This window comes from Variovorax sp. BGA-UO-ETr-C22 (assembly GCF_059567965.1).
The window spans coordinates 2,445,722-2,503,392 of record NZ_JCAQPA010000011.1 but is presented as its reverse complement, the minus strand read 5'-3'; the positions used below and the strand labels follow the sequence as shown (position 1 = coordinate 2,503,392).

The following is a 57,671-nucleotide window of genomic DNA, read 5'->3' as shown; positions in this document are numbered from 1 at the left end:
GGCGTTGTTGATCAGGGTCTCGATCCTGCCGTCCTCGCGCAGTCGCGTCTCGACGGCGGCCAGGTCGCCGGGTTGGGTCAGATCGGCCGCAAGGATATCGACGGCAGCGCCGGTTTCCTCACGCAGGCGCGCCGCGAGCGTTTCCAGCCGCGCCTTGTCGCGCGCCACCAGCACAAGGTCGTGTCCGCGGCGTGCGAAGCGGTCGGCATAGATGGCGCCAATGCCGGTCGAGGCGCCCGTGATGAGAACAGTGGAATGGGAGGTCATGTGTTTTGCTCGTGATCGAAAAGATGTGTCCATGTCGCGATATGCAGCATGGGAAAACGACTATCGGACGCTGGAATCAGCGAGGGTCGGATAGTCGATGTAGCCTTTGGCGCCACCGCCATACAGCGTGGTGGGGTCCAGCGCAGCGAGGGGTGCATTGATCTCCAGCCTTTCGACCAGATCGGGGTTGCTGATGAAGGGGCGGCCGAAGACGAACAGGTCGGCCTTGTCCTCGATCAGGCGGGCGTTGGCCAGTTCGAGGTCATACCCGTTGTTGGCCAGGTAGGTGTTCTTGAAGCGAGTGCGCAAGGCGTCGAAATCGAACGGTGCGGCATCGCGCGGACCCCCGGTGGCGCCTTCGACCACATGCAGGTAGACGATGCCCATCGCATTGAGTTGCTCGGCGATGTAGTCGTACTGCGACTGCGGATCGCTGGACGAAATGGCGCCGGCCGACGACACCGGCGAGAGGCGCACACCGGTGCGTTCGGCACCGATTTCCTTCGCCACGGCGGCCGTGACTTCGAGCAACAGGCGCGCGCGGTTCTCGATGGAGCCGCCGTACGCGTCCGTCCGGGTGTTGGCACCGTCCTTGATGAACTGCTCCAGCAGGTAGCCGTTGGCACCGTGGACCTCGACGCCGTCGAACCCCGCAGTGATCGCATGGGCCGCAGCCTGGCGGAAATCCTCGACGATGCCTGGAATCTCATCCAGGGTCAGGGCTCGTGGCTCGGAGACGTCATGAAAACCGTTGTTGACGAAGGTCTTGGTCGCGGCGCGGATGGGGGAGGGGGCCACCGGCGCGGTGCCACCAGGGCGCAGGTCGACGTGGGAGATACGGCCCACGTGCCACAACTGCACGAAGATCCGCCCGCCCTTGGCGTGAACGGCGTCGGTCACCTTGCGCCAGCCGTCGATCTGCTGCGGCGTGTACAGGCCCGGGGTGTCCTGGTAGCCCTGGGCATCGGCCGAGATCTGGGTGGCCTCGGTGATGATCAGGCCCGCCGAGGCGCGCTGACCGTAGTAGGTGGCGGCGTACTCGCTGGGCACCAGACCCGCGCCTGCCCGATTGCGCGTCAGCGGCGCCATCACGATGCGGTTGGACAGTTGGAGTGAGCCAAGTGTGTAGGGCTCGAAGAGCGTCTTGTCAGTCATGCTTGTTTGCTGTGTCGTCGTTGATCGGGCGGGGACGGGATGCGCTACGGCATCACTCCTCGAGGAACTGGATCGCGTGTTGCAGGAAGCGCTCGGGATACTGGAACTGCGCGCCGTGTCCGGCGTCGGGATAGATCAACAGCTGCGCGTTGGGAATGTTCTGCGACAGATGCCAGGAGTTGATCGTGGGAATCATGATGTCGTCGACGCCGTTGAGCACCAGGGTCGGCTGCGTGACGGCGTTCAGGAAGGCATAGGGGTTCGCACCCGGCAGCGGCTGCAGGTAGGCGGCGTGCGCCTCGGCTTGGGCTTGAGCGACGGCCATCGAGCTGGGCGGGTCCTGGTCGGCGCGCTGGTGGCGGCGCTCCCAGAAGGCCAGACCCGCCTGCTTGGCAGCTTCCGAGCGGCCGAAGAACAGGTAGAGAAAGTCATCCGCGGTCGGCACGGGGTTCGGCGCGACCTCCAGCACCCTGGGCTCCATCTTCGGATCGCCGCCGCGCAGTCCGGTGCCGAGCAGGACGAGCTTTCGAACCAGTTGCGGGTGACGCAGCACGACCTCCTGCACCTGGAAGCCCCCGATCGAGAAACCAAGCAGATCGACCTGGGACAGACCCAGCGCCCGGATCACCAGGGCGATGTCGTCCGCCATGTCTTCGATCCGGTTGCGGGGCGTGCCGGTCGAGGAGGCAATGCCGCGACCGTTGTAAAGGATGACCTCGCGGCCCGCGGCCAGACCATCGGTCAACAGGGGATCCCAGTGGTCCAGGCCGCCGCGGAAATGCTGGACGAAGAACAGAGGGGGCTGTCCGCTGGAGGTGTTGCCCCAGCGACGATAGGCGAATTTGTCGCCATCCACTTCGACGAAGCGGGTGGGTGCGGTCAGGTGGGTATCGCTCATTTTCGGAAGCCTTCCAAGGTAAGTTGGCTTAATGATGTCGATCATCATCTTTGATGTCAAGGACTTTGATGATGATCGACATCAATGTATATTCATGGCTTCACCGATGGCACATCTAGAGAGGTCCTGGACATGAAGGTCACCAAGGCGCAGGCACAGGCGAACCGGGCGCACATCGTCGAGACGGCCTCCACGCTGTTTCGCGAGCGTGGTTACGACGGGGTGGGGATTGCGGACTTGATGGCGTTCGCAGGCTTTACCCACGGCGGGTTCTATAAGCACTTCGAATCCAAGGCCGACCTGATGGCGCAAGCCGCGACTTGCGGTTTTGCGCAGACGGCCGCCAAGGCCGAAGGCGTCGATGCGATGGCATTTGTCCATCACTATCTGTCCCGTGAACACCGAGATGCACCGGGTGACGGTTGCACGATGGCCGCCCTGTGCGCAGATGCTGCGCGCCAACCGGAGTCGATCAAGACGGCGTTTGCGACCGGCATTGAAAACCTGCTGGTGACCCTGGGAAACCAGTTCGACGCGCCAGAGGAGGGCGATCAGGGCGGCGACGCACGCGCCAGGCGGATCGACCTCATTGCGCAGGCAGTCGGTGCCATCGTGCTGTCGCGGGCGTGTCCTGACGACTCGCCACTGGCCGATGAAATTCTGGATGTCTGCCGCAGCGCCGTCCTGTCGAGGCTTTCCTCGATGACGCCTGGCGCTTCCGGTTCCCAGAGCACCTAGTCGCACAACTTCCGCGACAGCCCACGACAGAGGTCGGCGGCATCTCATTGCTGCAGACGCTGCGGGTCCCCTGAGGCCGCATCCTGCACAGCGCGAAACGCGCTTATAAAGAGCTCGCCCCACCACTGATTCTTGAGCGAGTGCGTATGAAGTCTGCAGGCTTGAAGGGAACCGTGTCCATTGAACTGGTGCACGAGGCGATCCACGCAGCGGCGCTGAGGAACATGGACATCAGCAGCGTCCTCGAAAGCGCCAAGATTGATCGCGAGCTGTTGAACGCGCCGCGTGCGCGCATCTCGGCGGCGGCGTATTCGCAGATGTGGGTGGCGCTGGCCGACCTGATGGACGACGAGTTCTTCGGCCTCGACAGCCACGGGCTTCGCCGCGGCAGCTATGCGCTGATGACGCGCGCCGCCGTCAACGCCGACAACCTGGCGCATGCGCTGCGCCGCATCCTGAGGTTCCTCCACGCCACATTGGACGATTTCCGCGGTGAGCTGGTCTGCGACGGCGACGAGGCGCGCGTCGTGCTGCATGACGGCGGCGTGCTGCGCCGGTTGTTCGGCTACGGCACCTGGTTCATCTTGGTCCATGGCCTGGCCTGCTGGCTCGTGCACCGGCGCATTCCCCTGCGCGAGATGCAGTTCCGATGCCCGCCGCCCGGCGACGACAGCCACTACCGAACGCGCTTTTGCGAGAGCGTGAAATTCAATGGCGAGAGCACGCACATCAGTTTCGCAAGCGATCTGCTGGACCTGAATATTGCGGAGTCGCCCGCCACGGTCGACAACTTCCTGAGGGAAGCGCCGGCCAACCTGCTGGTCAAGTACCGTAACGACGCCAGCACCAGCGCCCAGGTGCGCAACAGGTTGCGAAGCCAGATGCCCGAGGCGTGGCCCGAACTCGAAAAGCTCGCACAGGAACTCTGCGTTTCCGGCACCACGCTGCAACGCCGCTTGCAGCAGGAGGGCGTGAGCTACCAGCGCGTGAAGGACGACCTGCGGCGCGACATCGCCATCGACCTCTTGTCGAGTGCGTCGCTGACGGTGGCCGAAGTCGCCGCGCGCACCGGCTTCCAGGAAACCAGCGCCTTCCATCGCGCCTTCAAGAAATGGACAGGCGTCAGCCCCGGCGCCTATCGCTCGTCCGCGCCCGCGCCGGAATAGGCCGAAGCGCCGGCGTCCGGCAGGGATGCCGACATGTCCGAACGCCCCATCCAGATCGAGACGCGCGGGCATGGAAGCGTGCCGCCTGCAGAACTAACCTCCCGTCGACATCGCATCTCGCGACAGATCAAACGACAGGAGACGAAAACATGCAGCAGGCCGGCAAGCAGGTCGATATTCACGCGTTGGCGGGGCACTCCCGGTTCAACGGCTTTCACGGGCTCGTGCTCTGGTGGTGCGTGTTGATCCTGGTCATCGACGGCTATGACCTGGCGGTCGTGGGCGCCGCGCTGCCATCGATCATGAAAGACATGGGCGTCGACGCCACGAGCGCCGGCGTCATGGCCGGGTCGGCGTTGTTCGGAACCATGCTGGGCGCGATCTTCCTGGGCACCTTGGCAGACCGCATCGGCCGCCCTCGCATGATCGCGGTGTGCGTGGCGCTCTTCAGTGTCTTCACGGCGCTGACCGGGCTGGCCACCGAACCCATCGGCTTCAGCGTCGCCCGCTTCATCGCGGGCCTCGGCATCGGCGGGGTGTTGCCCATCGTGACCGCGCAGATGGGCGAGTTCGCACCGGCGAAGCTGCGCACGCGCCTGGTGACGATGGTTTTCGCGGGCTACTCCGTGGGCGGCATTCTGGTTGCGCTCACTGCCAAGCAGCTCATCGAGAGCCACGGATGGCAATGGGTGTTCTATGTGGCCGGCCTGCCCGTGCTGCTGATTCCGCTCATCCTGAAAATGATGCCCGAATCGCTGTCGTTTCTTCTCAAGAAGGGTGACCAGCGGCAGCTCGGGGAGATCGCGGCCAAGCTCGCGCCGGAGCAGCCGAACGCAGCCGGCACCGTGTATGTCGGCGCGTCCACCGACCGCCTGCACGACGCGCCGGTGCGCACCCTGTTCGACGCCGGACGCGCGTTCAGCACCGTGATGATCTGGGTGGCTTTCATGACGGGGCTGTTCATGGTCTACGCGCTGAACTCCTGGCTGACCAAGCTCATGGCCATGGCGGGATACAGCCTGGGCTCGGCCCTGAACTTCGTGATCGTCTTCAACGTCGGTGCGATCGTGGGCGCGATCGGCGGCGGCTTGCTGAGCGACAAGTTCAACATCAAGCATGTGCTGGTGGCGTTCTACGTGGTCGGGGCTGCGTCGCTGGCCGCGCTCGCGTACACGAAATCGACCAAGCTGCTGTTCGTCGCCGTGTTCGTGGTGGGCGCGTCCACGCTCGGAACGCAACTGCTGGCCTATGCCTACGCCGGCGATTTCTATCCACCGGCCGTGCGTTCGACGGGTGTCGGCTTTGCCTCGGGTGTCGGCCGCATCGGCGCCATTGCCGCGCCGATCCTGATCGGCTGGCTCGTGTCGCTGAGCCTGCCCATCGAGCAGAACTTCATGGCGATCGCGCTGGCCGGCGTCATCGGCGCGGCAGCGGTGTCGTTCGTGAACCAGTCGCGCGCCGCGTCGACGCAGGCCAGGGCCGCGCGTGCAGGCACCGGCGAAGCAGGCCGTGTGGACGGGGCGATTCGCCCGGCTTCGAAATAGCAAGGAAACCTCAATGAACCGAATGATGGCGCCGCCGCTGGAGGCACACGCGCTGCAAGGAGCGGTCGACTGGGCCATTGCCACCCGGCGCAGCGTCAGGGCGTTCCTGCCCCGGCCGGTGCTCAGGGAAGAGGTCGAGGCGATCCTCTCGACCGCGCGCTACAGCGCCTCCGGCATGAACATACAGCCCTGGCATGTGCATGTGCTGACGGGAGCTGCCAAGGCCCGCCTGTCGGCTGCGATTGCCGCGCTCGACGACGACCCCGGCCGGTCGGGCGAACTGCTCGAGCCCTACGACTACTACCCGCGCGAATGGTTTTCTCCCTACCTGGAGCGGCGCCGCAAGGTCGGCTGGGACCTCTACGGATTGCTCGGCATCACCAAGGGCGACAAGCAGCGCATGCACCTGCAGCACGGGCGCAACTACCGCTTCTTCGATGCGCCCGTGGGCCTGTTCTTCACGGTGGACCGCGAACTCGAGGAGGGCAGCCTGCTGGACTACGGCATGTTCCTGCAGAGCGTGATGGTGGCCGCGCGCGGCCGCAACCTCCACACCTGCCCGCAGGCCGCGTTCCTGAAATTCCATCGCCAGATCGCGGACCTGCTGGACATTCCCGCCGGCCAGATGCTGGTCTGCGGCATGAGCCTGGGCTACGCCGACACCTCGTCGGTCGAGAACTCGCTCGTCACCGAGCGCGAGCCAGTCTCCGCGTTTACGACCTTCCACGACACCTCCAAGGAGACCACCGCATGAGCGCGCCATCCTATGCACGGGGCCTCGAACGCTGCGCGGCAAATCATGTGCCGCTCACGCCGCTGGGCTTTCTCGACCGCGCGGCGCTCGCGCATCCGAACCGCGTGGCGGTGGTGCACGGCGAGCTGACGCGAACCTGGGCGCAGACGCGCGAGCGCTGCCATCGCCTGGCGTCCGCGCTGACGATGCGAGGCATTGAACCGGGCGACACCGTCTCGGTGCTCGCGCCCAACACGCCGGCCATGCTGGAAGCCCACTTCGGCATTCCGCTGGCCGGCGCGGTGCTCAACGCAATCAACCATCGCCTGGATGCCGAAGGCATCGCGTTCATCCTGCGCCACGGCGAGTGCAAATTGCTGATGGTCGATCGCGAGTTCGCCGCCACGGTGGCCGCAGCGCTGAAGCTGCTCGACCGTGCGCCTGCGGTCATCGACATCAACGACCACCTCGCACCACCCGGCGAACGCATCGGCGAGACCGACTACGAATCGCTGCTGGCGAACGGAGACCCGGACTTTGCCGGTCGCTGGCCCAGCGACGAGTGGCAACCCATCGCCCTGAACTACACCTCCGGCACGACCGGAGACCCCAAGGGCGTGGTCGCCAGCCATCGCGGCACCTACCTCATGAGCCTGCTGCAGATCACGAACTGGGCGATGCCACGGGCGCCGAAGTACCTGTGGACCTTGCCCATGTTCCACGCGAACGGATGGTGCTTCACCTGGGCCGTGACTGCGGCGGCGGGCACCCATGTCTGCCTGCGCCGGGTGTCTGCCGACGCCGTGCTGGAGGCCATCGAGCGCCATCAGATCGATCACCTCTGCGCAGCGCCGGTCGTGATGGCGATGCTCGCGGACGCGGCGAAAGATACCCGGCTGCCGCGCCCCGTGCGCGTGCTGACGGCCGGCTCACCGCCGCCGCTCGCCGTGCTGAACGCGGTGCTGGCGATGGGCTTCGACGTGGAGCACGTCTTCGGAATCACGGAGGTTTCCGGCACGCCGGTGAGTTGCGTGTGGCAGGACGGCTGGGACGACCTAGCGCCCGCCGAGCAGGGGGCGCTGCGCGTGCGCCAGGGCGTGCGCGCCGCCATGTTCGAAGGCCTCATGGTCGGCGATGCCGACACCCTCGAACCCGTCGTGCCCGACGGCAAATCGGCGGGCGAGCTCATGCTGCGCGGCAACACCGTGATGATGGGCTACTTCAAGAACGAGGCGGCAACGCGCAAGGCGCTTGCCGACGGCTGGTTCCGCACCGGTGACGTCGCGGTCCTGCATGCCAACGGGTATGCGCAGATCACCGATCGGTCGAAGGACGTGATCATCTCGGGCGGCGAGAACATCTCGTCGGTCGAAATCGAAGACGTCGTCCATGGACACCCGGCGGTGCTGCATGCCGCCGTGGTGGCGCAGCCCGACCCCAAGTGGGGCGAGGTGCCGTGCGTGTTCATCGAGCTGAAGGCCGGTGTCGCCGCGCCCACCGAGCAGGAGATCATTGCGTTCTGCCGCGAGCGGCTGGCGCACTTCAAGTGTCCGCGCCGCGTGATCTTCATCCCCTTGCCGAAGACGGCCACGGGAAAGATCCAGAAGTTCCGCTTGCGCCAGCAGGCCGGAAGCCAGGACGCCATCACCCGGCTCGCCAGCCATGGCTGAGTGCGAAGCGGCCGCGGCCCTGGGGCCTGTCGGGCCCGGCTATCGCTTCTCGCGACCCCACACCTTCGACGAAGCGCAAGTGCGTGCCTTCGCGCTGGCCGCGGGAGACGAGAACCCGCTGCACCACGATGCCGCGTTTGCACAGGGCACGCGCTTCGGCGGCTTGATCGCCAGTGCGACCCACACCACCTCGCTGCTGATGGGGCTGACCGCCAGTCACTTCGCTACGAGGGGGAAGGTGCTGGGCATGAACTTCTCGGTCGACCTGCTGCGTCCCGTACGGGCGAGCGAGACGGTACTCATCGAGTGGCGCGTGACGTCGATGGCCGCGCATTCGAAGGGCGGCTGCGTTCTCGAATTGCAAGGTGCGATCAAGAGCGCAGACGACAGGACCAGCGTGCTCGCGCAGGGCACGGTGCTTTTCACGCCCGCCGCATGAGTGCTTTCCGCGCCAGCGTGCGCGTTCACGGGGGCATTGCCCCAACAAGGAGACAAAGAATGAAGATGGCCCCTCTCACATGCCGACGCGACACCCACCGGCGCATCACCTCGTGGTCCGTGGTGGCTGCTGCGGCGCTGCTTGCTTCCTGCGGCGGCAGCGGCAGCGGTGGTGGCAACTCGCCACCCGCGCTGTTCCCGTCCGCTGCCGGAAGCGCGCAGGCCGCGTGCAACAGCTTCCTGAGCCGGGCCTTCGAAGGCGCCACGATCACGCAGGCGACGCTGACGCCCCAGACAGACACCACGCCGGAGACCTGCACCGTGCGCGGCGAGATGCCGCCGGAACTCGCCTTCGAAGTCAAGCTGCCCAGCAGCTGGAACCAGCGTGTCCTGTTCATCGGCGGCGGCGGCTTCGACGGCGCCATCTACCCCAGCGCCTACAGCCCTGGCGTCGCGGAAAGCGGCTACGCGACCATCGCGACGAACCATGGACACGATGCGGCCAAGCATCCCAATGGCTCCTTCGCTATGGACCCCCAGTTGCTTCAGGACTACGCAGACGGTGCCGTGCCCAAGGTGCTTGCATCGGCGAAGGCCGTGCTCCGCTCGCGCTATGGCGAATCGGTCGGCCGCTCGAAGTTTGTCTACGAGGGCTGTTCGGGCGGCGGGCGCCAGGCGTTGATCCAGGCGCAACGGCATCCCGATCTGTTCGACGGCGTGATTGCGCGCGCCCCGGCCAATGCCTACACGGGCCAGTTCCTCTGGTATCAAAAAATACTCAAGCAGCTGGCCCAGCCCGAGGCGGGCCTGAGCATCCCGAAGGTCAAGACCCTCGCGAACTTCATGCAGTCCCAATGCGATGCACTCGACGGCCTGAAGGACGGCATCATCAGCCACCCCGAGGCCTGCAAGCCTGATCTGGCCAAGCTCCGATGCACGGGCGCCGACGCAGACTCTTGCCTGACCGACGCGCAGCTGGCGTCCGCCAAGGTCCTGTACGAGCCCACCGATGTGGCGGGTGGTCGCTACACATGGCCGGCCTTTCCCTATGTCGGCGGCGAGACCGCCGACGACGCATCGTGGCAGGCCATCGGAGGCACCACGTTTCAGATTCTCGGCGGCGACTACATGAAGTACTTCGTGGCGCAAGACCCGTCCGCAGACCCGCTGAACGTCGACCCGCTGCAGTACACGAACCGACTCGACCACCTCGCCCGATTGATCGATGCAGTCAACCCCGACCTGAGCGGGTTCCGGGCCCGCAACGGCAAGATGCTGCTCATGCACGGCACCACCGACTGGCTGATCACGCAGAACAACACCACGGACTACTACCGCAAGGTCGTCGCCGCAGCGGGCGGGCAGGCCGCGGCCGACCGGTTCGTCGAGTACTACGTGCTGGCAGGCAACGACCACTGCGCCGCCACGCCGGCAGGCGGCAAGGGCCCGGACAGCGTCGACCTCGTCACCCCGATGTTCGACTGGATCGAAACCGGCACCCATCCCAGCGCCCGCGAGATCGTGGCCACGCGCAGCGTCGAGCCGGGCAAGGGCATGCAGCGGCCGATGTGCAGGCACCCGCAGTTTCCAAAGTACAACGGCACCGGCGATCCCGACGCGGCGTCCAGCTTCACCTGCATGTCACCTAGCTAGGCGTCGTGGCGCTGTGTACGCAGCAGTGTTGGCACAGGCTGATCTGTGAAGGCATTCGCGAAGAGAACGCGCGTCGCCCGTTCTGGGTGGCGCGGGAAGGATTCGACACGCGCTGATGCATTCAATGGATACGGTGTCCTCCTGCTGGTTTCTCGCACCCTCTGGCCGCCGAAGCGCGCAACTTCGGCGGGCGGCGAGGGCATGCGTCGGCGTACTGACCCTACCTACGAAGCCCGATCTGGACTGAGCCCCGCAGCGATTCACACTGCCTTGGTTGTCGGGTATTGGCCTCGTTGCAGACATCGATTGTTCCGATCCCGACTAGGGCAATCGCTGCATAGCCGCCCTTGGGGTATACCCCCTTCAAATGGGTGGCCGACGTTCGAGAGGCTCGGCTTGAGAGGAGCTGTCCGTCAAGAACGAGCCGCTCCCCATTTGCGCGCGGCACGCCTGCCCATTGTTCCCGTGGTAGCGGGGGAGGACGATCAGGCCTCAGGCCCACACTTCGTCGATCACGGGGTTTTGCAGAATGCCTATGCCTTCGATCTCCACTTCGCAGACGTCGCCCGGCTTGAGCCAGACCTGCGGCGTGCGCGCCAAGCCCACCCCCGAGGGCGTGCCGGTGATGATCATGTCGCCCGGCTGCAATTCCATGCCTTCCGAGCACGCAGCGACCAAGGTCGCCACGTCAAAGATCATGTCGCGCGTGTTGGCACTTTGCAGCACCTCGCCGTTCAGGCGACAGGTCAGCTGCAGGCCGCTGGCGCCCGTCGGCAGTTCGTCTGCGGTGACGAACTCGGGGCCGAAGCCGCCGCTGCGATCGAAGTTCTTGCCCCACAGCCATTGGCCGGAGCGGAACTGGTAGTCGCGGATGGAACCCTCGTTGAAAATGGCGTAACCGGCCACGTGCGCCAGCGCATCCTCCTTGGCGATGTAGCGGCCTGCCTTACCGATGATGGCCACGAGTTCCGCCTCATAGTCGAACTGCGTGGAGACCCGCGGGCGCACCAGGGGCTCGCCGTGTGCGACCCATGAAGAGGGAAAGCGCTGGAACAGGACCGGGTGCTTGGGCGGCTCGAAGTTGCTTTCCGAGGCGTGATCGACGTAATTCAGGCCGATGGCGAAGGCCTTGGAGGGGTTCTGAAGCGGCGGCAGCAGTTTCAGCTCGGCGAACGCCAGGTGCTGCGTCGCGCGGGCGGCGGCATCCTTCACTGCGCTCAGTCCGTCGGGGTGCTTGAGCAGCGCGTCCAGCGTCGACGGCAATCCGACTTCGGTGAGGTTGACGACCTGCGAACCGGTTCGCAGGCCCAAGGCGGGCAGGCCGTTGCTGGCGATAAAGGCGATGAGTCTCATGATGTGGCTTTCAAGGCCGGCTTATGCCGGCTGCTCCAGGTTGGTGATGAAATCGGGGGGCAGCGAAGGCCCCCACACATACAGCGAGTCTTCTGGCGGATGGTCTGCCGCGGGCCACTCGCTGTCGGCCGGCACGTAGTCGATGTCGTGCGAATACTCGGCATAGCTGCCCCACGGATCGCGCACGTAGTAGAAGTAGTTCGACCCGAGCACGTGCCGCCCCACGCCCCAGCCTCGCCCATGGCCGGCATTGCGCATCTGCTCGGAGCCGCGCCCGACCTCGTCGATGCTGCCCACGTCCCAGCTCGAATGGTGCAGGCCGGCCGCGTGCGACTTCGCGAAGGCCACCAGATGGTGATCGGAGCCATGGGCTCCATGCAGGAAGGCGATCAAGTCGCCGGAATGATCGGACAACCGCAGGCCCAGGATTTCCTGCGAGAAGCGGATCATTCGCGGCACGTCGGGCGTGAAGAAAAGCACGTGCGACAGGTAACGGGGGCGAACCTGCAGCGCGCGGCTGCGCGCTGGCGCGGCGCCATGGCCCGGTGCGACGGGCGGTGTCACGACCGGGCGGGACTTGTGCGAGGGCGACACCTTCGACGCTGCCACGAGCTGCAGGTGTGTGCCGTCCGGGTTGCGCAGCCAGACGCCCTCGGCATCGCCCAGCGGGTGCGGCTGTGCCTCGAGGCCAGCCGTGACAATGCGTTCCCGCAAGGCATCCAGCTGATGCGCATGCACGCCATAGCGCACGTACTCGAGCTGCTTCGACCGGCCCGATGCATGGACCCAGGCCCAGCAATGCGGATGGCCGAAGGTGTGCAGCGCCAGGCGGTTGCCTTCGCGGCGCACGTCCAGGCCGAAGGCGCGGTAGAACTGCTCGGCCTCATGCAGGTCGGGCACGCTGAACACGAAGCGGTCGACCGAATGGACCGACGCATGGGGGGCTTGATTCATACCTCAGCCTCCTTTGTGTCGTCGGGGCAGGCACGCAGGGTCGCTGCGAAGCAGCTGCAGATTTCGTCATTGGCGCGCCGTGCAGCCTCCGAGACCTCGAAGAACCCGAAGAAGGGATGGAACATGTCTTCGTAGTGCAGCACCTGCGTGGCAATGCCAGCCGCCTGCAGCCGCGCCGCATAGGCCAGCCCCTCGTTGTACAGGGGGTCGCACCCTGCCACGGCAATGACCGTGGCGGGCAAGTCGCCCAAGTCTGCGCAGTGCAGGGGAGACGGAGGAAAGTCCGTTGCACGGTCCGCTGCCGTGCCCAGGTAGAGCCGCGCCACCTCCCGCAGGTCGTGCGGCGTGAGCATTGGATACGCATACCCATCGTTTCTCTCGAGCCTGACCGTGTCGCGCGCGAAATCGACACCGGGCACGATGAGCAGCTGACCCGCGAGCGCAAAGCCGCGGTCGCGAACCTGGATGGCCGACGAGGCAGCGAGATTGCCGCCCGCGCTTTCGCCGGCCACGGCCACGCACGTGGGATCGCCACCGAGGGCCACGGCGTTGGCCAGCGCCCACAACGTGGCAGCCAGCGCGTCGTCGTGCGCGGCGGGAAAGGGATGCTCCGGCGCGAGTCGATAGTCCACGGACACCACCACCGCCTCGATGTCGCGACACAGCTTGCGCGCGATGTCGTCCATCAGCTCGACGCTTCCGAGCACGAAGCCGCCGCCGTGGAAGAAGACGACGGTCGGCAGCGACGGCCTGTGCGAATGCGGGCGGTACACGCGCACCGGAACGCGCACGTCTGCGTGCGCGGCAACCGTGTCTTCCACGGAGCGTACATCCGGCAATACGGAGCGCTCGCGCGCTGCAATGACCGCAGCGCGGATGCGACCGCGTGCCTCGTCCGGCGTGCCGCTGAACGATGGGGGCGCACCGCGTGCCTGCAGGGCAGCAACCACCACGGCGAGTTGGGGATCAAGCTGCGGCATGGCCGGCATCACATCTCCCCCAGCACGTGTTGTTGCGAGTTGAAGGCGCGGGCGCGCAGCGCGTCGACATCGATGTGCAGCATGCGGCCATTGCGCTTCACCGCGCGTCCGGCGACGTAGACGGAATCGACATTGCCTGGGTGCGCGGCAAGCACGATGGCCCCGACGGCGTCGGACACGGGGGTGAGGTTCAGGTCGTCCTGCCGCACCAGAATGAGGTCGGCCTGCTTGCCCGGCGTCAGCGATCCCGTCTTGTGCGCCAGCCCGGTGGCCTTTGCACCGGCGATCGTGCCGAACTCGAGCACGTCACGCAAAGTGATGGTCGGTGGTGCGTTCGCGGCCTTCGAATGGCCGCCACCCATCCAGGAGCGGTAGTGCGCAAAGGCATGGCGCATCTGCGTGAACATGTCGCCGGCGCATTTCGTTTCGGTATCGCCGCTCAGGCTGGGACGGATCCCGGCGGCCAGCAGCCGGTCGAAGGGGATGTCGCCGATTCCCTGCGCGTTCAGTTCGCAGTGAACCCCCAGCGAGGCCGTCACACCCGCATCGGCCATCATGGCCAGTTCGTCGTCCCCGCAGAAGCAGCAGTGAACGAAGGTGAGGTCGTCGCCCAGCGCGCCGGCCTGGTGCATCTGGGCGATCGCGCGGACCGGTGCATTGCGCGCATACGCGCCCATGTGGATGGTGGAGCGAATGTCCAGTTCGCGCGCCAGGCGCAGGTCCTGCAGCCAGACCTCGCGGCGTGCCATTTCCGGGCCGCGCCCAGCCATTGCCAGCGTCAGCAACTGGTCGTCCGAAGAGAAGTACTGGCTGCGCAGCCTGCGGATGTCCTGCGGATGACCGCGTTCGCTGTCGAACATCCAGGAATGCCCCTCGACCAGCGGCCAGCCATGGGCGAAGACACCCCGGATGCCGGCGTCGCGCAAGGCCAGGATCGCGGCGTCCGCATGCTCCGGTGTGTTCTGGACATGCGACCAGTCCAGCATCGTGGTCGTTCCGCTGTCCAAGGCCGACACCGCGCCCAGCAGGGTGCCGGCATAGACGTCCTCGGTGCGGAAAGCAGCCCCCTTGGCGCCGAGCATTTCCGCGAAGTAGATCTGAGGATCGATGTCCGCATAGCGATGCCGCACGCAGGTTTGCCAGGTGTGCCGATGGGTGTCGACGAAGCCCGGCATGACGATCATGCGTTGCGCGTCGATGCGCTCGGCCGCTTCGGTCTCGATGTGGGGGGCGACCGCGACGATGCGCTCGCCTTCGATCAGGACGTCGCCGCGGCGCAGGTCGCCGATGGTGGGGTCCATGCTCAGGACCCAGCCACCGGCCAGGAGGGTGCGGTGGGTGTTCACGGCTTGCTCCGCGTGAGCCAGCGGCCCAGTTGCGCCTCGACCTCACCGGCCCGTGCCAAGGCGCTGCTGGCCCAGGCGACGTAGCCGTCCGGGCGCACCAGGATGCCCGTCACGCCGTCCATCTCTGCCGGTACACGGCCGACGCGGGCGCTGACGACGTTCAAGGGCAGGCCAGCGCACTGCAGCGCTTCGAACTGGCGGCTCTGGCCTTCCAGATCGAGCAGCAGGAACTTGCGATCGCGCAGGAGCTCGGCCGGCCGAAGCGACCGGCCATCGAGCGTGAGGAGGTCGAAGTCGGGCAGGCGGCAACCGGTCAGCGCGTGGTTGCCTGCTTCGTGCGGATACGGCGCTTCCAGCCCGCACAACTCCAGCACCAGTTTGCGCTGCACGTCCGGCAGCGGAATGATCTGCTCGGCCATGCGCCGCTTGAGTGTGAGGCCGCTTTCGTCGAAGTTGAACTGCAGCACACACTGCGCCTTGACGCTCTCCAGCAGGGCGCGCATGACAGGCAGGCGCTCCGCGTCGTAGCTGTCCAGTGTCGACTCATCGGCATGGCCGTTGACCACGTTGGCCAGCTTCCACCCCAGGTTGAAGGCATCCTGCAGGCAGAAGTTCATGCCGACGCCGCTGGCTGGATAGTGGATGCGGGCCGACTCGCCCACCAGGAACACGCGACCCTTTCGCAGCGACGGCACCGAACGCATCTGGTCGTCGAAGCGCGATGCCCAGCGGTGGCTGGTGATGCCGTAGTCGGTGCCGTGCACGTCCGCGATGCATTTCAGCGCTTCTTCCAGGGTGACGGGCTCATCCTTCGGTGCCATGCGTCGGTCGCGATGGACGATGTTGAAACGGGTGATGCCTTCACCGAAGGCGTAACCGCGCACCCAGCCCATCTCGTTGTCGACGTTGATGCGTCCTCCGGGCCAGGGCGCATCCAGGTGCGCATCGATGACGATGCCGCGGAAGGTGCCGGAATGGCCATCGAACGGGATGCCGGCACCGGAGCGCACCGTGCTGCGGCCGCCGTCCGCGCCGACGAGGTAGCGCGCGCGCAGCGTCGCTGGCGCCCCCTGGGCATCGGTGACCGACACGGTCACGCCGCTGCCATCCTGCTCGAAGGACTGCAGTTCCGTGCCGCGGCGAATTTGCGCGCCGCTCTCGGTCGCCCATTGCCAGAGGATTTCTTCGGTGAAGTTCTGTGGCAATCCCAGTGTGAAGCCGAATCGGCTTTCCAGGTACTGCCAGCGAATCGGATGAAAGCCGGCCCATATGTGCGAAGGCCGAAACGGGTACGGCACGATCTCGCGCGTGCGCTCGATGAACCGATCCGCAATGCCACGCGCATCGAACAACTCGAGCACGCGCGGCAGGATGGTCCCCGCCCGCGACTGCACGCCCTCAGTCCTGCGTTCGAGCACCAGCGTCTTCGCGCCCGCACCCGCCAGTTCGGCGGCGAGCGTCAAGCCCGAAGGGCCACCCCCCACCACGATGACATCCCATGATTGCATGCTTGTTTGCTCCCTATTCAGGCTGGATGCCTGCTGCCTTGATGGCCGCTTCGACCATCGGGCGATCATTCGAAATCAGGCGCGCCAGGTCTTGCGGCGAGCCGCCCATGACGCGCCACTGTTCTTCCTCGATCTTCTTGCGCACCTCCGGCAGCTGAAGCGCCTGGGCGAAGGCGGCGTTGAGCTTGCGCACGATCGGCTCCGGCGTGTTCGCCGGTGCGACGAAGCCCATCCAGTTGCCGAACGGGCGGAACGACGGGAACACTTCCGTCATCGTCGGAACGCCCGGCTGCGATGCCAGGCGCTTGTCCGACATGAAGGCCAGCACCCGCACCTGTCCCGCTTTCCATTGCCCCAGCACCGACCCGACGCTAAGCACCGTCACGTCCACGCGACCGCTGAGCAGTTCAGGGATGATGGGCGCGGCGCCCTGGTAGGGCACGTGGAGCATGTCCACGCCCGCCACCGCCTTGAACTGCTCCATCAGCAAGTGGTTGAAGGAGCCGATGCCGACGCTCGCGTAGGGCTGCCCCGGCTGCTTCTTCAGCTGCTCTACGAGTGCGCGCAGGTCGGTCGCGGGCAGCCGCGAGCTGACGATCAGGCCCACCGGGATGTCAGCGACGGCAATGACCGGCGTGAAGCTGCGCACCGGGTCGTAGGGCAGGTCCTTGCGCTGCAGGCTGTTCAGGAGCAGGGCCGAGGTCGTCGTCAGTGCCAGCGTGTAGCCGTCCGGCTTGGCCCGGGCCACCTGGGTGGTGCCGAGGATGCCGTTGGCGCCGGCCTTGTTCTCGAACACGATCGGTTGGCCGAGGATGCGCGAGGCGCGTTCCGAGACCAGGCGTCCCACCACTTCCAGCGAAGAGCCCGCAGGATAGGGAAACACGACATGGATGGGCTTGTTGGGATACGCCGTCTCTTGCGCGAAGGCTGGCGTGAGCGCCAGCAGTGCGGCGGCTGCGGCGCAGAAGGTCAGGAAGGCTCGTCTCATTGGGATTTCCTTTTTTCTTGAAGGGCCGCGTCAGAAGCTGTGGCGAACGCCGAGTTGCGTGCCCATGACGTCTTCGCCCTTGGCGAGAACGGGCAGCGCTGGATTCAGTGTTTCGGAGAAGCCCGCGCCATTGTTCAGGCGTGCGATGCCGGCAAAGACGGCCGTGCGCCGAGAGAGGAAGTGCATGTACTGGAGGGCGACTCTGGAGGCCTTGCTTGCCCCTTGCCGCTCGACCAGGTAGCTCGCGCGGATTTCACCGGCGCCGAGCGGCCAGTTTGTGCCGACCAATGCCGAGGAACGTCGGGGTTGGCCCGGATCGTTGCGCTGGATGTAGAAACCGGTCAGGCGTGGACCGCCGAACTTGTAGTCGCCGCCCACCATGAATTCCTTGCGATCGCCTGCGGGCACCGCGTTCTTCTGGATGGTGTAGGCCGCGTGCAGGTCGAAATTCGTGTCGTTGTAAGAGACGCCCAGGCCGGTGTATTGCGCACCCCTGACGCCTTCGCTGGCACTGGCAAGCGCACGCACTTGAAAGCCGCCCATGCGCGGGCTGAGGTACTTGACCGAATTGTTGATGCGCGGCGTGAAGAGGGTCATCGGCCAGGCTGCGCCGATGCCGGTGAAGTAGAAGGGATCGAGCGGCCCGGTGAGGTCGTCCATGGGGATGTAGTTGCGACCCAGCCGCAATTCGCCATAGGGCGTCACCAGCCCAACCATGGCCTCGCGGCCGAAGTAGATTCCGCCGAAACCCACAGTGCCGGTGTCTGCGTTGAAACCATGATCGAGCTTGAACTTCGCGCCCCAGCCGCCACCCAGGTCCTCGACGCCTTCGAAGATCAGGCGCGACGAGTCGCTGGACAGCGCCGTCAGCGTGCGGGAGCTGCCGTTGGGCGAGGAGATGCGCAGGTGGTCGACGGACATTTCCACCTTTCCGGACAGGGTGATGGAACTCTGAGCGCCCGCGCTCGTGGCAGCCCATGCCGCGCACGCGGCCACCAGATGGATGTGCCTGGCAGGCGAACGGCGCAAGCCGGATCTTGGCGCAGCTGCATGCCGCGCGAGCGATGAGGTCATTCTTGTTTGTCTCCGGGTGAGTGAGGTGACGGACCGAGGCGTCCCTCGATGGGCTCGATTGTTCGCAGCCCACATCCATGCGACAAATGAATTGTTTAAAGTATTGTCATTTGCCGCGCAAATGGAAGAACCGACATGCGATTCGACAAACTCGACCTGAATCTCCTCGTCGTGCTCGACGCCCTCCTGACCACCCGCAGCGTGACGCGCGCCGCGGAGCGCGTCTTCCTCAGCCAGCCTGCGACCAGCTTGTCCTTGCGGCGTCTGCGCGAGTACTTCAAGGACGAATTGCTGCAGCCCATCGGCAAGTCATTCGTCCTCACGCCGCTGGCTGCCGAACTGGTCAAACCGGTTCACGACGTGCTCCTGCGTGTGCAGGCCATCTCCCGGGCACAGCCAACATTCGACCCGGCCACCTCGCAGCGGCGCTTCGTCATCGATTCCTCGGACTACGTCATCTCGGTGTTGCTGTCGGAGGTGGTCAGGCGCGCGGCCAGCGCAGCGCCGCGGATGGAGTTCGACCTGCGCGCCAGAAGCCCACAGTCTCGCGACCTGTTGCAGGCCGGAGAGATCGAGCTGCTCATCACGCCGCAGTTCGCCATCGTGCCCGGGCATCCTTCCGAGTTGTTGTTCGAGGACACGTTTTCATGTCTCGTGAGTCCCGAGCATTTCGGCATGACGAAGAAGCTCACGGCGGAGCAGTATTTCGAGGCCTCGCACATCGGTGTCGAGTGGGGCGGTGGTCGGCGCCTGACCTATGACCAGCAGTTGATCGCCGTGGGCAAGCGCGCCCGCAGGCAGGACGTCATCGCGCCCAGCTTCACCCTGGTGCCGCCACTGTTGGTCGGAACACCGCGCATCGCCACGCTGCCGACACGGCTGGCGCAGCAGATCGCCGAGCGCTTTCCGCTGCGCGTCGTCGAGTGTCCGGTGGAGATCCCTGCGTTTGCCGAGCACATGCAATGGCACAAGTACCAGGAGCGCGATCCTGCGATCGCTTGGCTCCGCAGCTTGCTACTCGAAGTCGCGCAGGGCTTGCAGCCGAGCCGGGCGACAACGACGCGTGGCAGAGGGACGAGTGGGAAGTGACGCGGCCTTAAGAATCGCGGTGCGAAGAATGTCGCTCGGATGGCCGCGATGCGGATGAGCTCGTGCGTTCATCGTGCGACTGCCGCGGGCGACAACTAGCGCCCGATGGATCGAGCCTGAAGCGCCGCGTAGCCTCCGCCGAGCGCGATCAGGCTCATGCCCATCTAACTGGTGGCATTGGACCAATGTCCGAAGACCATCCATCCGAGCAATGCGGCCCATAGCATTTTCTAGGACGCCGCGGAAGGCTCCAAGACTACCAGTCAGTGCGCACGCGCTTCGGGAGGCGGAGTCAAACGTCCGGTCCTGGCCGTTCTACGACTTCGCGGGCAAGGTTCTTACCTGGCCTTGACGGACGAGAAAGTCCTTTGTGGCCCGAGCTAGGGAATCGTCTTCGATGACACCGGTCGCGCGAAAGAACTTCGAGCCGGTTCCTGTTTCCTGACCTTCTTGAAGGCAGTCACTGGCTGATGGCCTGAAGGGGTCAAATGCGCGCAGGTCGCCAAGTTCCGTGGAAGCCGAACGGTACGCGATGCGGCAAACGGGCGACCGCGACGGGTTCCGCCGCCAAGTCCATTGCATCGAATACCAGCAGGTCGCTGCGCCTGTCCTGTTTACGCCAGGCCACGGCGAGCAGCCAGCCGTCGCCCTCGGCTGCGTCGGTGGCGCGCGGCACGAACACCGGTTCCGACACCACGTCTCCATGCGGCAGCGTGTACATGCTGCGCTCGCCGGTATCGAAATCGAAACGGGCTAGGCTGTCGTAAAGCACGCTTTCCGAGTCATCCCTTGCTCGCGCCGTCGCATGGCAGGTGTAGAAACCATAGCGGTTGCGCCGGCCCGCGTAGCGCTCGTCGATGCGTGGAAACTCAGCCACCAAGTCGTCGAGGTACTCGCGCCGGAATCCCGTGTCCGTGCCGCTCAAATCGAAAGTCCAGCGGCACAGGCGTGCAGCCATGGCGGCGGGGTCACCGGCAAGGCCTTCGGCATCGGGCAGTCCAGGCGCCGTTTCCGACTGCATCACGTAAGCCACGACAGTGGCGCCGTCGTCCCAGGCATTCATCACATGGAACACGTGGCAGGCGTCGGAGTCGAACCAACGCAGTGTGTCCGCAGTGCCGCTGCGCTGCATCACGCCAACATGGGTCCGCAGGGCGGCATCCCAGGCCAGCAGTGGCTTTCCGCGCATCGCGCGTTCCACGCTGAGCGTCAGTGGCGTAACGGGAAAGAGCACATGCCCGCGCGTCACCATGAAGTCGTGCGCCATGCTGGCATGCGGCGCTTTGAAAGACTCTAGCCGTGTGACCTCGCAGTGCTTGTCCATCACGCCGTAGAGCATGGTCGGCGAACAAGGGCCGTCTGGCGAGTAAGCAAAGAAGTGCAGTTCGCCGCTCTCGGGGTCCACCTTTGGGTGCGCGGTGCATCGCGAGGTCACCCGGTCGCCGAAGCTCTGGTGCCCTTTGGAAGCCAGCGTGTGGGCGTCGAGCTCAAAGGGTTGATGCGACTCTTCGAGGGCGAACAACCGGTCGCCATGCCACAGCATGCTGGTGTTGGCCGTGCCACCGTTTTGGCCCTGCGCCAGCGGGTCGCTGGTGGCGGGGTTGCCGAAAGTGCCGAAGAGCGCGCGCCCGGCTTCATGTTCGAGCTGCCATTTCGGCGTGCGCGCCCAACGGTTGCTGTACGACACGCTGCCCTTGTCGACGTGGAAGGCATGCACCATGCCGTCGCCAGAGAACCAGTGGTAGTTGTTGTCGCGCGGCGCGTACTGCGGGCTTGGGCCGACACGGTACAGGCTACCCGACAGTCCGAGTGGCATCGTGCCTTCGATGTGGAGGTGCGTGATGTCGTGCTCCTCGGCGAGCGGTGCGTAGTTGCCGGCGAAGAAGTGAGGGTTCGTTTGTGCTTCTGCGTTCACGTGGAGCCTTTGGGGTTCATTTGTGAGGTCGATGTGTCGTTCAGGCGCGCGATGGCTTGCCCGACGTAGGCGGCCAATGTCTCGTCGATGCCTGAGCCAACCCGCAGCGCCGAATCGTGGTGAAACGCGCGCTGCAGCTTCGCGCCTAGTGCGGCATCGCCGCCCACCTTGGCGAGCGAGAGCTCCTGCCAGCGCCGGGCCAGCGCACGCATGGCTTCGTCATCGATGGGGGTCCCTGCCAACATCTGTTGCCGAACTTCGGCGATAAGCGGCGGCCATGCATCGGTCTGCGCAACGTAGTGCTGGCGCAGCTTGGCCATGTCGCGGACGCTGCAGTAGGGCGCGTAGAGCTGGAGGCGCGCGAAGGCCATGGCGTGCGAGATGTAGCGGATGCCTGCGCGGTCCCCACCGGTCAGCGCGTGGAGCGACGGCTCGTTCCAGTGCATGGTGTAGAGCTTCATCAGCAGCCCCTCGTCGCCGCCAGCTTCGTCGAGCAACAGCTCAATCCAACGTTGAGCCAGGGTCTGCGCTTGCGGGCTCTCGGGCGATACGCCGGCGGCGACCAGGCGGTGCAGCCACGCCGACAACTCGGCACGCTCGGGCGCCATGGCGTCAGCGAAACCGTCGCGCTGCGCCTTGAGCGTGCGCTGTTCGTCTTCGCTGAAGTACTTCGAGCCCGCGACCATGCTTTCGAGTGCCAGCAGCCAGTCGTCCATGCCGGGTTCTTCGCTGGCTTGCAGCTGGTCCTGCACCGCGAGCAGATGGGTGCGCAGCGCCGACGCCTGCAGGATTTCGCGGTCGAGCTGCGCCACCTGCTGCGCCACGACTTCCGAGATACCGCCGGCTGCGTTGTCGAGCAGGCCTTGTATGTCGGCAAGCGACAGGTCGAGTCGCCGCAACGCCTGAATGCGGTAGAGACGCGCCACGTCTTTCCGCCCATATAGGCGGTAGCCGCCACTGGACCTTTCGGACGGCACCAGCAGGGCGATATCGTCATAGTGCCGCAACGCGCGCACTGTCAGCCCGGTGCGCCGGGCCAGTTCACCAATCCTCAGAAACATGCCTTCCCTCTCAATTTGAAAGGCATCCTAGACCGTGCCGTTACGAGAGGGTCAAGCACTTTTCCTGGCCCGCGGTCGCTCCGCCATCAGCTTTGTCGCTTCCGAGGCGACTCTGGCAAGAAGCTGGACCGCCGCGCCGAACTTTCGCTATTGGCCGCGATGGGACCTTCAAGGAACCAACTCACTGACTACGCCGACTCCGACAATCCTCGCACCTTCTAAGATCTGAAATTGTGATCCAACGACCAGATCCCCGTAGTCGACATCGGGTGCATAGATGAACGCGACCTCAGCATCTGTACAAATTCCGGGCTGAATCGGCCTGCTGGATTCATCGCCCGAAAAGACCACCCCCAAGTACTCTCCACTGCCGACGCGAAAGTGAGGTCTGTACTTTCGGGTCAAGTACGCGGGCATCGTTCGACCGCCAACTTCCGCGGCAACGAACTGAACTAACACCTTCGCACCGGGCATATATTGGGCTTGATCGTATGACTGCTGAGGAACGAACTGGAGCCGGGTTGTGTAGGAATCGACTTCTTTGATGAACTGCTCGACCGTGGCGGCCTTCCAGTCCCGAGGATAGAACAGTTCCGTTTTCAGCCGGCCGAAGAAGCCTTCGCGCGCTGCGTTGTCAACGGGACATGCAGTAGGCGTTCGATCTGTCACCCACGATCCGCGGTCATGGCTTCCCCGCGCTGAATGTGGGCGCCACACTGCAGGCGCTGAGATCTTCGCGTTCGCCCCCGGCGTCAATTCGGCCACGCTGTAGGTCAGCATGGAGCGTGGCCTCATGACAATCGCGGAGCCGCGGCAAATCAACGCCAAGGTCAGTTGAGCGGGAAGTTCGCATTCATCTTCCCCTAGCGAGCTCTAGCGCAGACCTTCCGCGGCACTTGCGAAACCTGTGCTGCGGGTCAAGGGTTTACACCTAGCCGGCGATCCGGGAATCCGGACGGCTCTTTCGCGCCTCATCCGGGTCGTCGGCATCGCAGGCATGCTGAGTTTTCAGGAGCCCGTATGAAATCAACGACTTAGCACGTTGCGACGTCCGCCGAAGGCGTGGCACATCGATTGCTCTTGATCAAGGCCGGCCGCATCGCCCGATGCGGCTTTCGGCCACGACACAGGAGACAAACCGATGAGCACCATGAGTGACCTTGACCCCACGGAAACTGGCGAGTGGATCGATGCGCTCGGCGCCGTTCAACAGCACCGCGGCAGCGAACGCACGAACTTTCTGCTGAACCGCCTGGTCGACGAAGGCCGCCGCGACGGGGTGTACGTGCCGCGCTCGCTGAACACGGCCTACAAGAACACCATCCCGCCCGAGAAGGAAGAAAAATCCACCGGCAACCGCGAGATCGAGCATCGCCTGCGCTCGATCATCCGGTGGAACGCGATGGCGATCATCCTGCGCGCCAACAAAGACTCGTCGGAACTCGGCGGCCACATCGCGAGCTTCCAGTCGGCCGCAACGCTCTACGACATCGGCTTCGGCCACTTCTGGCATGCGGCCACCGACACGCACGGCGGAGACCTGCTGTTCATCCAGGGCCACAGCTCCCCCGGCATCTATGCACGCGCTTTTCTCGAAGGCCGGCTGAGCGAGCAGCAGCTGCTCAACTATCGCCAGGAGTCCGACGGCAACGGCATCCCGTCGTATCCGCATCCTTGGCTCATGCCCGACTTCTGGCAGTTCCCGACCGTGTCGATGGGCCTCGGCCCGCTGATGGCGATCTACCAGGCGCGCTTCTTGAAGTACCTGCACGGCCGCGGTCTCGCCGACACGGCGCCGCGCAAGGTCTGGGCTTTCATGGGCGATGGCGAGATGGACGAGCCCGAGTCGCTCGGCGCCATCTCGCTCGCGGGCCGCGAGAGCCTGGACAACCTCGTGTTCGTCATCAACTGCAACCTGCAGCGCCTGGACGGCCCGGTGCGCGGCAACGGCAAGATCGTGCAGGAGCTCGAGAGCGTGTTCCGCGGGGCAGGCTGGAACGTCATCAAGGTGCTTTGGGGCGGCGGCTGGGACAAGCTGCTGGCCAAGGACAAGAGCGGCAAGCTCCTGCAGCGCATGGAAGAGTGCGTGGACGGCGAGTACCAGGACTTCAAGAGCAAGAGCGGCGCCTACGTGCGTGAGCACTTCTTCGGCAAGTACGACGAGACCAAGGCACTGGTCGCCGACATGACCGACGACGAGATCTGGGGCCTCACGCGCGGCGGCCACGACCCCGAGAAGGTGTTCGCCGCGTATGCCGCAGCCGTCAAGCACAAGGGCCAGCCCACGCTGATCCTGCCCAAGACGGTGAAGGGCTACGGCATGGGCGAATCGGGCGAAGGCCAGATGATCGCGCACCAGGCCAAGAAGATGACGCAGGACGCGCTGCGAGGCTTTCGCGACCGCTTCCAGATCCCGGTGTCCGACGAAGAGCTGCCCAACGTGCCGTTCATCCAGCTGGCCGAAGACAGCCCCGAGATGAAGTACCTGCGCGAGCGCCGTGCCGCGCTGGGCGGCTACCTGCCGCTGCGCCGCCGCAAGTCGGCCGCGCTGGAGATTCCACCGCTGGCCACCTTCGATCGCTTGCTGAAAGATACCGGCGAGCGCGAGATTTCCACCACCATGGCCTTCGTGCAGATGCTCGGCACGCTGGTGCGCGACAAGCAGATCGGCAAGCACGTGGTGCCCATCGTGCCCGACGAGTCGCGCACCTTCGGCATGGAGGGCATGTTCCGCCAGCTGGGCATCTGGTCGTCGCTCGGCCAGCTCTACAAGCCGCAGGACGCCGACCAGCTCATGTACTACCGCGAGTCGAAAGACGGGCAGGTGCTGCAGGAAGGCATCAACGAGGGCGGCGCGATGTCCAGCTGGATCGTCGCGGCCACCTCGTACAGCACGAACAACGTGCCGATGATTCCGTTCTACATCTACTACTCGATGTTCGGCCTGCAGCGCGTGGGCGACCTGGCCTGGCTCGCCGGCGACATGCGTGCGCGCGGCTTCCTGCTCGGCGGCACCGCGGGGCGCACCACGCTCAACGGCGAAGGCCTGCAGCACGAAGACGGCCACAGCCACATCCTGGCCGGGACCATTCCGAACTGCGTCTCGTACGACCCGACCTTTGCCTACGAGGTGGTGACCATCGTGCGCGACGGCATGCGCCGCATGTATGCCGAGCAGGAGGACGTGTACTACTACATCACCCTCATGAACGAGAACTACACCCACCCCGGCATGCCCGAGGGCAGCGAGGCGGGGATTCTCAAGGGCCTCTACCAATTGAGCGACGGCGGCAAGACGCCCAAGAAGGGCCATCGCGTGCAGCTCATGGGCAGCGGCACCATCCTGCGCGAGGTGATTTTCGCGGCCGAGCTGCTCAAGAGCGACTTCGGCATTGCCTCGGACGTGTGGAGCGCCACCAGCTACAACGAGCTGCGCCGCGACGGCATGGCCGCCGAGCGCTGGAGCCGGCTGCACCCGACCGAGCCCGCGCGCAAGAGCCACGTCGAGCAATGCCTCGAAGGGCACGACGGCCCCGTCATCGCGGCCACCGACTACATGCGCAACTACGCCGACCAGGTGCGCGAGTACGTGCAGGCCGCGGGCCGGCGCTACACGGTGCTGGGCACCGACGGCTTCGGCCGCAGCGACTACCGCCGCAAGCTGCGCCGCTTCTTCGAGGTCGACCGCTGGCACGTGGTGGTGGCCGCGCTCAAGGCGCTGGCCGACGACGGCGTGATCAAGCACGCCGTGGTGGCCGAGGCCATCGCGAAGTACGGGCTCGATGCCGAGCGCGCAGCCCCCTGGACCGTCTGAGGCAGTACCGAACATGAGCAACGCAATCGACATCAAGGTTCCGGACATCGGCGATTTCAGCGATGTGCCGGTCATCGAGATCTTCGTGAAAGTCGGCGACACGGTGAAAGCCGAAGACCCGCTGGTCTCGCTCGAATCCGACAAGGCCACGATGGACGTGCCCGCGCCGCGCGGTGGCGTGGTGGAGTCCATCGCGGTGAAGTTGGGCGACAAGATCAGCGAAGGCAGCGTCATCATGACGTTCAAGGCAGAGGGCGGTGCTGCTGCTCCCGCGCCCGCCGAAGCGGCCAAGCCCAGCGTGAGCGCCGCGCCCTCGGCCACCAGCGCGCCTGCTGGAATCGCCGAAGTGCGCGTGCCCGACATCGGCGACTTCAAGGACGTGCCGGTCATCGAGATCTTTGTGAAAGTCGGCGACACGGTGAAGGCCGAAGACCCGATCGTCTCGCTCGAATCGGATAAGGCCACGATGGATGTGCCCGCGCCGCTCTCGGGCGTGGTGACTGCCATCGGCATCAAGATCGGGGACAAGGTCAGCGAAGGGTCGGTGATCCTGTCGCTCGCGACGGGCGATGCGCCTGTGGCGACTGCTGCTGCACCGGCGCCGGCTGCACCCGTCGTCGCACCGGCACAAGCCGCAGCATCGGCCAGCGGCGCTATCGACGAAGCCGCCTTCGCACTTGCCTACGCCGGCCCCGCCGTGCGCAAGCTCGCACGCGAACTGGGCGTCGACCTCGGAAAGATCAAGGGCACCGGCGACCACGGCCGCATCGTGCGCGCCGACGTCGAGGCCTTCGCGAAGGGCGGCGGCGCGGCCGCCGCACCAGTCGCCGGCAAGCCTGCTGCGGCGCCCGCAGGCGGTGGCGTCGGTGGCATCGACCTGCTGCCCTGGCCCAAGGTCGACTTCGCCAAGTTCGGCCCGACCGAGCGCAAAGAACTGTCACGCATCAAGAAGATCAGCGCCGCCAACCTGCACCGCAACTGGGTCGTCATTCCGCATGTGACGACGCACGACGAGGCCGACATCACCGACCTCGAGCAGTTCCGCGTGCAGATGAACAAGGAGCTGGAGAAGTCGGGCGCCAAGATCAGCATGCTGCCCTTCATGATGAAGGCGGCCGTCACCGCGCTGAAGAAGTTCCCCGAGTTCAACGCGAGCCTCGACGGCGATGCGCTGGTGCTCAAGAACTACTGGCACATCGGCTTCGCGGCCGACACGCCCAACGGGCTCATGGTGCCGGTGATCCGCGACGTCGACAAGAAGACCGTGCCCGAGATAGCCAAGGAGATGGGCGAACTTGCCAAGCTCGCGCGCGACGGAAAGCTCAAGCCCGACCAGATGTCGGGCGGCACCTTCACCATCAGCTCGCTGGGCGGCATCGGCGGCATCTACTTCACGCCGATCATCAATGCGCCCGAGGTCGCCATCATGGGCGTGTGCAAGAGCTACTGGAAGCAGCACTCCGCCGACGGCAAGACCTACACCTCGCGCCTCACGCTGCCGCTGTCCCTCTCGTGGGACCACCGCGTGATCGACGGCGCCGCCGCCGCGCGCTTCAACGTCTATTTCGCCAACGTGCTCGCCGACCTGCGTCGCGTGCTGTTCTGAAGGAAGCTCCCAAATGGCACACACGGTGGAAGTCAAGGTTCCCGACATCGGCGATTTCAAGGATGTCGCGATCATCGAACTGCTGGTCAAGCCCGGCGAGGTCATCGCGGTCGATACCGGGTTGATCATGGTGGAGTCCGACAAGGCCTCGATGGAAATTCCGTCGAGTCATGCGGGGACGGTGAAGGAGTTGAAGGTTGCGCTGGGCGACAAGGTGAGCGAGGGCTCGGTCATACTGGTCATTGAGACATCGGCAGCCGCGCCGGCTGCAGCGCCTTCTCCCGCACCAGCACCCGCCGCCGCACCTGTTGCCGCAGCCCCCGCACCCGTGGCCGGCAGCTACACCGGCAAGGCCGACATCGAATGCGAAGTGCTCGTGCTCGGCGCCGGCCCCGGCGGCTACTCGGCCGCGTTCCGCAGCGCCGACCTCGGCATGAAGACCGTGCTGGTCGAACGCTACGCCACACTCGGCGGCGTCTGCCTCAACGTGGGCTGCATCCCCTCCAAGGCGCTGCTGCACACGGCCGGCGTGATGGACGAGGTGAAGCTGCTCGCCAAGCACGGCATCAAGTACAGCGCGCCCGAAGTCGACATCGACGCGCTGCGCGACTTCAAGGACGGTGTGATCAAGAAGCTCACCGGCGGCCTCGCCGGCATGGCGAAGGCGCGCAAGGTCGAGGTCGTGACAGGCGTCGGCAGCTTCCTCGATGCGTATCACGTCGAAGTGGTGGACGAGGGCGGTGCGAAGAAGGTGGTGAAGTTCGCCAAGGCCATCATCGCCGCGGGCTCGCAGGCGGTGAAGCTGCCCTTCATGCCCGAGGACGACCGCGTCGTCGACTCCACCGGCGCGCTGCTGCTCAAGGGCATTCCCAAGCGCATGCTGGTCATCGGCGGCGGCATCATCGGCCTGGAAATGGCCACGGTGTACTCGACGCTGGGCACGCGCATCGACGTGGTCGAGATGCTCGACGGCCTGATGCAGGGCGCCGACCGCGACCTCGTGAAGGTGTGGGAGAAGGTCAACGCGCCGCGCTTCGACAACGTGATGCTCAAGACGAAGACCGTCGGTGCGAAGGCGACGAAAGCCGGCATCGAGGTCAGCTTCGAGGGCGAGAAGGCGCCCAAGGAGCCGCAGGTCTACGACCTGGTGCTCGTGGCCGTGGGCCGCAGTCCCAACGGCAAGAAGCTCGCCGCTGACAAGGCCGGCGTGGCCGTCACCGACCGCGGCTTCATCGACGTCGACAAGCAGATGCGCACCAACGTACCGCACATCTTCGCCATCGGCGACATCGTGGGCCAGCCCATGCTCGCGCACAAGGCTGTGCACGAGGCCCATGTGGCCGCGGAAGTAGCGCACGGCGAGGCCTCGTACTTCGACGCAAGGCAGATCCCTTCGGTCGCCTACACCGACCCCGAAGTGGCATGGGCCGGCAAGACCGAGGAACAGTGCAAAGCCGAGGGCCTGAAGGTCGGCAAGGCGGTGTTCCCGTGGGCCGCATCGGGCCGCGCGATCGCCAACGGGCGCGACGAAGGATTTACCAAGCTGCTGTTCGATGAGGTCACGCACCGCATCGTCGGCGGCGGCATCGTCGGCACGCATGCGGGCGACCTGATCAGCGAGGTGTGCCTGGCCATCGAGATGGGCTGCGAGCCCTCCGACATCGGCAAGACCATTCACCCGCATCCGACGCTCGGCGAATCCATCGGCATGGCGGCCGAGGTGTTCGAGGGGCATTGCACCGACCTGCCCCCGGTGAAGAAGAAGTAGGCGCTGCCATGCCGCTCGCACTGGCTTTCGAGGCGCTGGGATCGGGGCCTCCGGTGATGATCCTGCACGGCCTATTCGGCGCGGGCCGCAACTGGACGCAGGTGGCGCAGGCGCTGGCCGCGGACCACCGCGTCTATCTGCCCGACGCCCGCAACCACGGCGCCTCGCCCTGGGCCGAGTCCATGTCGTACGTCGAGATGGCGGGCGACGTGCTCGCCCTGATCGAGCGCGAGCAGCTGCAGCGGCCCTTCGTGATCGGCCACAGCATGGGCGGAAAGACCGCGATGGCGCTCGCGCTGTCGCATCCACAGGCCATCGCCGGCATCGCCGTGATCGATATCGCGCCCGAGAGCTATACCGACCAGTTCTCGTCGTACGTGTCGGCCATGCGCAGCCTCGACGTGGCGGGTGCGGCCAGCCGCCGCGAGATCCGCCAGGCGCTGGCCGACAGCCTCAGCGCCGAAGCGCCGGTCGACTTCCTCATGCAGAACCTGCGCCGGCAGAACGACCGCTTCGACTGGCGCCTGAACCTGCTGGCCACGGGCCTGTGCATGCGCGAACTCTGCAGCTTTCCCGATGCGCTGCGCGAAACGCGCTACGACGGCCCGGCGCTCTTCCTCCACGGCGCGGAGTCCGACTACGTGCGGCCCACGTCGCTCGCAGGCATTCGCGCGATGTTCCGGCATGCCGAGGTCGAGCGCATCGCCGATGCCGGCCACTGGGTGCATGCCGACCAGCCCGCGGCGCTGCTGTGCGGCCTGCGCGACTGGTTGACCGACGCCAACGCGGCAGCCACAGCCCCTCTTTGAAAAATCCCCACGGAGACACCATGTCCGACGAAAAACTGCGCGAAGCTGCCCTCGACTACCACCGCTATCCCACGCCCGGCAAGATCTCGGTGAACCCGACCAAGCCGATGGCCACGCAGCGCGACCTGGCGCTCGCGTACTCGCCCGGCGTGGCCGAGGCTTGCATGGAAATCGTGCGCGACCCGGCCGAGGCGATGAACCTCACCTCGCGCGCCAACCTCGTGGCCGTCATCACCAACGGCACGGCGGTGCTGGGCCTGGGCAACATCGGCGCGCTGGCCGGCAAGCCGGTGATGGAGGGCAAGGCCTGCCTCTTCAAGAAGTTCGCGGGCATCGACGTGTTCGACATCGAGCTCGACGAAAGCGACCCCGACGCGCTCATCGACACCATCGCGCGCATGGAGCCCACTTTCGGTGGCATCAACCTGGAGGACATCAAGGCGCCCGAGTGCTTCTACATCGAGAAGAAGCTGCGCGAGCGCATGAAGATCCCGGTGTTCCACGACGACCAGCACGGCACCGCCATCGTCGCGGCTGCGGCCATCCTCAATGCGCTGCGGCATGTGAATAAGGACATCCGTGAAGTGAAGCTCGTGGCCTCGGGTGCGGGCGCCGCGGCACTGGCATGCCTGGACCTGATCGTGAGCCTGGGCCTGCCGCAACAGAACATCTTCGTGTCCGACAGCGCGGGCGTGGTCTACACCGGGCGCAAGGAGCAGATGGACCCGAACAAGGCCCGCTATGCACAGGACACCTCGGCGCGCAAGCTGGCCGATGTGATCGGCGGCGCGGACATTTTCCTCGGGCTGTCGGCGGGCGGTGTGCTCAAGCCCGAGATGGTCAAGGAGATGGCGCGCGATCCGATCATCCTGGCCATGGCCAACCCGAACCCGGAGATCCTGCCGGAAGACGCGCTGGCCGTGCGGCCCGACGCGATCCTGGGCACGGGGCGGTCTGACTATCCGAACCAGGTCAACAACGTCCTGTGCTTCCCGTTCATCTTCCGTGGCGCGCTTGACGTGGGCGCGACCACGATCAACGAAGAGATGAAGCTCGCCGCCGTGCGCGCCATCGCCGAGCTCGCGCATGCCGAGATTCCCGAGGTGGTGGCACAGGCCTACGGCGCGGTCGGGCTGCGCTTCGGCCGCGACTACTTGATTCCCAAGCCCTTCGACCCGCGCCTGATCGAGTTCGTTGCGCCCGCGGTGGCGCAGGCTGCGGCGGACAGCGGCGTCGCAACGCGGCCCATCGCCGACATGAAGGCCTACCGCCAGCGCCTGTCGCAGTTCGTCTACCAGTCGGGCAGCAGCATGCAGCCTCTGTTCGCGGCCGCCAAGCAATCGCCCAAGCGCGTGGTCTACGCCGAAGGCGAAGACGAGCGCGTGCTGCGCGCCGCGCAGGTGGTGGTCGACGAAGGCCTCGCGCACCCGCTGCTGCTGGGCCGGCCCGAGGTGATCGCCGAGCGCATCGCGCAGTACGGCCTGCGCCTGTCGCTGGGTACCGACTGCGAAACCGTCGACCTGCTCGACCCCGCCGTGCACGGCGATGCCGCCGAGGCCTACTACCAGCTCAAGCGCCGCGACGGCGTCTCGCGCCTCGTGGCGCAGACCGAGATGCGCAGCCGCGGTACGCTGCTCGCGGCGATGCTGGTGCGCCAGGGCAAGGCCGACGCGATGCTGTGCGGCACGCTCGGCGGCTACGGCGATCACCTGCGGCATGTGCGCGACGTGATTGGCCTGCGTGCCGGCAGCAAGACCCTGGCTGCCATGCAGATGCTGATGCTGCCGGGGCGCCAGCTCTTCATCTGCGACACGCACGTCAACCGCGACCCCGACGCCGCGCAGATCGCCGAGATCGCGCTGCTCGCGGCCGAGGAAGTGCGCCGCTTCGGCGTGACGCCGGCCGTGGCGCTGCTGTCGCACTCGAACTTCGGTGGCTCCGATGCGGCCTCGGCCGTGAAGATGCGCGAAGCGCTCGCACTCATCCAGGCGACCGATCCGCAGCTCGCGGTCGAAGGCGAGATGCGCGGCGATGCGGCGCTCTCCAAGTCGATCCTCGACCACGAGTTCCCTGATTCGGCGCTGCAGACCGAGGCCAACGTGCTCGTCATGCCCAACGTCGACGCGGCCAACATCTCGTACAACCTGCTGCGCATGGCGGCGGGCAGTGGCATCACGGTGGGCGGCATCCTGCTGGGCGCGGCGCGCTCGGTGCACATCCTCACGCCTTCGTCCACGGTGCGCCGCATCGTCAACATGACGGCGCTGGCGGTGGTCGATGCCAACTCGCACCGCAACGCGGCCTGACGACGGCGCGACCATGAACGACACCGCGACTCTCCATGGTCCGCAGCGCGGCGAGGCCAAGACGCGCCGGATTCCGATCCGCGTCGTCGAGGCGGGACCAGCGCTCGCCAAGCCCGACTGGATCCGCGTGCGCGTCTCGCAGAGCGAGAGCTTTCGCGAGGTCAAACGCACGCTGCGCGAAGCGAACCTGCACACGGTGTGCGAAGAAGCCTCGTGCCCGAACATCGGCGAGTGCTTCGGCAAGGGCACGGCAACCTTCATGGTGCTGGGCGATCTGTGCACGCGCCGCTGCCCGTTCTGCGACGTGGCGCATGGCCGGCCGATGCCACCCGATCCGCACGAGGCGCAACACCTGGCAGAGACGGTCGCGCGGCTGAAGCTGAAGTACGTGGTGATCACCAGCGTGGACCGCGACGACCTGCGCGACGGCGGCGCGGCGCATTTCGCCAGCTGCATCCGCGCGGTGCGCGCGCAGTCGCCGGGCACGCAGATCGAGGTGCTGGTGCCCGACTTCCGTGGCCGTGCCGAGGTGGCGCTGGACATCCTCTCGGCCGACCCGCCCGACGTGATGAACCACAACCTCGAGACCGTGCCGCGCCTGTACCGCCAGGCGCGCCCTGGTGCCGACTACCTGCACTCGCTGCAACTGCTGCAGTCGTTCCGTGCGCGCTGCCCCGGGGTGCCCACCAAGAGTGGCCTGATGCTGGGCCTGGGCGAGACCGACGACGAGGTGCTCGATGTGATGCGCGACATGCGCAGCCACGGCGTCAGCATGCTCACCGTCGGCCAGTACCTGCAGCCGCGCCCCGGCAACCTTCCGGTGGAGCGCTACGTCGCGCCCGCGCAGTTCGAAGCCCTTGCCCAGCAGGCGCACGCCATGGGCTTTGCCCATGCAGCCTGCGGACCGCTCGTGCGGTCGAGCTACCACGCCGACCGGCAGGCCCATGCCGCCGGCGTCTGAAATTTCTAGGAGACCTTCGTGGACCATCAACCCGTATCCCAGCCCTTTTACAAATCGCTGTACTTCCAGGTCATCACTGCCATCGTCATCGGTGTGCTGCTGGGGCATTTCTATCCCGACACCGGCGCGTCGATGAAACCGCTGGGCGACGGCTTCATCAAGCTGATCAAGATGATCATCGCGCCGATCATCTTCTGCACGGTGGTGGTGGGCATCGCCGGCATGGAGGACATGAAGAAGGTCGGCAAGACCGGCGGCCTGGCGCTGCTGTATTTCGAGATCGTCAGCACTGTCGCGCTGGTGGTCGGGTTGGTCATCATCAACATCGTCAAGCCCGGGGCTGGCATGAATGTGGACGTGACCCAGCTCGACGCCAAGTCGGTGGCTGCCTACACCAAGCCGGGCCAGATGCAGGGCACGGTCGATTTCCTGCTGCACGTGATCCCCAATACCGTGGTCGACGCGTTCGCCAAGGGCGAGATCCTGCAGGTGTTGCTGATCGCCGTGATGTTCGGTTTTGCGCTGCACAAGTTCGGTGGGCGCGGCACACTGGTGTTCGACTTCATCGAGAAGTTCTCGCACGTGCTGTTCGTGATCGTGGGCTACATCATGAAGGTCGCGCCCATCGGCGCCTTCGGTGCCATGGCCTTCACCATCGGAAAATACGGTGTCAGCTCGCTGCTGCAGCTGGGTCAGCTGATGGCCACGTTCTATCTCACCTGCCTGCTGTTCGTCTTCGTGATCCTGGGCGGCATCGCACGCGTCCACGGCTTCAGCATCTGGAAGTTCATCAAGTACATCAAGGAAGAGCTGCTGATCGTGCTGGGCACGTCGTCCAGCGAGTCGGTGCTGCCGCGCATGATGGCCAAGCTGGAGAACCTCGGCGCGCGCAAGTCCGTGGTCGGCCTGGTCGTGCCCACCGGCTATTCGTTCAACCTGGACGGCACCAGCATCTACCTGACGATGGCCGCGGTGTTCATCGCCCAGGCCACCAACACGCCGATGTCGCTGACCGAGCAGATCACGCTGCTGCTGGTGTTGCTGCTGACGTCCAAGGGCGCGGCTGGCGTGACCGGCAGCGGCTTCATCGTGCTGGCGGCCACGTTGTCGGCGGTGGGCCATGTGCCGGTGGCGGGTCTTGCGCTCATTCTGGGCATCGACCGCTTCATGTCGGAAGCGCGCGCGCTCACCAACCTGATCGGCAACGGCGTGGCCACCATGGTGGTGGCCAAGTGGACCAACGACCTGGACACGGACCGCATGACGCGCATCCTGAACAACGAAACCCCGGCCCTGGCGGACGAGCCCGAGGCCGTGCTGGACAAGGTCGAGCACCACATGCCCGCGGACCCGGTGCGCTGACCCCCACGCCGACATTCCCATGAACCGTCCTGCGGACAGGCATCGCATCGTCATCGTCGGCGGCGGCGCCGGTGGCCTGGAGTTGGCGACGCGGCTGGGCGACACGCTCGGCAGGCGCGGCAAGGCCGACGTGGTCCTGATCGACAAGCAACGCACCCATGTGTGGAAGCCCAAGCTGCACGAAATCGCTTCCGGCAGCATGGACATGAGCGCTCACGAGGTCGACTACCTCGCGCAGGCGCACTGGCACGGCTTCCGCTTCCGGCTCGGCGAGCTGACCGGCATCGACCGCGAGCGGCGCGAGGTGCAGATAGCGCCGTACCTGGACGACGAAGGCCGCCTCGTCACGCCCGAGCGCGCCTTCGGCTACGACACGCTGGTGGTCGCCATCGGCAGCCTCAGCAACGACTTCGGCACGCCGGGTGTGCGCGAGCACGCGCTGCGCCTGGAGTCGAAGGCCGATGCGCAGCGCTTTCACCAGCGCATGGTCAACGCCTGCATCCGTGCGCATGCGCAGACCACGCCGCTGCGGCCCGAGCAGCTGCACGTGGCGATCATCGGCGCGGGCGCCACCGGCGTGGAGCTGGCAGCCGAACTGCACCGCACCACGCGCGAAGTCGTGGCCTATGGGCTGGACCGCGTGGATGCCGAGAAAGACATCCAGGTCAGCGTGATCGAAGCGGCCGACCGCGTGCTTCCCGCACTGCCGCAGCGCATGTCGACCGCCACCGAGGCGCTGCTGCGCAAGCTCGGCGTCGATGTGCACACCTCCGCCAAGGTCGCCGAGGTGCTGCCCGAAGGCGTGCGCCTGGCCGATGGCCGTGTGCTGCCGGCCGAGCTGGTGGTGTGGGCCGCGGGCGTGAAGGCGGCCGACTTCATGAAGGACATTGCGGGCTTGGAAACCAACCGCAGCAACCAGCTCGCGGTGCTGCCCACGCTGCAGACCACACGCGATGCCGACATCTTCGCCATCGGCGACTGCGCGGCCTGCGAGTGGCCGGAGGCCAACGAGGGCAAGGGCGGCCTGGTGCCGCCACGTGCGCAGGCGGCGCACCAGCAGGCCTCGCACGTCGCGGCGCAGATCGGCCGGCGCATGGCAGGCAAGGCGCTCAAGCCGTATCGCTACCGCGACTTCGGCTCGCTGGTGTCGCTCGGCGAATTCAGCACCGTCGGCAACATGATGGGCGGCCCGGTGGGTGGCAGCCTGATGATCGAAGGCCGCTTCGCGCGGCTCATGTACGTGTCGCTCTACAAGATGCACGAGCTGGCGCTGCACGGCGTCGTGAAGGTCTCGCTCGACACGCTCGCTCGCCTCATCACGCGGCGCACCGAACCCCACGTCAAGCTGCACTAAGCAGCAACGGCCATGACCACACCTTCAAACCCTTTAGCCGCGACCTCGTGGTTGCAAGCCTGGCAGCAAGGGCTGTCGCAAAGCCACCTGCAGTTCGGCGCGCTGATGCGCAATGCACTGGAGGCCGCGCCCATCGATGCACGTGGCAAGGCGCAGATGGACTTCGCGCTGCGCCAGGTGATCGACGCCGTGAACCCGGCTAACAGCTTCGCGACCAACCCCGAGGCGATGCAGGCCGCGCTCGACTCGGGCGGCACCAGCCTGCTCGAAGGCGCGCGCCTCTTTTTGGCCGACGTGGCGAAGGGCCGCATCTCGATGTCGGACGACGAGGCCTTCGAGGTCGGCCGCAACGTCGCGACCAGCCCGGGCAGCGTGGTGTTCGAGAACGCGCTGATGCAGCTCGTGCAGTACACGCCGTCCACGGCCAAGGTGCACAAGCGGCCACTGGTGATCGTGCCGCCCTGCATCAACAAGTTCTACATCCTCGACCTGCAGCCGGCGAACTCGCTGGTGGCGTATGCGGTGGAGCAGGGGCACACGGTGTTTCTCGTGTCGTGGCGCAACGTGTCCGAAGAACAGGGTCGCCTGGGCTGGGACGACTACGTGGAGAAAGGCGTGTTGCAGGCACTGGCCGTTGCGCGCGGCATCGCCCGCAGCGACAAGGTGAACACGCTCGGCTTCTGCATCGGTGGCACGCTGCTGGGCAGCGCGCTCGCCGTAGCCGCAGCGTGCGGCGAGAAACCCGCTGCCAGCGTCACGCTGCTGACAGCGATGCTCGACTTCTCCGATACCGGCGAACTGGGCCTGATGGTCGACGAGAACATGGTGGCCACGCGCGAGGCCAGCATCGGCCGTGGCGGCCTCATGAAGGGCCGCGAACTCGCAACGGTGTTCGCCGCGCTGCGCGCCAACGACCTGATCTGGCCCTACGTGGTCAACGGCTACCTCAAGGGCAAGGCGCCCGCGGCCTTCGACCTGTTGTTCTGGAACGGCGACGACACCAACCTGCCGGGCCCGATGTACTGCTGGTACCTGCGCAACACCTACCTGGAGAACAAGCTGCGCGTGCCCGGCGGCACGGTGCAGTGCGGCGTGCCGGTGGACCTGTCGCGCATCGAGGCACCGGCTTTCATCTACGCCTCGCGCGACGACCACATCGTGCCGTGGAAGACCGCCTATGCCGGCACGCAACTGCTGGGCGGTGAGACGCGCTTCGTGCTCGGCGCCAGCGGCCACATCGCGGGCGTGATCAATCCGCCCGCCAAGAAGAAGCGCAACCACTGGGTCGGCGATCTCGCGGCCGATGCGGGCGCCTGGCTCGACAACGCGCAAAGCATCGACGGCAGCTGGTGGCCCGCGTGGAGTGAGTGGCTCGCCATGCATGCCGGCGCGAAGGTCGCCGCACGCCGTGTGCTGGGCAGCGCCGAGTTTCCCGTCATCGAGCCCGCCCCCGGGCGCTATGTCAAAGCCAAGGCGGCCTGAGTCCGGGCCGCCCCCATTCCTTCTTTCCCTCGCATCAACCTCAAGGAGATTCTCATGTCAGACGATATCGTGATCGTGGCCGCGCAACGCACGGCGGTCGGCAAGTTCGGCGGCGCACTCGCCGGCACGGCCGCGCCCGATCTGGGCGCGCACGTGGTGAAGGGGCTGCTCGAGAAGGCCGGCGTGCCGGGCGATGCCGTGTCCGAGGTGATCATGGGCCAGGTGCTCGCGGCCGGCGCGGGGCAAAACCCAGCGCGGCAGACGGTCATCAAGGCGGGCCTGCCCATCGGCGTGCCGGGCCTCACCATCAACAAGGTCTGCGGCTCGGGCCTGAAGGCCGTGATGCTGGCGGCGCAGGCCGTGAAGTGCGGCGATGCCGAGATCGTGGTGGCCGGCGGGCAGGAGAACATGAGCGCCGCACCGCACGTGCTGCCCAACTCGCGCAACGGCCAGCGCATGGGCGACTGGAAGCTGGTCGACACGATGATCGTGGACGGCCTCTGGGACGTCTACAACCAGTACCACATGGGCACTACGGCCGAGAACGTGGCCAAGAAGTACGGCATCACGCGCGAGATGCAGGACGCGCTCGCGCTGGCCTCGCAACAGAAGGCCGCCGCCGCGCAGGATGCCGGTCGCTTTGACGACGAGATCCTTCCCTTCAGCATCGCGCAGAAGAAGGGCGACCCGATCGTCTTCTCGGCCGACGAGTTCGTGAACCGCAAGACCAACGCCGACGCGCTCGCGGGTCTGCGCCCCGCCTTCGACAAGGCCGGCTCGGTGACCGCCGGCAATGCCTCGGGCCTGAACGACGGTGCCGCTGCGGTGCTGGTGATGTCGGCTTCGCGCGCGGCAGCCCTGGGCCTCCAGCCGCTGGCCGTGATCCGCGCCTATGCGAGCGCGGGCCTCGATCCGTCGCTGATGGGCATGGGCCCGGTGCCCGCCTCGCAGCTCGCGCTCAAGAAGGCCGGCTGGAAGGCGCAGGACCTCGACCTCATGGAGATCAACGAAGCCTTCGCGGCGCAGGCCTGCGCGGTCAACCAGCAGATGGAATGGGACACGAGCCGCATCAACGTGAACGGCGGCGCCATCGCCATCGGTCATCCGATCGGCGCCTCGGGCTGCCGCGTGCTTGTGACGCTGCTGCACGAGATGCGCCGCCGCGGCGCGAACAAGGGCCTCGCGTCGCTGTGCATCGGCGGCGGCATGGGCGTGGCGCTCGCGGTCGAACGCGCCTGAACCGGATTTCTTTCATTCATTCACCAAGCAACGAGGAGCAAGCCAAATGAGCAACAAAGAACAAGTGGTCCTGGTCACCGGCGGCATGGGCGGCCTGGGCGAGACGATCTCCACCAAGATGGTCGATGCGGGCTACAAGCTCGCGGTGACCTATTCGCCGGGCAACAAGTCGCACGCCGACTGGGTGGCTCAGATGGCGTCGCGCGGCTACCAGATCCTGGCCGTGCCCTGCGACGTGGCCGACTACGATTCCTGCGCCAGGGCCGTGAGCCAGGTGCAGGAGGCGCTGGGTCCGGTCGACGTGCTGGTCAACAACGCCGGCATCACGCGCGACATGACCTTCAAGAAGATGGACCAGATCAACTGGAACGCCGTGCTGCGCACCAACCTCGACAGCCTGTTCAACATGAGCAAGCAGGTGGCCGACGGCATGGTGGATCGCGGCTGGGGCCGCATCATCAACGTGTCGTCGGTGAATGGCTCCAAGGGCGCGTTCGGCCAGACCAACTACTCGGCCGCCAAGGCCGGCGTGCACGGTTTCACCAAGGCGCTGGCGCTCGAAGTGGCCAAGAAGGGCGTGACGGTCAACACCATCTCGCCGGGCTACATCGGCACGAAGATGGTCACGGCCATCCCCAAGGAAGTGCTCGACAGCAAGATCCTGCCGCACATCCCGGTGGGGCGTCTGGGCAAGCCCGAGGAAGTCGCGGGCCTGATCATCTACCTGGCTTCGGAAGAAGCCGCCTTCGTGACGGGCGCCAACATCGCCATCAACGGCGGCCAGCACATGCAATGAACGGACGACCATGATTCTCAAAAACGGCATCGATCAGGTCGCACTGATCAACAAGTTCACCGACGCCACGGCCAAGCAGGGCGAGACCATCCGCAAGACCGTGCACGAGGCCACGCTCAAGGCGCTGCAGGGCCGCGAGCTCACGCTCGCGAACATCCGGCAGGTGCTGGGCGTGGTCACCAAGGCGGCCTCGACCGGTGCGGAGGGCAGCAAGCTGCCCGCGCCCGACGTGGAGGCACTTCTGGCCAAGGCCTTCGCGGGCATGGACGGCGCGCTGGAGCAGGCGGTGGTGGCCAACCAGCGCGCGCTGCAGCAGCTGGTCGACCAGGGCGTGAGCTTGCGCGAGACGCAACTCAAGAAGGCGCTCGCCGACATCGAGAAGATGGAAGACACGCTGTTTGCCAGCGTGCGCAAGGCGGCGCCGATGGACGGCCCGTGGAGCGGCGTGTTCCAGGCGATGCAGGGCAAGAAAACCGACACCGGCGCGCGCGCCACGGTGGCGCTCGAGCAGTTGATGGAAGACACGCACAAGAACCTGCGCGACGGCCGCGCGATGAGCCTGCGCGCTTCGCAGGCGCTGCTCGACAGCTACGCGACGCTGGCGAGCGGCGTGCTGATCGGCATGTCCGAGGCCCTGAAGCAGGGCGGCGCGGCGAAGCGATGACCCCCGCCGGCGGCAGCCGTGCCGCCGCCGGCCTGAAAGGAATCTGATGGACGCCCTGATCCTCGCCCGCATGCAGTTCGCGGCCAACATCACCTTCCACATCCTCTTTCCCACGATCAGCATCGCGCTGGGCTGGCTGCTGCTGTTTTTTCGCTGGCGGTGGCTGCGCACGCGCGGCGGCACCGACGCCGCGTTGGCGCAGGGCTGGCTCGACGCCTACCGCTTCTGGACCAAGGTGTTCGCGCTGACCTTCGCGCTGGGCGTGGTGAGCGGGATCACCATGAGCTTCCAATTCGGAACCAACTGGCCGGGCTTCATGGAGCGCGTGGGCAACGTGGCGGGGCCGTTGCTGGGCTACGAAGTGCTGACCGCGTTCTTTCTCGAAGCGGGTTTTCTCGGCGTGATGCTGTTCGGCCACGGCAAGGTCGGCGAGCGCGTGCACCTGATGTCGACCTTCATGGTGGCCTTCGGCACCACGCTCTCGGCCTTCTGGATCCTGGCGCTCAACTCGTGGATGCAGACGCCCGCCGGCCACGAGATCGTGAACGGCGAGTTCCACGTCGCGAGCTGGCTCGCGGTGATCTTCAACCCCTCGTTCCCGTACCGTTTCGCGCACATGCTGCTGGCCTCGGCGCTGACCTGCGCGTTCCTCCTGATTGGCCTGTCGGCCTGGCAGGTGCTGCGCGGCGTGGGACAGCGCAGCGCGGCGCGCGTGCTGCGCGTGGGGCTCACGCTGGCGGCGGTACTGATTCCGGTGCAGATCGTGGTGGGCGACATGCACGGCCTCAACACACTCGAACACCAGCCCGCCAAGATCGCCGCGATGGAAGGCGTGTGGGAGACGGAGCGCGGTGCGCCGCTGCTGCTGTTCGCCATTCCCGATGCGACGGCGCGCAAGAACCACTTCGAGATCGCGATCCCGAACGGCGCGAGCCTGATCCTCACGCACAAGACCGACGGGGAGATTCGTGGGCTCAACGATTTTCCCGGTGCGCATCCGCCGCCGCTGCCGATGTTCTTCGCGTTCCGCATCATGGTCGGCATGGGGATGCTGATGCTGGCGACCAGCTGGCTTGGCTGGTGGCTGTACCGCCGCACGAAATGGCAGCCGGCCATGCTGCCGCGCGCACTGCTGTGGCTGTTCGCAGGCATGACCTTCTCGGGCTGGGTCGCCACGGTGGCGGGCTGGTATGTCACCGAGATCGGCCGGCAGCCCTACATCGTCTACGGGCTGGTGCGCACGGCCGACGTGGTGTCGAAGGTGCCGTCGGCAATGATCGGCCTCACGCTGGCGCTCTACGTCGCGCTGTACCTCGCGCTCATCGTGGCCTACGTGGCGGTGCTCAAGTACATGGCCGAGAAGCCCGATGAAGTGCAGGCGACCGAGCCCGCGGAGCAGGCCGCAACGCCGGTGGGCGCGATCACCTCGCCGATCGTCGAAGGGGGCCGTACATGAACGGGATGATGAGCGTCGATGCCGCGCTGCCGGTGATTTTCATGGTGCTGATGGGCGTGTCCATGCTGGTCTACGTGGTCAGCGACGGCTACGACCTCGGCGTGGGCATGCTCATGCACCGCGCCACCGATGCCGAGAAGGACGTGATGGTCGCCTCCATCGGCCCGTTCTGGGACGCCAACGAAACCTGGCTGGTGCTGGGCGTGGGCATCCTGCTGGTGGCCTTTCCGAAGGCGCACGGCCTCGTGCTTGGCGAGCTGTACCTGCCGGTGACGCTGATGCTCATCGGTCTCACGCTACGCGGCGTGGCCTTCGACTTCCGCGTGAAGGCGCGCGACAGCCACAAGCGCACCTGGGACCGACTCTTCTTCGCGGGCTCCACGCTGGCCTCGGTGGCGCAGGGCTGGATGCTCGGGCGCTATATCAGTGGCTTCGGCACCGGCTGGAACTACCCGGTGTTTGCCACCGCCATCGCGGTCGCGCTGCCGATGGCCTACGTGCTCATGGGCGCAACCTGGCTCATCATGAAGACCGAAGGCGAGCTGCAGGAACGTGCCGTGCGGTGGGCGCGCACCGCCTGGGCGCCGATGGTCGGCGGCATGGTGCTGATCTCGATGGCCACGCCCTGGGTCAGCCCCGAGGTGCGCGAGCGCTGGTTCGCGCTGCCCGAAATACTGGCGCTGGCCGCCATTCCGCTCATGAGCGGCGTAGCGCTGCTCGCGGTGCGCGGCCTCCTGAACACGCGCATGGTGCGCGGGCCGGTGTGCTGGCTGCCCTTCGTGCTGCTCATCATGGTGTTCGTGCTCGGCTTTCTCGGGCTGGCCTACAGCATCTTTCCGTATGTGGTGATCGGCCAGCTCACGATCTGGCAGGCTGCCAGCAGCGCGCCGGCGCTCAAGGTCATCCTGGTGGGGGCCTGCATCTCGGTGCCGGCCATCGTGGGCTACACCGTTTTTTCCTACCGGGTCTTCCGCGGCAAGACCGGCGAACTGCGCTATGCCTGAGCCTGTGCCCACCCTGGCTGAAACGCTTCGTGACCGGCGCCACCGGGCTGCCACTGATGCGGCCTTCATGGCCTTGTGCAATAACGGGTTCATGACTTCACGGGAGCCGGCACTGCGCTTCGACTTGCCTTCTCACACCTCCAAACGCTGGCGCGGCCTGCCGCGCTGGTGCGGCGCGCTGGCATTGGTGGCCGTGGCCGCCTTCGCCGGCCACCACATCGCCATGCAGAACGGACTTGCCCGGCTGCGCGACGCGGGCGACCACCGGCTGGACATGCTCGCCACCGGGCTCGACGCGGACCTGGCCCGCTTCGAATACCTGCCCGCGCTGCTGGAGATGACGCCCATCGTCCCGACGCTGCTCGGCACGCCTTCGGACGGGGCGCTGCGCGACGCGGTCAACCGCTACCTCGACGGGGTCAACGCCACGGCGGGCGCAGAGATGCTCTACGTGCTCGACGCCGGCGGCACCTCGCTGGCCGCCTCCGACTGGGACCGGCCCGGCACCACCGTCGGCCAGGACCTGTCGTTCCGCCCCTACGTGATCGATGCGCTGAGGCAGGGCCGGGGCGCCTTCTACGGTGTCGGCATCACCAGCCGCAAGCCCGGCTACTACCTCTCGTACGCGCTGCGCCGCGGGCAGCCCACGCGCGGCGTGGTGGCCGTCAAGGTCAACCTCGAGGAGGCCGAGCGTGCCTGGCGCAAGCTCCCGGGCGACGTGGCGCTGATCGACCAGCGCGGCGTGGTGATCCTCTCCACCCGCGAGGACATCAAGTTCCGCCCGATGCTGCCGCTGGACGGCTTGCAGCGCGCCGAAGTGCAGCGCTCGCGGCCTTATGGCGAAGCCGCGCTGCAGCCGCTGCAATGGGTGCAGAAGGAATCGCTGGCGCACGACGTGCAGGTCATCACGCTCGACGGCGTGGACCAGCTCGCTTCCACGCGCAAGCTGCGCGGCGCGCCGTGGCAGCTGGTGGTGCTCGACGACCTGGCGCCGCTTCGGGTGGGCGCACGCAATGCGGCCATCACCGCGAGCCTGGCGATGGCGGTGCTGCTGCTGATGGCCGTCACGCTGTGGCAGCGCCGCCGTGCCGTGAGGCAGAAGCTGGCCAACCAGGCCGCGCTGCAGGCCGCGCACGACACCCTCGAATCGACGGTGGTGGCGCGCACCGCACAGCTGCGCGCAGCCCAGGGGGAGCTGGTGCATGCAGGCAAGATGTCGGCGCTGGGCCAGATGTCGGCCGGCGTGGTGCACGAGCTGAACCAACCGCTCACGGCCATGCGCACGCTCTCGGAAAGCGCAGGCATCCTGCTCGATAAGGGCCGCTTCGACGATGTGCGCGGCAATCTGCAACGCATCCGAGGCATGGTCGATCGCCTCGCGCGCCTGACCTCGCAGCTCAAGACCTTCGCGCACAAGAGCGAGTTGCCGTTGGCCGCGGTGCCGATGGCGCGTGCCATCGCCGACGCGCAGGTCGTCGTGGCCGAAGCCACGAAGAAGAACGCCATCGCCATCGAGGTCGACGTGCAGCCCACGAGCCTGTGCGTGATGGCCGAGGAGGCCGCGCTCGGCAGCGTGCTCGTCAACCTGATGCGCAACGCCACCGACGCCATGCAGGATTCGCCGCGGCGCACGCTGCGCATCGAGGCGCGGCCGCAGGAGGGACGGGTGATCCTGCGCGTGAGCGACACCGGGCCGGGCATCCAGTCCGACATCCTGCCGCGCCTGTTCGAACCCTTCGTCACCAGCAAGCCGGCAGGCACGGGCCTGGGCCTGGGTCTCGTGATCTCGGCACAATTGGTGCGTGCCATGGACGGCACGCTGCGCGCGGCCAATCAGCCCGCGGGTGGTGCCTCATTCGTGGTCGACCTGCCTGCCGCCGTGCAGAACACCCTTATTCCCACCCCCACAGGAGTGATCCACAAGTGAGCGAAGCCCCTGCCATCCGGGTGATGCTGGTCGAGGACGACGAAGACGTCCGCCTCAGCACGACCCAGGTGCTGACCCTGGCCGGTTTCGAGGTCGAAGCCTTTCACAGCGCCGAGCGCGCGCGCGCACACATCAGCTTCGGCGTGCCGGCCATCGTCGTCTGCGACGTGCGCCTGCCGGGCTTGAGCGGCACCGAATGGTTGCGTGAGTTGCATGCGGCCGATGCCGAGCTGCCCGTGATCCTGGTCACCGGCCACGGCCACATCGCGATGGCGGTGCAGGCCATGCGCGAGGGCGCCTACGACTTCATCGAAAAGCCTTTCAGCTCCGAGCGGCTGGTGGCCATCGTGCGCCACGCCATCGAGCGCCGTCAGCTGTCGCTGCAGGTGCGCGCGCTGCGCGATGCGCTGGAGAACTGGAACGGTATCCAGTCGGTGCTGATCGGCCGCTCGGCGCAGATGCAGCTGGTGCGCCGCACCGTGATGACACTGGCCGAGACCTCGGCCGATGTGCTCATCTACGGCGAGACCGGCACCGGCAAGGAACTCATCGCCCGTTGCCTGCACGACCACAGCGAGCGCCGGCGCCAGCATTTCGTGCCGCTCAACTGCGGCGGCCTGCCCGAAGCATTGGCCGAGAGCGAGCTCTTCGGCCACGAGGCGGGTGCCTTCACCAGTGCCAACCGCGTGCGCGTGGGCAAGTTCGAATACGCCAACGGTGGCACGCTGTTCCTCGACGAGATCGAGAGCATGCCGATGGCGGTGCAGATCAAGCTCCTGCGCGCGCTGCAGGAGCGCAGCATTGAGCGCATCGGCTCCAACAAGGCCATTGCCTTCGACTGCCGCGTGGTGGCCGCGAGCAAGGACGACCTGAAGGAGATGAGCGACCGGCAGAAGTTCAGGGCCGACCTGTACTACCGCTTGGGCGTGGCCTTCATCGAGCTGCCGCCGCTGCGCGAGCGCCGCGAAGACATTCCGTTGCTGTTCGAGCATTTCGCGCTGCTGGCCGCAAGCCGCTACGAGCGCGCGGCGCCGTTGCTCACCAATGCACAGCTGGCCGACCTGATGGCCTATGCGTGGCCCGGAAATGTGCGCGAGTTGCGCAACGTGGCTGACCGCTTCGTTCTGGGCCTGCTTGGCGAGCGCCTCACGCAGGCACGAGGCACAGGCGAAGGCCTGCCTGCATTGCCACGCGCGCTGCCGCAGCAGGTCGAGGCCTTCGAGCGCGCGGTGATTGTCGAGGCGCTGCGCAAGCACCAGGGCGACCAGCCGGCCACGGCCAGCACCCTGGCCATCGCGCGGCAGACCTTGCATGACAAGTTGCGCAAGTTCGGCATCGTGGCGGACGATTTCAAGTAGAGGTGGGTGGATGTCACTGCGCGTCGAAGTCGAGTGATATTTTTCTATCTCGCGACCAGTGAGTCGGCCCCGGTAGGCGGACGCTTTCGACGATGTACACGCGAGACTTCGCGAAGTTGAAACGGGTCGGCCGAATCTGCGCGACACGCAGTCGATTCGCACCAGGCTCTTGCCTGCTTCGGACTAAGGAAGGCGATCATGACAATGCGTTTGCCGGCTTCGCCTTCCAGTGAGTTGATCTCGCGACGCAGGCGGCTGTGCAGGGGCTGCCGACGTGGAGGCTAGGGCCGCTTGATGGCGGAGACCAGCCCCTGCGAATCGCAGGAGCTAGGACGACATTGAGCCCAGAGGAGACGCTCGGCATGCTCTAAAGCGGTCTTTCGATTCGAAACGAACGGGCGTGCGCTCGAGTCCTCGAGCTGCCTTGCGTTTGACGATCTGCGCCGATGATTTTGATCGGCCGCGCTGCTTTTCCCGGATCGGGTCTGCACATAGCTCTACTTTGGGCTTCGGCGAGTTCTTCCGCCAAATGAGCATCGTCCTCACCGACCGGAAATCACCCTTGAGCCTGCGCTACGAGAGCCTCGTGCGTTCCGTGTAGGTATCCAACACGGCTACAGGGCTGAGCGACGCCCAACACGGACGGCGCGGTGTCGTGCCAACGCTGTTTGCGACGCTTCTGTCTTCGCTGCCGCGCGCTCGATGCCCGTTACGCACAGCCATCCAGATCGCGCGCCTAGGCCTGAGAGCCGCCGCACACCTCTATTTCAACTAGGCAAGCGGCGCGATAGATACAGCGTTTCCGAAGCGTGACGCGTAGGGAATACCCCAGCGTAGCGCCAGCTCGGAAGTTCTTGCGCCGTGCCTCGGAACCCAGCACAATCAATAAAAAATGAATGCTCATTCATTATTAAGCGAGACAAATGTTGATCTATCACCCCTCTTATAGATTCCAGTTCAAGGCCCCGTGCGTGCGCCTGGCCGTTGCCATTGCATGCGGCGGCATGCATCTCCTGGCCGGGGCGCAATCCAGTGCATCCTCGTCCTCCGCACCTCCAATCGTGCCTGCCAGTGCGCCGAAGGCGATTGAGTCGGTGAGCGTGACGGCCCAGCGCCGACGCGAGCCGGCCAGAGAGGTCCCACTGACGGCCGATGTCCTCAAAGGCGAGGATATGGAGCGCGGCGGCTATCAGTCGCTGAGCGACCTTGCTGCGCTACTGCCCGGCATGAATCACAACCAGTCGGGTGGTGGCACTGGCGGGAGCCAGATCACGATGCGCGGCATCTCTACGGGTTCGCAGGTGGGTGCGACGGTAGGCATGTACGTAGACGACGTGCCGTTCGGGTCGAGTTCCGCCTATGCGGGTGGCGGTTCCAGTTCGCTGGACCTTGGCCTGTTCGATCTCGCCAGTGTCGAGTCCTTGCGCGGTCCGCAAGGCACGCTCTACGGCGCAGGCGCGATGGGCGGGCTGATCAAGTACGTGGCCGTTGAACCCGATCCGAGCTACTTCAGTGCGCAAGCGACCGCAGAGACCTCCAGCACCAAAGGCGGAAAGAGCGGTCATGTGCTGCGCGGCATGCTGAACGTTCCATTGAGCGAGGGCGTCGCCGCACTGCGCGCTACGTTGTACCAACGCTCCGAGAGTGGATTCGTGCGTGACGTCAATCACGGCGGCCGCCTGGTCGACGGCTCCAAGACAGATGGCGCCCGCGTCGCCTTGCTGCTCACCCCTTCGAAGGACGTAACCCTGCGCCTCACCGCGTTGAGCCAGAATCAGCGGCGCGACGGTGCTTCCACGGAAGATGTGGACATCGCCACGGGACGGCCTGTGGACGGACCTCTGACCAAGCGGCTGCTTCTTGGCGAGCCCTCCGAAGTGCGCAACGACCTCGTCTCGGCCGCCCTCAAGGTTGACCTGAAGTGGGCCACTCTCGATTCGATCACGGGGTGGCAGCGTACGTCGAGTGCCGGGAGAGTGGACTCCTCCGCGCTCTACAGTCCACTGCTGGCACCGACCGGCATCGTCAATGCCGCGTATGGCATGGACTACACCTTCAACAACAGGAAGGTGACGCAGGAGGTGCGATTGACATCGCCGCGCAGTCGCCAGTTCGAGTGGCTTGCGGGCATGTTCTATACGAACGAGTCTGGCTCCAAGACGCAGGACCTTCGGCCTTTCAATGCTTTCCAGCAGCCGGAGAATCCGGTGTTGGCAGATGCCAGGTTTCCGTCGACATTTCGCGAAACAGCGATCTTCGGAACCGGCACTTACTACCTGACACCTGAAGCCGACGTCACCCTGGGCGTGCGTCGCAGTCGCAACAGCCAGCATCTGGACCAGCGCTTCAGCGGCATCTTCGCCCCCGCACCGCAGCCGGCGTCCCAGTCTTCTGAAGGGGTGACTACCTGGTTGTTGACGGGCCGCTGGCGTCCGGCCGAGCGGCAGGCGGTCTACGTCCGCGCTGCGAGCGGCTACCGCCCCGGCGGTCCGCTTCCGCTGGTCATCAATCCGCTGGACGGAACCGCGCTCAACAACTCCTCGTTCAAGTCCGACAGTCTTTGGAGCTACGAAGTGGGATGGAAAGGCGACATCGTGCCGGGCCGCCTCACGACAGAAGTGGCGCTCTACCAGATCGACTGGAAAGACATGCAGGTCTTCACGTCCAGCGCCGGGTTTTCCGGGATCGGTAATGCTGGACGGGCTCGCTCGCGCGGCATCGAATGGACGCTGCGTGCCGCGCCGACAGACTCGTTGCGCCTGGCTACCGCGCTCAGCGCGATTGACGCGAAGCTTGTGGACGACAGCCGCGACCTCGGAGGAAAGGCGGGCGAGCGACTGCCCAACACGGCTCGGCTTTCGCTCGCGCTGCAAGCCGACTACGACTTCAGGCTTGGCGGCAACCCTGCGTACCTCGGTGCGACGCTGCGCTACACCGGTGACCGCTGGAACAGCTTCAAGGAGGCGCCTGGTATTCCCGCCTATCGGATGCCGGCGTACACCGCCATCGATCTGCGTGGCGGCGTGCAGATTGGCAAGGCCAACATCGGACTGTTTGTGCGCAACCTGACCAACCGTCGGGGCCAGACGGCGGCCGACACCACTCTGAGCACCGCAGGAGGACCGGCCCGCGTCAATCTGATCGCACCGCGCACCATCGGCCTTCAGTTCAGCATGGACTTCTCCTGAGGACGATCGCGGGCTATGCAAGTTCAGGCTTTTGCGGAGGACATCCGCTTTCGGCAGCCGCTGGTCATCGCGGGCCGCGTGCTGCCCGGGCAGTCGGTGCTTTGCATCGAGGTGCGTCACGGGCGCCATGCGGCACACGCCGAAGCGGCTGGTGTCTTCTATCGTGGCGAGAGTGGCCCGCGCATGAAGCAGGAGGTTGAGGCAATCGGCGAGCGACTGCCGAACGACTTGCTTGGCGCTTGGCGCGAGGTGCAGAAGATGCCGCCTGGCGGCGCTCGCAACGCGCTCGATTGGGCGTTGTGGCAACTCGTGGCCGCGGAGCGTGGCGAGCCCGCCTATCGCATGGCGTTCCTGCAAGCGGTGAAGCCTCGGACGACGATGGTGACGCTGGGCGTCGACGAGCCGCACAAGATGGCTCAGGCGGCGTTGGCCCATCCGATGGCAAAGGCACTCAAGCTCAAGCTGGATGGCAGTGCGGCCGATGCCGAACGTGTGGCGGCTGTTCGCTTGGAAAGGCCTGATGTCCGCTTGTCCATCGATGCGAATGAAGGATGGACGATGTCGCATCTCGAGTGGATGATGGCTGCGCTGCTGGCGAACCAGGTCGAACTGATCGAACAGCCGCTGCCCGCGACGGACGACGATGCATTGAGAGGGTGCGGCTGCCCCATTCCGCTTGCTGCCGACGAATCGTTGCAGACGATCGACGACCTGGAGCGCATTGCGCAGATGTACCAGATGGCCAACATCAAGCTCGACAAGTGCGGAGGCCTGAGTGCAGCGCTGACGCTTGCACACGAAGCGCGTCGGCGCGGACTGCAGGTGATGGTCGGGTGCATGGGGGGGCGTTCCCGTGCGATCCTGCCTGCGTTCATCGCCGCCCAGTGGGCCGATCTTGTCGATCTCGATGCCCCTTTGCTCATGGCTTCTGACACGGCTCCGTCCGCAACCTATGCGGACGGGCTCATCGCTTTCGACGATGCTGCATTCATGCCCTTGGCAGGCAAGCAGCCGACGTCCCTCAGCGCTTCACTCTCACCGGTGCGCCATGCAGAAGCTTGATCAGCAACCTGGCGGCCTTCATCTTGGCCTCGGTGTTGGTCGGCACGCCGATCAGCATCTGTGCCTGCGCGGAAACGAGCAAGGAGAGGATGGATTCTCCGACGGCGAGCATGTCGCTTTCCTCAAGATGGTTCGCCTCCTTCCCGATGCGCACCACGGTCTCCAGCAAGGCTCGGCGCAGATTCTTGAAGTTCTTCGAGACGACGGCTTGAACATCCGGGTTGCGCCGCGTGATCGCCGCGATCTCCAGTGCCGTGCGGGCGACCTGGTTCGTCGCGTCGGGCCGCTCCTGGAGCTTGAGCGACGACTCCACGAGTCCCAGAAGCTCACCGGCGCTGCTGCATGCCTCGAATGGCGCGGCATTGACCTCAGCAGCTTCGATGAGCTGCAGCAGGACGTCCTCCTTGGAGCGAAAGTGGACGTAGATGGACCCGACCGACAACCCTGCCTGGGTGCTGACATCGCTCATTGAGGCTTCGGCGACCCCCTTGCGCTCGAAGACGACGCGGGCGGCGGCAAGGATCTGCTGCCGCACCGCGGCCATGTGAGCTTCGTCTCTCTTGGGCATATTTCAAAAATTTAAATGATTGTTCGTTCATTTTAGGATTGGAAAACACACAATGACCGCGACCCCTATCGAAAAGCTGGAGGCTGTACTCTCCGATCTCCATCGCAACGACGCACCGGGCCTGATCGCCAGCGTCGAGCAGCGCGGCAAGACGTTGCTGCGCCGCGGCTATGGCCTGGCAAGTCTCGACTCCGGCATGGTCAACACGCCGTCCACGAAGATGCGCATCGGCTCGACGACCAAGCACTTCGCCTGTGCTCTGGCGTTGCTGCTTCGCGATGAAGGCGCGCTGTCGATCGACGAGCCGGTCGGCCGATGGCTGCCGGAGTTGCCGGCGAGCCAGGGTGCCCGTACGTTGCGTCAGTTCATGAACCACACGGGTGGGACGCGTGACTATCTCGATCTCTCGCTGTTTTCGAATGGGATGACCGTCGTGCCCAGTGAAGGCGCATTCGAGTACCAGTGCCGGCAGCACGAGGAGAACTTCGAGCCCGGCGAGCAGTTCATCTACAACAACGGCGGCTACCGCATGCTCTCCATGGTGCTGGAGCGGGTGTTGGGCGTACCGCTGGCGCAGGGGCTGCGCGAGCGCCTGTTCGAACCGCTGTCGATGCACGACACGTTCCTGTGGGCGACCGATCTGGAACCGTTGCTGGGTAGTGCCACCTCGCACGTCGCAAAGCCCGACGGTGGATTCTCGAAGGGCATCTTCCCGGCGGTGATCCTGGGGGAGGGCGGGATCGCCTCGACGCTCGACGACATGCAGCGTTGGTTGACCCATCTCGTATCGCCCAGAATCTGGCCGCAGTCCCTGTCCGACGAGATGATGGCGCCAGCCGAGCTGAACAACGGCTTTCTGAATCCGTACGGCTTCGGCCTCGTCCGGGAGAAATGGCGGGGCGTCGACATCTTCCATCATGCGGGTGGCGTGGTGGGAGGCACCTGCCAGATGCTCGCCGCGCCGGCGCATGGCGTTCAGATCGTCGTCATGAGCAATCGCAGCGATGTCGCGGCCACCGAGGTCGCCCAGAAGCTGTTCGTTGCCCTGCTGGAAGATGTGCTCGAACCAGCGGAGGCGCCAGCAAACCCTGATCTGGTCAAGGCGCTGGGCGGCGACTATTACTGCGCCTCCAATGGGCGCCATTTTTCCGTCGCCCGGAATGGTGATGCGCTGTTCCTGCACAGCTTCGGCCTGCCGCTGCCGCTCACCCAGGTCGAGTCGGGTGCGCTGCGCGTGAACCTGCTTTCGGTCATCGTGCTCAGTGTCGATGTCGTTCGCAACGACCAGGGAGAAGTCACGGCGATTGACGTGACCGAGCAGGGCCGACGCTACCGCTGCGAGCGTGTTGATGCATCGAACGAAGTCGACAACGCGGTGACGCGCTTCGCCGGCAGATGGCACAGCGAGGAAATCGGCGGTGACATCGTCATCGGCGAAGGGCGGCCCGATTCGATGCGCGTGGCAGGTTTGTACGGGCGCAACACCTACAGGCTCAAGCCGCTGCTCGCGAACACTTGCCTGATGATGAGCGAGGACCCTGTCATCCCCATGCACGGGACGCTGCGCCTGATTACCGGGAAGGACGGACGTCGCGAGCTGCTGCTCGACACAGCGCGAACCCGCCAGCTGCGCTTCACCGGAGACGCCGTTCATGGCTGATGTTCGCGCGCCTTCGCGGGGGGCCGTCGCGGGCTTCGGCGCCGGGGCGTTCGGGTCCACCTTGAGCTCGGGCGTGGTGCCACTGCTCTTTCTTTTCTATCTGACTGAATTTGCGAAGGTCCCACCGGCAATCGCAGGCGTCCTGCTCGCCATCCCGAAGCTTGCCGACCTGCTGTTCGACCCCTGGATCGGGCGTCGGACGGACAGTGCCGCGCGCGCCATGGGGAGCAGGAGCCAGCTCATTGCGATCAATGCGTTTACGCTGCCGATCCTGTTGTTGCTGCTGTTCCTGCCCGTGGCATCGCTTCCGCTGTCCCTGCGCCTTGCGCTGCTGGGTGTCCTCCTGGTCGCGCAATCGTTGATGCTCACGGTGTTCACCGTGGCGCACACGGCCATTGCCAGCGACATGTGCGACGGCATGCAAGACCGTAGCACCTTAATGTCCTCTCGGGCGCTCGGGCAGACGATTGCGGGGCTGCTCGTCACGGTGCTGGCGCCGCAGATCGTCGCCCGCTTCAGTGCATTCCACGGCGGCTATCTCGGCATGGCGGCTGTGCTCGCAGTCGGGGCCTTCGTTGCACTTTCCATCTGCTGGCTGGTGGTGCGTCGAGTGCCGCTGCGCACCGGCGTCGAAAGCAAGGGAGCGCCGTCGCTGCCGAAGGCGTTGCGCGCGACGCTGCGCAACAAGGCCTTCTATGGCGTTGCGCTGATCCTCGTCCTGCTCGGCACCAGTTCGACAGCGCTGTTCAGCGCATTGCCGTATGCCAACAAGCACTTGCTCCAGGCGGGACCCGAGAACCTTTCCGTCCTGCTCACGCCCATCTTCCTTGCACTCCTGCTGGGCGTCACGGCGGCGCCATGGCTCGCGCGTCGTGTGCGGCCGACCGTCATCCTCGGTGGTGCGTTGTGGTTGGCCCTGCTGGGCGTTGGCTGGCTCACCGCGGGTCCTCGCACCATGCCTTCGATGGTGGCAGGTGGAGCGCTTTTCGGTCTGGCGTGCGGCGGCCTGACCGTCTTGATCAGCACGCTGGCGATGGAAACAGCCACGCGTTCTTCCGCTCAGGGTGAGAGCCTGGGTCTGTACCTCGGCATCCTGTTTTCGGCCGAGAAGCTGGGGCAGTCGCTCGGCGGCATCGTGGTCGGGTTTGGCCTGGACTGGGTGGGGCCCCTGGATGCGGGGATTGCTCAGCCCTCGCTTGATCGTCTGGCCTCTCTGTGGGTAGTCGCACCTGCATCGGTTCTTGTGATCGCGCTTTTCACGATGGTTCCGCTCGCAACGCGCTTGCGCGCACTTTGATCCACGCAGGTTTCCTCATGAAGATATTTACATCCGCATTGGTCACCGAGACCAACACGTTCTCCACGTTTCCGACCACCCTCGCCTCCTTCGAGGAACTGGGCATCATCCGCGGACCTGTGCCGTCCCAGGCGCTGAGCGATGTCGGCCCGATCGTCGAGCAGTGGCGTCGTGCCGCCGGCCGTCACGGCGACGAGGTTCACGAAGGGGTCTATGCCATCGCCCAGCCGGCCGGGCGCGTGGAGGTGCAGGCGTATGCGCAGCTGCGCGGTGAGATCCTGGCTGCGGCGAATGCCGCCATGCCGTTGGACATGGTCCTGCTCTTTCTCCACGGCGCCATGGTGGCCGAAGGTGAGGACGACTGCGAGGGCGACCTGATTCGAGCCCTTCGTGATCTCGTGGGGCCCCGGTGCGTGATCGGCGTGGAGCTGGATCCCCACTGCCACATGAGTGCGGCGATGACCCGGCATGCGGATGCCATCATCCTGATGCGCGAGTATCCGCATACCGACTACGAGGAAAGAGCCGTCGAGCTGTTCGACGTGTGCCGTGCCGCCGCAACCGGTGCGACGCGTCCTGTGATGGCGGTGGCCGATTGCCGGATGGTGGGCTTCTATCCCACCACGTCCCAGCCGATGCGAGGGTTGGTGGACCGGCTGCGTGAGGTCGAGGCACGTCCCGGTGTCCTGTCCGCGAGTCTGGTGCATGGTTTCCCCTGGGGTGACGTGGGCGACGCAGGCACGAAGGTCCTTGTGGTGGCGGACGGTGACGAGGCTCTTGCTACAGCGGTGGCGACCGAGCTCGCCCAGGCGTTCTACCGGGTGCGCCGCACGATGCTGCCGCACCTGGAGACGGTCAACGAAGCCCTCGAGGGGTTCGATCCCGGCAGCGGCGTGCCGCGCATCCTGGCAGACGCGGGTGACAACCCGGGTGGCGGGGCGCCGGGCGATCACGCCGTGCTGCTCGCGGCGCTCATCCAGCGCACCGACCTGCGCAGCGTCGTGGGCATGGTCTGCGACCCGCAGGCCGTGGAAGCGTGCTTCAGGGCGGGCATCGATGCCCCGCTGCGGCTGTGCGTGGGAGGCAAGGCCGGTGCAGCATCGGGCCGCTCATTGGAGATCAACGTCACTGTTCGAGGTCTTGCCCAGGAACACTCGCAGTCCGTCGGCAGCATCGTGGATCCGCTGGGCCGCGCGGCTTGGGTGAGATGCGGAACTACCGACATCGTGTTGTGCAGCCGGCGGCAGCAGACCTTGTCGCCTACCGCCTTCACCGGCCTGGGTGTGCCACTTCACGAGGCGCAGGTCATCTCGGTGAAATCGAGCCACCACTACTACGCCGAGTTCTCGAAGCTCTCCACCGACTGCCATGTCATCGAGACCGGTGCGGCGCTGTCGATGGACTTCGCTCGCTTGCCCTACCAGCACCGGGATATCCATTTCTTTCCCGCCATCGACAACCCGGCACCGCATCTCGCATGACGACTTCCCTTTCACAAGTGGCAGGCGGTCGCGTCGAGTCGCCTAGCGGGGCGCTGATGATGGTCGACGGACAGGCACTTCTGTGCTTCGGCGGCTCGAGCTACCTGGGCCTGGGCGGAGCCCCCGAACTGCTGGACGCCGGATGTGCCGCCCTGCGGCAGTTCGGTGCCAGCACGCACCTCGCGCGCCACTACGGCTTCAGCGCGGGCGCGAACCAGGAGGCCGAAGCCGAGGCACGCCGCTTCTTCGATGTCGACGACGCGATGTACTTCGGCACCGGCTATCTGTTCGGCATCATCGCGCTGGCGGGCCTTGCGCCCGACTGTGACGCCATCTACCTCGACGAGTGCGCCCACTACAGCCTGCGCGACGGCGCCAACGCGACCGGGAAGCCGGTACATCTGTTCAAGCACCGCGACGCCGACGACCTAGCGCGTCACCTTGAGCGCACCTTGGGTCCGGGCGAGCGACCGCTCGTTGCCACCGATGGCATGTTTCCTACGTTCGGCGTCATCGCACCGCTGCAAGCCTATGCGGGGGCCATTGCTTCCCGCTGCGGCTGGTTGGTGGTCGACGAGTCACACGCCTTCGGCACGCTGGGCCCGCTTGGACGCGGCGCTGTGGAAGCCGCCGGCCTATCGTTCGAGCGCGTTGTGGCGGGTGGATCGACGGCCAAGGCCTTTGGCGCCCATGGAGGATTGGCACTGGGCTCGACGCGAACCATTGCGTCGCTGTGGCGCACCCCGGTGGCGCGCGGTGCCGTCCTGGGGTGCTCGGCAGGCGCGGCCATGACGGCGCAAAGCCTGCGCCACATCCGCCAGCATCCCGAAATCCTGCTGCGGCTGCGCGACAACGCCCGTGCGCTCAAGGACGGATTGCGCGAGCTCGGCCTGAAGGTGGAGGACAGCGACGGTCCCGTCGCAACCTTCGTTCATGGCGATGCCCAGGAGATGCAGCGCATCCAGGCTGCTCTGTGGGATCAGGGCATCTTCATCGCCTACTCCACCTACGTGGGCGCCGGCCCCGAGGGCGTGCTCAGGTGCGCCACCTTTGCCGATCACACGCCGCAACACATCGACCGGCTGCTGACAACGCTGCGCAGCCTGCTGTAGGCGGGCGGACGCAACACAACCCCGTGCCCGATGCACGGGTCTCTTTCGCCGGATTCACCAACGACTTCGCCTGCGTCATCCGCGGGCATGCAAGAGGAACCAGATGAGCATCGCCGACACACAACTCCCGTTTTCCAAGATCCGCAGCGCGAACGGGCTGATCTTTCTTTCGGGCGAACTGCCCATTGCCGAACAAGGCCCCATGCCCGAGGGAATCGCAGCCCAGACCGATCTGACGCTGCAGCGCATCGAGGCATCGCTCGGCAGCATTGGCCTGGGCCTGGCGGATGTGGTGCAGGTCACTGTCCATCTGGCGCGGGCGGAAGACTTTGCGGAATTCAACGCAGCGTACCGTCGGCACTTCCGCGCCCCTCTGCCGACACGTACCACCGTCGTTGCGACACTCTTGCTGGCGCCTGCAGCCATCGAGATCTCCGTCGTCGCCGCGATGCGCTCGCAATCCTGAGGGCGGAATCCAGATGGCACACGACATTGTGGTGCTGGGGGCCGGCATGATCGGCACCTGCACCGCACTCGAACTGACGCTGCGCGGCCATGCCGTGACGCTTGTCGACCGGCAGCCGCCCGGACGCGAGACGTCCTATGGCAATGCGGGCGTCATCCAGCGCGAAGCGGTCGAGCCCTATGCCTTTCCGCGCGATGTGCGCACCATCCTTGCCGCAGCCTTCGGTCGCGGGCTGGACATCCACTATCAGGCGGCGGGCCTGTTCGGCGCCTTGCCGCAATTGATGCGCTACTGGTGGCATTCGGCGCCGTCGCGACACCGACGCATCGGAAAGGCATATGCCGGCCTGATTGCCCATGTCACCGAAGAGCACGGGCGCTACATGGCGCTTGCGGGTGCGC

45 protein-coding genes and 1 pseudogene (2 of these 46 running past the window's edge) are annotated in these 57,671 nt (G+C 65.9%); 32 read left to right on the top strand and 14 right to left on the bottom strand.

The window, feature by feature from the left end:
- The 3 genes in view from AC57B8_RS31710 to AC57B8_RS31700 are tightly spaced (at most 60 nt apart) and all read right to left on the bottom strand, a layout consistent with a single transcriptional unit that may run on beyond the window.
- A protein-coding gene (locus AC57B8_RS31710) for an SDR family NAD(P)-dependent oxidoreductase (RefSeq protein WP_496481779.1) crosses the window boundary here: on the bottom strand, positions 1-267 show its beginning. It extends 522 nt beyond the left edge of the window; 267 of the gene's 789 nt are visible here — the first part of the coding sequence; the start codon lies at positions 265-267; its stop codon lies beyond the left edge, outside the window.
- A 60-nt stretch (positions 268-327) separates the two neighbouring features.
- Complete coding sequence (locus AC57B8_RS31705) at positions 328-1,422, bottom strand: alkene reductase (protein WP_496481778.1); 1,095 nt, start codon at positions 1,420-1,422, stop codon at positions 328-330.
- A 52-nt stretch (positions 1,423-1,474) separates the two neighbouring features.
- A complete protein-coding gene (locus tag AC57B8_RS31700; RefSeq protein WP_307585843.1) occupies positions 1,475-2,320 on the bottom strand; it encodes an alpha/beta fold hydrolase in 846 nt (281 codons plus the stop codon).
- A 132-nt stretch (positions 2,321-2,452) separates the two neighbouring features.
- Here AC57B8_RS31700 and AC57B8_RS31695 point away from each other — a divergent pair, with 132 nt between their 5' ends.
- From AC57B8_RS31695 to AC57B8_RS31665, 7 genes are all read left to right on the top strand, one after another.
- Positions 2,453-3,058: a TetR/AcrR family transcriptional regulator gene (locus AC57B8_RS31695; RefSeq protein WP_496481777.1), complete on the top strand. Its 606-nt coding sequence runs from the start codon at positions 2,453-2,455 to the stop codon at positions 3,056-3,058.
- Positions 3,059-3,204: 146 nt separating this feature from the next.
- On the top strand, positions 3,205-4,224 hold the full coding sequence (locus tag AC57B8_RS31690) for an AraC family transcriptional regulator (RefSeq protein ID WP_496481776.1): 1,020 nt from the start codon (positions 3,205-3,207) through the stop codon (positions 4,222-4,224).
- A gap of 149 nt (positions 4,225-4,373) precedes the next feature.
- Positions 4,374-5,768, top strand: a complete 1,395-nt coding sequence (locus AC57B8_RS31685) for an MFS transporter (protein WP_496481775.1) — start codon at positions 4,374-4,376, stop codon at positions 5,766-5,768.
- A gap of 13 nt (positions 5,769-5,781) precedes the next feature.
- Positions 5,782-6,522, top strand: coding sequence for a nitroreductase (locus AC57B8_RS31680; RefSeq protein ID WP_496481774.1), 741 nt, complete (start codon positions 5,782-5,784; stop codon positions 6,520-6,522).
- A complete protein-coding gene (locus AC57B8_RS31675) occupies positions 6,519-8,171 on the top strand; it encodes an AMP-binding protein (RefSeq protein ID WP_496481773.1) in 1,653 nt (550 codons plus the stop codon). Before AC57B8_RS31680 ends, AC57B8_RS31675 begins: the two co-directional genes overlap by 4 nt.
- Entirely contained in the window at positions 8,164-8,610 is a 447-nt protein-coding gene (locus tag AC57B8_RS31670; protein ID WP_070059255.1) for a MaoC family dehydratase, read from the top strand. The genes AC57B8_RS31675 and AC57B8_RS31670 overlap by 8 nt, the downstream gene beginning before the upstream one ends.
- Positions 8,611-8,669: 59 nt before the next feature.
- Positions 8,670-10,262 carry a tannase/feruloyl esterase family alpha/beta hydrolase gene (locus tag AC57B8_RS31665; RefSeq protein WP_496481772.1) on the top strand — a complete coding sequence of 531 codons (1,593 nt, stop codon included), beginning with the start codon at positions 8,670-8,672 and terminating at the stop codon, positions 10,260-10,262.
- A 492-nt stretch (positions 10,263-10,754) separates the two neighbouring features.
- Here AC57B8_RS31665 and AC57B8_RS31660 read toward each other — a convergent pair whose 3' ends face one another.
- Genes AC57B8_RS31660 through AC57B8_RS31630 form a run of 7 tightly spaced genes read right to left on the bottom strand, consistent with a single transcriptional unit; the run spans position 10,755 to position 18,465 of the window.
- Positions 10,755-11,615 carry a fumarylacetoacetate hydrolase family protein gene (locus AC57B8_RS31660; RefSeq protein ID WP_496481771.1) on the bottom strand — a complete coding sequence of 287 codons (861 nt, stop codon included), beginning with the start codon at positions 11,613-11,615 and terminating at the stop codon, positions 10,755-10,757.
- A 21-nt stretch (positions 11,616-11,636) separates the two neighbouring features.
- Positions 11,637-12,569 carry a VOC family protein gene (locus AC57B8_RS31655; protein ID WP_062472329.1) on the bottom strand — a complete coding sequence of 311 codons (933 nt, stop codon included), beginning with the start codon at positions 12,567-12,569 and terminating at the stop codon, positions 11,637-11,639.
- The gene (locus tag AC57B8_RS31650; protein WP_496481770.1) at positions 12,566-13,558 is read right to left on the bottom strand and encodes an alpha/beta hydrolase; all 993 of its coding nucleotides are present in this window, start codon (positions 13,556-13,558) and stop codon (positions 12,566-12,568) included. Before AC57B8_RS31650 ends, AC57B8_RS31655 begins: the two co-directional genes overlap by 4 nt.
- Positions 13,558-14,895 (bottom strand): amidohydrolase family protein, encoded by a 1,338-nt coding sequence (locus AC57B8_RS31645; RefSeq protein WP_496481769.1) that lies wholly within the window; start codon positions 14,893-14,895, stop codon positions 13,558-13,560. The genes AC57B8_RS31650 and AC57B8_RS31645 overlap by 1 nt, the downstream gene beginning before the upstream one ends.
- Positions 14,892-16,403 (bottom strand): FAD-dependent monooxygenase, encoded by a 1,512-nt coding sequence (locus AC57B8_RS31640; RefSeq protein WP_159270793.1) that lies wholly within the window; start codon positions 16,401-16,403, stop codon positions 14,892-14,894. Before AC57B8_RS31640 ends, AC57B8_RS31645 begins: the two co-directional genes overlap by 4 nt.
- A gap of 13 nt (positions 16,404-16,416) precedes the next feature.
- Entirely contained in the window at positions 16,417-17,391 is a 975-nt protein-coding gene (locus AC57B8_RS31635; RefSeq protein WP_070064029.1) for a Bug family tripartite tricarboxylate transporter substrate binding protein, read from the bottom strand.
- A 30-nt stretch (positions 17,392-17,421) separates the two neighbouring features.
- A complete protein-coding gene (locus AC57B8_RS31630) occupies positions 17,422-18,465 on the bottom strand; it encodes a porin (protein WP_159277269.1) in 1,044 nt (347 codons plus the stop codon).
- Between the two features lie 135 nt (positions 18,466-18,600).
- Here AC57B8_RS31630 and AC57B8_RS31625 point away from each other — a divergent pair, with 135 nt between their 5' ends.
- A complete protein-coding gene (locus AC57B8_RS31625; RefSeq protein ID WP_496481768.1) occupies positions 18,601-19,554 on the top strand; it encodes a LysR family transcriptional regulator in 954 nt (317 codons plus the stop codon).
- Between the two features lie 484 nt (positions 19,555-20,038).
- Here the strand turns inward: AC57B8_RS31625 and AC57B8_RS31620 are convergent, their stop codons facing one another.
- The 3 genes and pseudogenes from AC57B8_RS31620 to AC57B8_RS31610 all read right to left on the bottom strand — a co-directional run.
- Positions 20,039-21,469 (bottom strand): carotenoid oxygenase family protein, encoded by a 1,431-nt coding sequence (locus tag AC57B8_RS31620; RefSeq protein ID WP_496481767.1) that lies wholly within the window; start codon positions 21,467-21,469, stop codon positions 20,039-20,041.
- Positions 21,466-22,530, bottom strand: coding sequence for a MerR family transcriptional regulator (locus AC57B8_RS31615; protein WP_496481766.1), 1,065 nt, complete (start codon positions 22,528-22,530; stop codon positions 21,466-21,468). Before AC57B8_RS31615 ends, AC57B8_RS31620 begins: the two co-directional genes overlap by 4 nt.
- A 525-nt stretch (positions 22,531-23,055) precedes the next feature.
- Positions 23,056-23,175, bottom strand: a pseudogene (locus AC57B8_RS31610) (IS3 family transposase); the annotation flags it as partial.
- A 496-nt stretch (positions 23,176-23,671) separates the two neighbouring features.
- Between AC57B8_RS31610 and aceE the strand changes: the two are divergent.
- From aceE to AC57B8_RS31520, 18 genes are all read left to right on the top strand, one after another.
- Positions 23,672-26,344 carry a pyruvate dehydrogenase (acetyl-transferring), homodimeric type gene (gene aceE / locus AC57B8_RS31605; protein WP_496481765.1) on the top strand — a complete coding sequence of 891 codons (2,673 nt, stop codon included), beginning with the start codon at positions 23,672-23,674 and terminating at the stop codon, positions 26,342-26,344.
- 13 nt (positions 26,345-26,357) lie between these two features.
- Entirely contained in the window at positions 26,358-27,950 is a 1,593-nt protein-coding gene (locus AC57B8_RS31600) for a dihydrolipoyllysine-residue acetyltransferase (protein WP_496481764.1), read from the top strand.
- Between the two features lie 13 nt (positions 27,951-27,963).
- Positions 27,964-29,718 carry a dihydrolipoyl dehydrogenase gene (lpdA, locus tag AC57B8_RS31595; RefSeq protein ID WP_496481763.1) on the top strand — a complete coding sequence of 585 codons (1,755 nt, stop codon included), beginning with the start codon at positions 27,964-27,966 and terminating at the stop codon, positions 29,716-29,718.
- Positions 29,719-29,726: 8 nt separating this feature from the next.
- Positions 29,727-30,527, top strand: coding sequence for an alpha/beta fold hydrolase (locus AC57B8_RS31590; protein ID WP_496481762.1), 801 nt, complete (start codon positions 29,727-29,729; stop codon positions 30,525-30,527).
- 20 nt (positions 30,528-30,547) lie between these two features.
- A complete protein-coding gene (locus AC57B8_RS31585; protein WP_496481761.1) occupies positions 30,548-32,833 on the top strand; it encodes an NADP-dependent malic enzyme in 2,286 nt (761 codons plus the stop codon).
- 13 nt (positions 32,834-32,846) lie between these two features.
- On the top strand, positions 32,847-33,794 hold the full coding sequence (lipA, locus tag AC57B8_RS31580) for a lipoyl synthase (protein WP_496481760.1): 948 nt from the start codon (positions 32,847-32,849) through the stop codon (positions 33,792-33,794).
- A gap of 18 nt (positions 33,795-33,812) precedes the next feature.
- Complete coding sequence (locus AC57B8_RS31575) at positions 33,813-35,156, top strand: dicarboxylate/amino acid:cation symporter (protein WP_070064017.1); 1,344 nt, start codon at positions 33,813-33,815, stop codon at positions 35,154-35,156.
- A gap of 19 nt (positions 35,157-35,175) precedes the next feature.
- A complete protein-coding gene (locus tag AC57B8_RS31570) occupies positions 35,176-36,510 on the top strand; it encodes an NAD(P)/FAD-dependent oxidoreductase (protein WP_496481759.1) in 1,335 nt (444 codons plus the stop codon).
- 12 nt (positions 36,511-36,522) lie between these two features.
- A complete protein-coding gene (locus AC57B8_RS31565; protein ID WP_496481758.1) occupies positions 36,523-37,992 on the top strand; it encodes a PHA/PHB synthase family protein in 1,470 nt (489 codons plus the stop codon).
- Between the two features lie 54 nt (positions 37,993-38,046).
- On the top strand, positions 38,047-39,231 hold the full coding sequence (locus tag AC57B8_RS31560; protein ID WP_095744354.1) for an acetyl-CoA C-acetyltransferase: 1,185 nt from the start codon (positions 38,047-38,049) through the stop codon (positions 39,229-39,231).
- A 46-nt stretch (positions 39,232-39,277) separates the two neighbouring features.
- The gene (phbB, locus tag AC57B8_RS31555; RefSeq protein WP_496481757.1) at positions 39,278-40,027 is read left to right on the top strand and encodes an acetoacetyl-CoA reductase; all 750 of its coding nucleotides are present in this window, start codon (positions 39,278-39,280) and stop codon (positions 40,025-40,027) included.
- Positions 40,028-40,037: 10 nt separating this feature from the next.
- Entirely contained in the window at positions 40,038-40,691 is a 654-nt protein-coding gene (locus AC57B8_RS31550) for a DUF6781 family protein (RefSeq protein WP_496481756.1), read from the top strand.
- 46 nt (positions 40,692-40,737) lie between these two features.
- The gene (locus tag AC57B8_RS31545) at positions 40,738-42,147 is read left to right on the top strand and encodes a cytochrome ubiquinol oxidase subunit I (RefSeq protein ID WP_496481755.1); all 1,410 of its coding nucleotides are present in this window, start codon (positions 40,738-40,740) and stop codon (positions 42,145-42,147) included.
- A gap of 8 nt (positions 42,148-42,155) precedes the next feature.
- Positions 42,156-43,151, top strand: a complete 996-nt coding sequence (locus AC57B8_RS31540) for a cytochrome d ubiquinol oxidase subunit II (protein WP_496481754.1) — start codon at positions 42,156-42,158, stop codon at positions 43,149-43,151.
- 91 nt (positions 43,152-43,242) lie between these two features.
- Positions 43,243-45,078: a sensor histidine kinase gene (locus AC57B8_RS31535; RefSeq protein WP_496481753.1), complete on the top strand. Its 1,836-nt coding sequence runs from the start codon at positions 43,243-43,245 to the stop codon at positions 45,076-45,078.
- Positions 45,075-46,436 (top strand): sigma-54-dependent transcriptional regulator, encoded by a 1,362-nt coding sequence (locus tag AC57B8_RS31530; RefSeq protein WP_083259418.1) that lies wholly within the window; start codon positions 45,075-45,077, stop codon positions 46,434-46,436. Before AC57B8_RS31535 ends, AC57B8_RS31530 begins: the two co-directional genes overlap by 4 nt.
- 923 nt (positions 46,437-47,359) lie before the next feature.
- Positions 47,360-49,624: a TonB-dependent receptor gene (locus tag AC57B8_RS31525; RefSeq protein ID WP_496481752.1), complete on the top strand. Its 2,265-nt coding sequence runs from the start codon at positions 47,360-47,362 to the stop codon at positions 49,622-49,624.
- A gap of 15 nt (positions 49,625-49,639) precedes the next feature.
- Positions 49,640-50,686 (top strand): dipeptide epimerase, encoded by a 1,047-nt coding sequence (locus AC57B8_RS31520; protein ID WP_496481751.1) that lies wholly within the window; start codon positions 49,640-49,642, stop codon positions 50,684-50,686.
- On the opposite strand, the gene AC57B8_RS31515 is transcribed toward AC57B8_RS31520, so the two are convergent.
- The gene (locus tag AC57B8_RS31515; RefSeq protein ID WP_496481750.1) at positions 50,646-51,230 is read right to left on the bottom strand and encodes a TetR/AcrR family transcriptional regulator; all 585 of its coding nucleotides are present in this window, start codon (positions 51,228-51,230) and stop codon (positions 50,646-50,648) included. The two genes, AC57B8_RS31520 and AC57B8_RS31515, sit on opposite strands and share 41 nt — an antisense overlap.
- A 76-nt stretch (positions 51,231-51,306) precedes the next feature.
- On the opposite strand from AC57B8_RS31515, the gene AC57B8_RS31510 reads away from it, so the two are divergent.
- The 6 genes from AC57B8_RS31510 to AC57B8_RS31485 form a co-directional block, all read left to right on the top strand.
- Entirely contained in the window at positions 51,307-52,914 is a 1,608-nt protein-coding gene (locus AC57B8_RS31510) for a serine hydrolase domain-containing protein (RefSeq protein ID WP_496481749.1), read from the top strand.
- The gene (locus tag AC57B8_RS31505) at positions 52,907-54,211 is read left to right on the top strand and encodes an MFS transporter (protein WP_496481748.1); all 1,305 of its coding nucleotides are present in this window, start codon (positions 52,907-52,909) and stop codon (positions 54,209-54,211) included. The genes AC57B8_RS31510 and AC57B8_RS31505 overlap by 8 nt, the downstream gene beginning before the upstream one ends.
- 17 nt (positions 54,212-54,228) lie before the next feature.
- Positions 54,229-55,692 (top strand): M81 family metallopeptidase, encoded by a 1,464-nt coding sequence (locus AC57B8_RS31500; protein ID WP_496481747.1) that lies wholly within the window; start codon positions 54,229-54,231, stop codon positions 55,690-55,692.
- Positions 55,689-56,804, top strand: coding sequence for an aminotransferase class I/II-fold pyridoxal phosphate-dependent enzyme (locus tag AC57B8_RS31495; protein WP_496481746.1), 1,116 nt, complete (start codon positions 55,689-55,691; stop codon positions 56,802-56,804). Before AC57B8_RS31500 ends, AC57B8_RS31495 begins: the two co-directional genes overlap by 4 nt.
- A 103-nt stretch (positions 56,805-56,907) precedes the next feature.
- Positions 56,908-57,270 carry a RidA family protein gene (locus AC57B8_RS31490; protein ID WP_496481745.1) on the top strand — a complete coding sequence of 121 codons (363 nt, stop codon included), beginning with the start codon at positions 56,908-56,910 and terminating at the stop codon, positions 57,268-57,270.
- Positions 57,271-57,283: 13 nt separating this feature from the next.
- Positions 57,284-57,671, top strand: partial view of an NAD(P)/FAD-dependent oxidoreductase gene (locus AC57B8_RS31485; protein WP_496481744.1) — the beginning only. It continues 854 nt past the right edge of the window; only the first 388 of its 1,242 coding nucleotides appear in the window; its start codon is at positions 57,284-57,286; its stop codon lies off the right edge, out of view.

What these genes read in the sequence shown, in the direction of transcription:
- AC57B8_RS31705 (WP_496481778.1), bottom strand. Translation starts at nt 1,422, where the DNA reads ATGACTGACAAGACGCTCTTCGAGCCCTACACACTTGGCTCACTCCAA.
- AC57B8_RS31535 (WP_496481753.1), top strand. Translation starts at nt 43,243, where the DNA reads ATGACTTCACGGGAGCCGGCACTGCGCTTCGACTTGCCTTCTCACACC.
- AC57B8_RS31625 (WP_496481768.1), top strand. Translation starts at nt 18,601, where the DNA reads ATGCGATTCGACAAACTCGACCTGAATCTCCTCGTCGTGCTCGACGCC.
- AC57B8_RS31585 (WP_496481761.1), top strand. Translation starts at nt 30,548, where the DNA reads ATGTCCGACGAAAAACTGCGCGAAGCTGCCCTCGACTACCACCGCTAT.
- AC57B8_RS31630 (WP_159277269.1), bottom strand. Translation starts at nt 18,465, where the DNA reads ATGACCTCATCGCTCGCGCGGCATGCAGCTGCGCCAAGATCCGGCTTG.
- phbB (WP_496481757.1), top strand. Translation starts at nt 39,278, where the DNA reads ATGAGCAACAAAGAACAAGTGGTCCTGGTCACCGGCGGCATGGGCGGC.
- AC57B8_RS31560 (WP_095744354.1), top strand. Translation starts at nt 38,047, where the DNA reads ATGTCAGACGATATCGTGATCGTGGCCGCGCAACGCACGGCGGTCGGC.
- AC57B8_RS31675 (WP_496481773.1), top strand. Translation starts at nt 6,519, where the DNA reads ATGAGCGCGCCATCCTATGCACGGGGCCTCGAACGCTGCGCGGCAAAT.
- lpdA (WP_496481763.1), top strand. Translation starts at nt 27,964, where the DNA reads ATGGCACACACGGTGGAAGTCAAGGTTCCCGACATCGGCGATTTCAAG.
- AC57B8_RS31685 (WP_496481775.1), top strand. Translation starts at nt 4,374, where the DNA reads ATGCAGCAGGCCGGCAAGCAGGTCGATATTCACGCGTTGGCGGGGCAC.
- AC57B8_RS31640 (WP_159270793.1), bottom strand. Translation starts at nt 16,403, where the DNA reads ATGCAATCATGGGATGTCATCGTGGTGGGGGGTGGCCCTTCGGGCTTG.
- AC57B8_RS31520 (WP_496481751.1), top strand. Translation starts at nt 49,640, where the DNA reads ATGCAAGTTCAGGCTTTTGCGGAGGACATCCGCTTTCGGCAGCCGCTG.
- AC57B8_RS31615 (WP_496481766.1), bottom strand. Translation starts at nt 22,530, where the DNA reads ATGTTTCTGAGGATTGGTGAACTGGCCCGGCGCACCGGGCTGACAGTG.
- AC57B8_RS31545 (WP_496481755.1), top strand. Translation starts at nt 40,738, where the DNA reads ATGGACGCCCTGATCCTCGCCCGCATGCAGTTCGCGGCCAACATCACC.
- AC57B8_RS31650 (WP_496481770.1), bottom strand. Translation starts at nt 13,558, where the DNA reads ATGCCGGCCATGCCGCAGCTTGATCCCCAACTCGCCGTGGTGGTTGCT.
- AC57B8_RS31690 (WP_496481776.1), top strand. Translation starts at nt 3,205, where the DNA reads ATGAAGTCTGCAGGCTTGAAGGGAACCGTGTCCATTGAACTGGTGCAC.
- AC57B8_RS31565 (WP_496481758.1), top strand. Translation starts at nt 36,523, where the DNA reads ATGACCACACCTTCAAACCCTTTAGCCGCGACCTCGTGGTTGCAAGCC.
- AC57B8_RS31495 (WP_496481746.1), top strand. Translation starts at nt 55,689, where the DNA reads ATGACGACTTCCCTTTCACAAGTGGCAGGCGGTCGCGTCGAGTCGCCT.
- AC57B8_RS31680 (WP_496481774.1), top strand. Translation starts at nt 5,782, where the DNA reads ATGAACCGAATGATGGCGCCGCCGCTGGAGGCACACGCGCTGCAAGGA.
- AC57B8_RS31700 (WP_307585843.1), bottom strand. Translation starts at nt 2,320, where the DNA reads ATGAGCGATACCCACCTGACCGCACCCACCCGCTTCGTCGAAGTGGAT.
- AC57B8_RS31635 (WP_070064029.1), bottom strand. Translation starts at nt 17,391, where the DNA reads ATGAGACGAGCCTTCCTGACCTTCTGCGCCGCAGCCGCCGCACTGCTG.
- lipA (WP_496481760.1), top strand. Translation starts at nt 32,847, where the DNA reads ATGAACGACACCGCGACTCTCCATGGTCCGCAGCGCGGCGAGGCCAAG.
- AC57B8_RS31510 (WP_496481749.1), top strand. Translation starts at nt 51,307, where the DNA reads ATGACCGCGACCCCTATCGAAAAGCTGGAGGCTGTACTCTCCGATCTC.
- AC57B8_RS31490 (WP_496481745.1), top strand. Translation starts at nt 56,908, where the DNA reads ATGAGCATCGCCGACACACAACTCCCGTTTTCCAAGATCCGCAGCGCG.
- AC57B8_RS31655 (WP_062472329.1), bottom strand. Translation starts at nt 12,569, where the DNA reads ATGAATCAAGCCCCCCATGCGTCGGTCCATTCGGTCGACCGCTTCGTG.
- AC57B8_RS31600 (WP_496481764.1), top strand. Translation starts at nt 26,358, where the DNA reads ATGAGCAACGCAATCGACATCAAGGTTCCGGACATCGGCGATTTCAGC.
- AC57B8_RS31695 (WP_496481777.1), top strand. Translation starts at nt 2,453, where the DNA reads ATGAAGGTCACCAAGGCGCAGGCACAGGCGAACCGGGCGCACATCGTC.
- AC57B8_RS31505 (WP_496481748.1), top strand. Translation starts at nt 52,907, where the DNA reads ATGGCTGATGTTCGCGCGCCTTCGCGGGGGGCCGTCGCGGGCTTCGGC.
- AC57B8_RS31525 (WP_496481752.1), top strand. Translation starts at nt 47,360, where the DNA reads ATGTTGATCTATCACCCCTCTTATAGATTCCAGTTCAAGGCCCCGTGC.
- AC57B8_RS31540 (WP_496481754.1), top strand. Translation starts at nt 42,156, where the DNA reads ATGAGCGTCGATGCCGCGCTGCCGGTGATTTTCATGGTGCTGATGGGC.
- AC57B8_RS31500 (WP_496481747.1), top strand. Translation starts at nt 54,229, where the DNA reads ATGAAGATATTTACATCCGCATTGGTCACCGAGACCAACACGTTCTCC.
- AC57B8_RS31515 (WP_496481750.1), bottom strand. Translation starts at nt 51,230, where the DNA reads ATGGCCGCGGTGCGGCAGCAGATCCTTGCCGCCGCCCGCGTCGTCTTC.
- AC57B8_RS31550 (WP_496481756.1), top strand. Translation starts at nt 40,038, where the DNA reads ATGATTCTCAAAAACGGCATCGATCAGGTCGCACTGATCAACAAGTTC.
- AC57B8_RS31590 (WP_496481762.1), top strand. Translation starts at nt 29,727, where the DNA reads ATGCCGCTCGCACTGGCTTTCGAGGCGCTGGGATCGGGGCCTCCGGTG.
- AC57B8_RS31660 (WP_496481771.1), bottom strand. Translation starts at nt 11,615, where the DNA reads ATGAGACTCATCGCCTTTATCGCCAGCAACGGCCTGCCCGCCTTGGGC.
- AC57B8_RS31665 (WP_496481772.1), top strand. Translation starts at nt 8,670, where the DNA reads ATGAAGATGGCCCCTCTCACATGCCGACGCGACACCCACCGGCGCATC.
- AC57B8_RS31570 (WP_496481759.1), top strand. Translation starts at nt 35,176, where the DNA reads ATGAACCGTCCTGCGGACAGGCATCGCATCGTCATCGTCGGCGGCGGC.
- aceE (WP_496481765.1), top strand. Translation starts at nt 23,672, where the DNA reads ATGAGCACCATGAGTGACCTTGACCCCACGGAAACTGGCGAGTGGATC.
- AC57B8_RS31670 (WP_070059255.1), top strand. Translation starts at nt 8,164, where the DNA reads ATGGCTGAGTGCGAAGCGGCCGCGGCCCTGGGGCCTGTCGGGCCCGGC.